Source organism: Desulfoluna sp. CYM3A, assembly GCF_056829965.1.
This window is the reverse complement of sequence record NZ_CP186556.1, coordinates 279,678-337,348: the sequence shown is the minus strand read 5'-3', so window position 1 is coordinate 337,348 and position 57,671 is coordinate 279,678. Positions and strand designations below refer to the sequence as shown.

Annotated in this window: 47 protein-coding genes and 2 pseudogenes (2 of these 49 cut by a window edge); 20 read left to right on the top strand and 29 right to left on the bottom strand. The window is 60.0% G+C overall.

Annotated elements, in window-relative coordinates:
* The 5 genes from ACOYW1_RS01800 to ACOYW1_RS01780 form a co-directional block, all read right to left on the bottom strand.
* On the bottom strand, window positions 1-469 hold the 5' portion of the coding sequence (locus ACOYW1_RS01800; protein WP_482421442.1) for a hypothetical protein. It extends 74 nt beyond the left edge of the window; 469 of the gene's 543 nt are visible here — the first part of the coding sequence; the start codon lies at window positions 467-469; its stop codon lies beyond the left edge, outside the window.
* Between the two features lie 19 nt (window positions 470-488).
* Window positions 489-719 carry a hypothetical protein gene (locus ACOYW1_RS01795; RefSeq protein WP_482421441.1) on the bottom strand — a complete coding sequence of 77 codons (231 nt, stop codon included), beginning with the start codon at window positions 717-719 and terminating at the stop codon, window positions 489-491.
* A gap of 66 nt (window positions 720-785) precedes the next feature.
* Window positions 786-974, bottom strand: coding sequence for a hypothetical protein (locus ACOYW1_RS01790; protein ID WP_482421440.1), 189 nt, complete (start codon window positions 972-974; stop codon window positions 786-788).
* Between the two features lie 296 nt (window positions 975-1,270).
* Window positions 1,271-1,864 carry a TetR/AcrR family transcriptional regulator gene (locus ACOYW1_RS01785; RefSeq protein WP_482421439.1) on the bottom strand — a complete coding sequence of 198 codons (594 nt, stop codon included), beginning with the start codon at window positions 1,862-1,864 and terminating at the stop codon, window positions 1,271-1,273.
* Between the two features lie 506 nt (window positions 1,865-2,370).
* The gene (locus tag ACOYW1_RS01780; protein WP_482414946.1) at window positions 2,371-2,721 is read right to left on the bottom strand and encodes a cupin domain-containing protein; all 351 of its coding nucleotides are present in this window, start codon (window positions 2,719-2,721) and stop codon (window positions 2,371-2,373) included.
* Window positions 2,722-2,849: 128 nt separating this feature from the next.
* Between ACOYW1_RS01780 and ACOYW1_RS01775 the strand changes: the two genes are divergently transcribed.
* A complete protein-coding gene (locus ACOYW1_RS01775; RefSeq protein WP_482421438.1) occupies window positions 2,850-4,376 on the top strand; it encodes a B12-binding domain-containing radical SAM protein in 1,527 nt (508 codons plus the stop codon).
* 306 nt (window positions 4,377-4,682) lie between these two features.
* Here ACOYW1_RS01775 and ACOYW1_RS01770 read toward each other — a convergent pair whose 3' ends face one another.
* Entirely contained in the window at window positions 4,683-6,464 is a 1,782-nt protein-coding gene (locus ACOYW1_RS01770) for a sigma-54-dependent transcriptional regulator (protein WP_482421437.1), read from the bottom strand.
* Between the two features lie 523 nt (window positions 6,465-6,987).
* On the opposite strand from ACOYW1_RS01770, the gene ACOYW1_RS01765 reads away from it, so the two are divergent.
* The 3 genes from ACOYW1_RS01765 (at window position 6,988) to ACOYW1_RS01755 (ending at window position 10,019) form a co-directional block, all read left to right on the top strand.
* Window positions 6,988-8,865, top strand: a complete 1,878-nt coding sequence (locus ACOYW1_RS01765) for an MFS transporter (RefSeq protein WP_482421436.1) — start codon at window positions 6,988-6,990, stop codon at window positions 8,863-8,865.
* Between the two features lie 139 nt (window positions 8,866-9,004).
* Window positions 9,005-9,601: a DUF21 domain-containing protein gene (locus tag ACOYW1_RS01760; RefSeq protein WP_482421435.1), complete on the top strand. Its 597-nt coding sequence runs from the start codon at window positions 9,005-9,007 to the stop codon at window positions 9,599-9,601.
* A gap of 28 nt (window positions 9,602-9,629) precedes the next feature.
* Window positions 9,630-10,019 (top strand): hypothetical protein, encoded by a 390-nt coding sequence (locus ACOYW1_RS01755; RefSeq protein ID WP_482421434.1) that lies wholly within the window; start codon window positions 9,630-9,632, stop codon window positions 10,017-10,019.
* A 335-nt stretch (window positions 10,020-10,354) separates the two neighbouring features.
* On the opposite strand, the gene ACOYW1_RS01750 is transcribed toward ACOYW1_RS01755, so the two are convergent.
* The 5 genes and pseudogenes from ACOYW1_RS01750 to ACOYW1_RS01730 all read right to left on the bottom strand — a co-directional run bounded on the left by ACOYW1_RS01750 (window position 10,355) and on the right by ACOYW1_RS01730 (window position 14,036).
* Window positions 10,355-12,109, bottom strand: coding sequence for a flotillin family protein (locus ACOYW1_RS01750; RefSeq protein WP_482421433.1), 1,755 nt, complete (start codon window positions 12,107-12,109; stop codon window positions 10,355-10,357).
* Window positions 12,110-12,168: 59 nt separating this feature from the next.
* Window positions 12,169-12,477: an OB-fold-containig protein gene (locus ACOYW1_RS01745; RefSeq protein WP_482421432.1), complete on the bottom strand. Its 309-nt coding sequence runs from the start codon at window positions 12,475-12,477 to the stop codon at window positions 12,169-12,171.
* A 91-nt stretch (window positions 12,478-12,568) separates the two neighbouring features.
* Window positions 12,569-12,826, bottom strand: a pseudogene (locus ACOYW1_RS01740) (YqiJ family protein); the annotation flags it as partial.
* A 62-nt stretch (window positions 12,827-12,888) separates the two neighbouring features.
* Window positions 12,889-13,515, bottom strand: a complete 627-nt coding sequence (locus ACOYW1_RS01735) for a PspA/IM30 family protein (RefSeq protein ID WP_482421431.1) — start codon at window positions 13,513-13,515, stop codon at window positions 12,889-12,891.
* Entirely contained in the window at window positions 13,515-14,036 is a 522-nt protein-coding gene (locus ACOYW1_RS01730) for a hypothetical protein (protein ID WP_482414938.1), read from the bottom strand. Before ACOYW1_RS01730 ends, ACOYW1_RS01735 begins: the two co-directional genes overlap by 1 nt.
* A 373-nt stretch (window positions 14,037-14,409) precedes the next feature.
* On the opposite strand from ACOYW1_RS01730, the gene ACOYW1_RS01725 reads away from it, so the two are divergent.
* Window positions 14,410-15,117, top strand: coding sequence for a hypothetical protein (locus ACOYW1_RS01725; RefSeq protein WP_482421430.1), 708 nt, complete (start codon window positions 14,410-14,412; stop codon window positions 15,115-15,117).
* A 179-nt stretch (window positions 15,118-15,296) separates the two neighbouring features.
* On the opposite strand, the gene ACOYW1_RS01720 is transcribed toward ACOYW1_RS01725, so the two are convergent.
* Entirely contained in the window at window positions 15,297-15,569 is a 273-nt protein-coding gene (locus ACOYW1_RS01720; protein ID WP_482421429.1) for a hypothetical protein, read from the bottom strand.
* A gap of 206 nt (window positions 15,570-15,775) precedes the next feature.
* Here ACOYW1_RS01720 and ACOYW1_RS01715 point away from each other — a divergent pair, with 206 nt between their 5' ends.
* Window positions 15,776-15,967 carry a hypothetical protein gene (locus ACOYW1_RS01715; RefSeq protein ID WP_482421428.1) on the top strand — a complete coding sequence of 64 codons (192 nt, stop codon included), beginning with the start codon at window positions 15,776-15,778 and terminating at the stop codon, window positions 15,965-15,967.
* Window positions 15,968-16,596: 629 nt separating this feature from the next.
* On the opposite strand, the gene ACOYW1_RS01710 is transcribed toward ACOYW1_RS01715, so the two are convergent.
* The 8 genes from ACOYW1_RS01710 to ACOYW1_RS01675 all read right to left on the bottom strand — a co-directional run bounded on the left by ACOYW1_RS01710 (window position 16,597) and on the right by ACOYW1_RS01675 (window position 25,947).
* Window positions 16,597-18,381 carry a methyl-accepting chemotaxis protein gene (locus ACOYW1_RS01710; protein ID WP_482421427.1) on the bottom strand — a complete coding sequence of 595 codons (1,785 nt, stop codon included), beginning with the start codon at window positions 18,379-18,381 and terminating at the stop codon, window positions 16,597-16,599.
* On the bottom strand, window positions 18,336-18,968 hold the full coding sequence (locus ACOYW1_RS01705) for a hypothetical protein (RefSeq protein WP_482421426.1): 633 nt from the start codon (window positions 18,966-18,968) through the stop codon (window positions 18,336-18,338). Before ACOYW1_RS01705 ends, ACOYW1_RS01710 begins: the two co-directional genes overlap by 46 nt.
* A gap of 602 nt (window positions 18,969-19,570) precedes the next feature.
* Complete coding sequence (locus tag ACOYW1_RS01700; protein ID WP_482421425.1) at window positions 19,571-20,650, bottom strand: HprK-related kinase B; 1,080 nt, start codon at window positions 20,648-20,650, stop codon at window positions 19,571-19,573.
* Window positions 20,647-21,519, bottom strand: a complete 873-nt coding sequence (locus ACOYW1_RS01695; protein WP_482421424.1) for a GAK system ATP-grasp enzyme — start codon at window positions 21,517-21,519, stop codon at window positions 20,647-20,649. Before ACOYW1_RS01695 ends, ACOYW1_RS01700 begins: the two co-directional genes overlap by 4 nt.
* A 58-nt stretch (window positions 21,520-21,577) precedes the next feature.
* Complete coding sequence (locus tag ACOYW1_RS01690) at window positions 21,578-23,227, bottom strand: phosphotransferase (protein ID WP_482421423.1); 1,650 nt, start codon at window positions 23,225-23,227, stop codon at window positions 21,578-21,580.
* A gap of 3 nt (window positions 23,228-23,230) precedes the next feature.
* On the bottom strand, window positions 23,231-23,497 hold the full coding sequence (locus ACOYW1_RS01685; protein ID WP_482421422.1) for an amphi-Trp domain-containing protein: 267 nt from the start codon (window positions 23,495-23,497) through the stop codon (window positions 23,231-23,233).
* A gap of 100 nt (window positions 23,498-23,597) precedes the next feature.
* Complete coding sequence (locus ACOYW1_RS01680; protein ID WP_482421421.1) at window positions 23,598-24,764, bottom strand: hypothetical protein; 1,167 nt, start codon at window positions 24,762-24,764, stop codon at window positions 23,598-23,600.
* An 85-nt stretch (window positions 24,765-24,849) separates the two neighbouring features.
* Window positions 24,850-25,947 carry a GAK system CofD-like protein gene (locus ACOYW1_RS01675; RefSeq protein WP_482423637.1) on the bottom strand — a complete coding sequence of 366 codons (1,098 nt, stop codon included), beginning with the start codon at window positions 25,945-25,947 and terminating at the stop codon, window positions 24,850-24,852.
* A gap of 509 nt (window positions 25,948-26,456) precedes the next feature.
* Here ACOYW1_RS01675 and ACOYW1_RS01670 point away from each other — a divergent pair.
* The 6 genes from ACOYW1_RS01670 (at window position 26,457) to ACOYW1_RS01645 (ending at window position 33,212) form a co-directional block, all read left to right on the top strand.
* Complete coding sequence (locus ACOYW1_RS01670; RefSeq protein ID WP_482421420.1) at window positions 26,457-27,818, top strand: SDR family NAD(P)-dependent oxidoreductase; 1,362 nt, start codon at window positions 26,457-26,459, stop codon at window positions 27,816-27,818.
* Window positions 27,819-27,969: 151 nt separating this feature from the next.
* Window positions 27,970-28,545 (top strand): chalcone isomerase family protein, encoded by a 576-nt coding sequence (locus ACOYW1_RS01665; RefSeq protein ID WP_482421419.1) that lies wholly within the window; start codon window positions 27,970-27,972, stop codon window positions 28,543-28,545.
* Complete coding sequence (locus tag ACOYW1_RS01660; RefSeq protein WP_482421418.1) at window positions 28,542-29,891, top strand: MFS transporter; 1,350 nt, start codon at window positions 28,542-28,544, stop codon at window positions 29,889-29,891. Before ACOYW1_RS01665 ends, ACOYW1_RS01660 begins: the two co-directional genes overlap by 4 nt.
* 273 nt (window positions 29,892-30,164) lie before the next feature.
* Window positions 30,165-31,019, top strand: a complete 855-nt coding sequence (locus tag ACOYW1_RS01655) for a vWA domain-containing protein (RefSeq protein WP_482421417.1) — start codon at window positions 30,165-30,167, stop codon at window positions 31,017-31,019.
* 56 nt (window positions 31,020-31,075) lie between these two features.
* Entirely contained in the window at window positions 31,076-31,894 is an 819-nt protein-coding gene (locus ACOYW1_RS01650) for a tetratricopeptide repeat protein (protein WP_482421416.1), read from the top strand.
* Window positions 31,895-32,108: 214 nt separating this feature from the next.
* On the top strand, window positions 32,109-33,212 hold the full coding sequence (locus ACOYW1_RS01645) for a polysaccharide deacetylase family protein (protein ID WP_482421415.1): 1,104 nt from the start codon (window positions 32,109-32,111) through the stop codon (window positions 33,210-33,212).
* 120 nt (window positions 33,213-33,332) lie between these two features.
* Here ACOYW1_RS01645 and ACOYW1_RS01640 read toward each other — a convergent pair whose 3' ends face one another.
* The 5 genes and pseudogenes from ACOYW1_RS01640 to ACOYW1_RS01620 all read right to left on the bottom strand — a co-directional run.
* Window positions 33,333-35,696, bottom strand: coding sequence for a methyl-accepting chemotaxis protein (locus tag ACOYW1_RS01640; protein ID WP_482421414.1), 2,364 nt, complete (start codon window positions 35,694-35,696; stop codon window positions 33,333-33,335).
* Window positions 35,697-35,793: 97 nt separating this feature from the next.
* Window positions 35,794-36,072 (bottom strand): hypothetical protein, encoded by a 279-nt coding sequence (locus ACOYW1_RS01635; protein ID WP_482421413.1) that lies wholly within the window; start codon window positions 36,070-36,072, stop codon window positions 35,794-35,796.
* Entirely contained in the window at window positions 36,026-36,592 is a 567-nt protein-coding gene (gene phnD / locus ACOYW1_RS01630; RefSeq protein WP_482421412.1) for a phosphate/phosphite/phosphonate ABC transporter substrate-binding protein, read from the bottom strand. Before phnD ends, ACOYW1_RS01635 begins: the two co-directional genes overlap by 47 nt.
* Before the next feature lie 702 nt (window positions 36,593-37,294).
* Window positions 37,295-38,071 carry a LysR substrate-binding domain-containing protein gene (locus tag ACOYW1_RS01625; protein WP_482423636.1) on the bottom strand — a complete coding sequence of 259 codons (777 nt, stop codon included), beginning with the start codon at window positions 38,069-38,071 and terminating at the stop codon, window positions 37,295-37,297.
* Window positions 38,072-38,096: 25 nt separating this feature from the next.
* Window positions 38,097-38,183: pseudogene (locus tag ACOYW1_RS01620) on the bottom strand (hypothetical protein); the annotation flags it as partial.
* 203 nt (window positions 38,184-38,386) lie between these two features.
* On the opposite strand from ACOYW1_RS01620, the gene ACOYW1_RS01615 reads away from it, so the two are divergent.
* The 6 genes from ACOYW1_RS01615 (at window position 38,387) to ACOYW1_RS01590 (ending at window position 50,374) form a co-directional block, all read left to right on the top strand.
* The gene (locus tag ACOYW1_RS01615; RefSeq protein WP_482421411.1) at window positions 38,387-42,142 is read left to right on the top strand and encodes a phosphoribosylformylglycinamidine synthase; all 3,756 of its coding nucleotides are present in this window, start codon (window positions 38,387-38,389) and stop codon (window positions 42,140-42,142) included.
* 24 nt (window positions 42,143-42,166) lie between these two features.
* Window positions 42,167-43,567, top strand: a complete 1,401-nt coding sequence (gene purF, locus ACOYW1_RS01610) for an amidophosphoribosyltransferase (protein WP_482414919.1) — start codon at window positions 42,167-42,169, stop codon at window positions 43,565-43,567.
* Between the two features lie 267 nt (window positions 43,568-43,834).
* The gene (purM, locus tag ACOYW1_RS01605; protein WP_482421410.1) at window positions 43,835-44,875 is read left to right on the top strand and encodes a phosphoribosylformylglycinamidine cyclo-ligase; all 1,041 of its coding nucleotides are present in this window, start codon (window positions 43,835-43,837) and stop codon (window positions 44,873-44,875) included.
* Window positions 44,876-45,302: 427 nt separating this feature from the next.
* Window positions 45,303-47,924 carry a BadF/BadG/BcrA/BcrD ATPase family protein gene (locus ACOYW1_RS01600; protein ID WP_482421409.1) on the top strand — a complete coding sequence of 874 codons (2,622 nt, stop codon included), beginning with the start codon at window positions 45,303-45,305 and terminating at the stop codon, window positions 47,922-47,924.
* Between the two features lie 4 nt (window positions 47,925-47,928).
* Window positions 47,929-49,758 (top strand): hypothetical protein, encoded by a 1,830-nt coding sequence (locus ACOYW1_RS01595; protein ID WP_482421408.1) that lies wholly within the window; start codon window positions 47,929-47,931, stop codon window positions 49,756-49,758.
* Window positions 49,759-49,909: 151 nt separating this feature from the next.
* Window positions 49,910-50,374, top strand: coding sequence for a DUF3124 domain-containing protein (locus ACOYW1_RS01590; RefSeq protein WP_482421407.1), 465 nt, complete (start codon window positions 49,910-49,912; stop codon window positions 50,372-50,374).
* Window positions 50,375-51,214: 840 nt separating this feature from the next.
* On the opposite strand, the gene cooS is transcribed toward ACOYW1_RS01590, so the two are convergent.
* Window positions 51,215-53,104: an anaerobic carbon-monoxide dehydrogenase catalytic subunit gene (gene cooS, locus ACOYW1_RS01585; protein ID WP_482421406.1), complete on the bottom strand. Its 1,890-nt coding sequence runs from the start codon at window positions 53,102-53,104 to the stop codon at window positions 51,215-51,217.
* A gap of 146 nt (window positions 53,105-53,250) precedes the next feature.
* On the bottom strand, window positions 53,251-53,886 hold the full coding sequence (locus ACOYW1_RS01580) for a Crp/Fnr family transcriptional regulator (protein ID WP_482421405.1): 636 nt from the start codon (window positions 53,884-53,886) through the stop codon (window positions 53,251-53,253).
* Between the two features lie 440 nt (window positions 53,887-54,326).
* Between ACOYW1_RS01580 and ACOYW1_RS01575 the strand changes: the two genes are divergently transcribed.
* Both ACOYW1_RS01575 and ACOYW1_RS01570 read left to right on the top strand, forming a co-directional pair.
* Complete coding sequence (locus ACOYW1_RS01575; protein WP_482421404.1) at window positions 54,327-55,652, top strand: acetyl-CoA hydrolase/transferase family protein; 1,326 nt, start codon at window positions 54,327-54,329, stop codon at window positions 55,650-55,652.
* A gap of 176 nt (window positions 55,653-55,828) precedes the next feature.
* The gene (locus ACOYW1_RS01570) at window positions 55,829-56,425 is read left to right on the top strand and encodes a pentapeptide repeat-containing protein (RefSeq protein ID WP_482421403.1); all 597 of its coding nucleotides are present in this window, start codon (window positions 55,829-55,831) and stop codon (window positions 56,423-56,425) included.
* A 615-nt stretch (window positions 56,426-57,040) separates the two neighbouring features.
* On the opposite strand, the gene ACOYW1_RS01565 is transcribed toward ACOYW1_RS01570, so the two are convergent.
* Window positions 57,041-57,316 (bottom strand): EscU/YscU/HrcU family type III secretion system export apparatus switch protein, encoded by a 276-nt coding sequence (locus ACOYW1_RS01565; RefSeq protein WP_218950920.1) that lies wholly within the window; start codon window positions 57,314-57,316, stop codon window positions 57,041-57,043.
* Window positions 57,303-57,671, bottom strand: the 3' end of a protein-coding gene (gene fliK / locus ACOYW1_RS01560; protein ID WP_482421402.1) for a flagellar hook-length control protein FliK. 663 nt of this gene lie beyond the right edge of the window; 369 of the gene's 1,032 nt are visible here — the last part of the coding sequence; its start codon lies beyond the right edge, outside the window; the stop codon is at window positions 57,303-57,305. Before fliK ends, ACOYW1_RS01565 begins: the two co-directional genes overlap by 14 nt.

Here is a 57,671-nt window from a genome sequence, read left to right as displayed (position 1 = left end):
TGCCTGCGATCATGGCCAGGGGGTGGTCCGAGGCGAGGGGCCCTCGGCAGCGCACCGTGGAGAGATGCAGCCTGCAATAGGGATGGGCCAGGATCTCCTCGGCCTTACCCGGCCCCAGGCAGGTGTCCATGATGCGGTGAGCCTCGTCGCTCACCTGCCGGGGCGTCACCTTGCCCGAGTAATACTGGTGGATATAGGCCTGGGCCAGCCTGTCAAAGGCCCCTTCCGGGTCGGTGCGGGCGGCCAGGCCCGCTCCACACACCCATCGAGGTGCCCCGAACAGGTGAAGGGGCTTTGTTCGACCGTGAAACCACCGGCCGAAAATCGCCGACTCCAGCCCATGCAGCACCAGCCACTTGGCCGCCCCGGATGCCCCCACCACCATGGAGATATCGTCCGGGGAGAGCCCCTCCTCCCGGATCCGCTCATAGGCCCTGTGGCCCGCCAGAATCAACAACTCGCCTGCCATGTGTTCTCCTTTCACTTAATCATCCCATGGATGCTGCCATGGTCTCCAGCTCCTCATTGGACATGATGCCCATGGCCCCGAACTCCTCCTTGGTAAACAGCACAAATTCTCCTTCGGACGAGGCGCAGACGTCCCCCTCTTCGTCGCGGATCTCAGCCACCACCCGGGCTTTTCGCTCACTGAGCCGCTCTTTGATGATGCCGCTCAGTGCCAGGGGCGTGCCCACGCGCACGGGCTTTTTAAAGGCCACGTTCATCCCCTTGGTAAGAATGAACCGCTCGGTCAGGTGGATGGCGGTCCAGCTCGTCGTCTGGCGTCACGTGGAGAGGATCCCCCCGTGCACCAGGTTGCTCCACCCCCTGAACCGAGGCCTCACCGTCAGAAAGGAGCGAAGCTGCTCCCCGTTGGACTCAAAGCTCATCTTCAGGCCGTGGGGGTTCTCCGTCCCACAGGCAAAACACTCCCGATCCACCCCCTCAAGGGACTTCCACTGTGTCTCTGTCATTTTCTCTCTCCCAATTCCAAGTACAGATTCATCACGTTGGTTATATTCTTCAGCCGGTGCCATGGCACCGGCAGGGTTAACGCTTTAAAAACGCCTCCGGCGGCCCTTCCGGGGGCCAACCTTTTAAAAAGGTTGATAAACAGGTCTAGCCGAAATTCCCCAAAACCTTGGCGGGTGTCCTCGCCCTGAGGAACGAAGGGAGAGGACATCCGCAACCTGGGGTCCAGGGGATCATCCCCTGGCCGCCGGAGGCCTGCTTTTTGAACCGACTTTAACCATAGAAGGCTGCTTTTCCCTCACGTGGCCCCGAGAAGGAGCCTGGCCGATCGGATCATGTGGGCGCAGTGGGCATCGAAGGTCCCGGCCTTGAGGTGGTACTGGCAGAAGTAATGGGACCCCTCGGACAGAGAGATCAGCGCCTCGGTGGTGGCCGGGCCATCAACCGAATCACCCCGGCTCCCGGAACAGGCCATCTGCTTGGTGAGGTATCGCCGGTAGTTGCCGTAGAGGTTCCGTACCCGCTCCATCACCTCGGCGTCCCGCTGGCTCAGGGCCAGAAACGAAAACACCACGGAAAAACTGGCCGCCTCGTACCACTCCCGGCTCCAGATCAGCGAAAGGAGGCGCTCCAGGCGCTCTTTCGGGTCCCCGCCTTCTGGGAGCCGTGCAAACAGTGCCGCGTAGGTCCGCAACACCTCATCCACCAGGGCCATCACCATCTTCTCCTTGGAGCCAAAGTAATGAATGATGAGGCTGGCATGGACCCCGGCCTGTTTGGCCACCTTGGCCACGGAGGCGTTTTCAAACCCCTCGGCCTCGATCACCTCGTAAAACGCCTTTAAAATGGCCGGTTTTCTCTCGTCTGCACTCTGTCGTTTCCGTCCTGTCATACCCATCCTTTGCGGTGCCTTCAGCGCCGCCTGCTTATTTATTGAACATTCATTTAATAAGCAGACACACCCATCCTGTCAAGGCCAATGGCCAGGGCCAACGGCATGTAAAAAATCAGTTGCCTCCGGCGGGTCGCTTTTTGAAAAAAGCTCCGCAAAAACTTTCCGGTAGCCAAGGCACGTCTCTTCAGCCCCTGCGGGACTGAAGAGACGTGCCTTGGTAAACGACAACAACAGGGACAAAAACAGTAATGAGGCCCCAAAAAAAGCGCAACATGTTTGTCAAACGTTTCAAAAACTTGGTCCCCGTCAGGGCCACCGGGAGTTCCTGGAAACCCCATGGCGAATGCATGGAGGAAGCCATAATTTACGGGCGGAGCCCGTCAGCAAATGTGTAGGGGCTTTAGCCCCGGAGCATTTGCGAACCTGGAGGCCTGTTTTTTTCACCCATTTTAACCATAGAAGGCGAACTGAATAGTCATAAACCGCCAATACATGCGTTCCTGTCAGCTGAAATGCACCGCCACCCAGATGGTCTCCCGGTCCTCGGGAGTCCAGGTGACCCGGTGGCGGGCATGGGCCGGAATCAGGAGATGATCCCCTTCCCGGAGATGGATCTCCTCCTCGCCTTCAAAGCAGAGGCGCGCCTCGCCCTTGGCCACCATCACCCACTCGTGGGTCTCCTGGTCGTACCAGAACCCGTCCGGGGAAGCGTGGCCCTTGGAGACGATGCGCTCCACGGTGACCCCGCTGCCCGATGCAAGGGTTGTCATGAGCTCTTCGGGAAGCTCGGCCGGGATGCCCTCGAACAGGGACGCACGCACCGAGTCGCCCCCTTCTTTTCGTTGCCTGTTCATTGTTTCTCCGTAAATTGTTTCCAGCCATCAGCCGGCTGTGTTATGACCCCATCGGAATTTTACCATGCCCGGACAGGTTCCACCCTTTTCCGGGCCCTTGCAACCTTTTTCAACGGATGAACCGGCCAGTGACACATTCCCGAGGCACCACCCCACCCGACATGCTCTTTATCTATCCCCCCGCAGCCAAGATCAGCGAGCCCCCGGCGGGCATCGCCCGGCTTGCCGGGGCCCTGAAGCACCACGGGGTTGCCGTGAAATCCGTGGACATGAGCCTGGAAGGCTTCATGTACCTCTTTGACAGCGCCTCGGAAGCCCACGACAAATGGAGCACCCGGGCCCTGAACCGAAAAGAGCGAAACCTTGGGCTGCTCACCTCCGGGCAGGGGTACGAAAACATCGACCGCTACCGCAACGCGGTGCTGGACACCAACCGGGTGCTAAAGGTGGCCTCGGAAGGCACCGGTGCCCTGGCCTCCATGGCCAACTACAAAAGCGACACCCTTTCGCCGGTAAAAAGCGAAGATCTCCTCCAGGCCGCCCGGAAGCCCGAACAAACCTACTTTCCCTACTTCAAGGCGCGGTTCAAGGAACTCGAAGAAGAGTGCGGGGGCCTCACCACCGTGGGCATCTCCATGAATTACCTCAACCAGGCCCTCACCACCTTTGCCATCATCGGTCACCTCAAAGCCGCCTATCCCCACGTCCGTATCGTCCTGGGGGGCGGCCTGGTCACCTCATGGATGCGCATGCCCTCATGGGAAAATCCCTTTAAACACCTGGTGGACGAGATGATCGCAGGGGAAGGCGAACACCCGCTCCTCAGGCTCTTCGGCAAAGAGCCCGACCAGAAGCACTACCTGCCCGACTACGACGATTTCAAGGACCTCCCCTACCTGGCCCCGGGGTTTGTCCTCCCCTTCTGCGCCGCAGGGGATGTCGGTGGCGGAGCCACCTTCTGCCCAGTGGCGGCAAACCCCTACACCCCGGTGGAGACCACCACCGCCGTCGCCCACCTCAACACCCTGGTGGAGGCCCTCAAACCCGCCCTGGTCCACATCGTGGACAACTCCGTGGGACCGGCCTTTCTGAAAAAGCTCTTTGCCAGCGGGTTCAACACCCCCTGGTACGCCTTTGCCCGGGTCACCCCCCACCTTACCGACGAAGCGTTCTGCAGGGACCTTAAAGCCTCGGGGTGCCGCATGCTCAAACTCGGCATCGAATCCGGCGATCCCGCGGTCCTGTCGGACATGAACAAAGGGGTGCCCCCGGAGATGGTCTCCCGCGCCCTTGCCACCCTGCGCAAGGTGGGCATCAACACCTACGTCTACCTCCTCTTCGGCACCCCCACGGAGACCGAAGCCGCCGCCCGAAAAACCCTGGACTTCGTGGCCCACCACCACGAGGCCATCGGCTTTCTCAACCTCTCGGTCTTTAATCTCCCCTACTTTGCCCCCGAAGCAAAGACCCTCAACACCAGCACCTTCTACGACGGCGACCTCTCCCTCTACAGTGAATTCAACCACCCCCTGGGCTGGAACCGCTCCCTCATCCGCCACTTCCTCGAAAAAGAGTTCAAAAAACACCCCCGCATCGCCCCCATCGTCCACCGCGACCCCCCGGTGTTCAACTCCAATCACGCTGCCTTTTTTTAAAAAGCACGCCTCCGGCGGGCAGGGGCTACAGCCCCAGGTTCGCGACGCTCCGGCCTTCGTCCCTCAGGCCGCTCGCATTCGCTAACGGGCTGCGCCCGTAACCAGCGGTATGAGAATATTTATCTTCACGGGTTTTCTCGCGCCAGGGATCTGCCTGGGAGTGTGGGTTGCAAGGCTCCGCCTTGCGGGGCGGGGAATAGCCGATTTATGGGCAAAATGTACAGGATGACGGAACCTCAATCATGGAGGCAGAGCCTGGGACTGAAAGGTACTCTGGTCCGGAGGCTTGCCCCTTACACTCGGTACTCAACACGGGCGAAGCCCGTCAGGGAATGTGATGAGCCTGGAACCAAGGGTAACAGCCCCATGATGTCGAGGTAATGCACTTAAATCGGCAGTAGCCAACTGGCAACAACGTATCCTGAGACCTCCAAGCTTGTGAGCCAGCCCGCATAAACCATCAACGTTTGCGTCGGGCGAAGCCCGAGCCAAGGCCCTCTCCTGCGCGTTGCCCTTCGTTCCTCTGGGCAACGCGCAAGGGCTATATGCTTTCGAGGTGTTTTCGCTATCGTGGCTTCGCCACCCTCGCCGCCGGAGGCATGCTTTTTCCATATAGAAGGCATTTTTACTCCCACGCAAGAACCCGTCGATGTGTTTTTTGGCGGTGCGGCGGTCGAGGCCGGTTTTGCGGGCCACTTCGCCGATGTTGTGGCAGCCGCTCCAGAGGTGGTGGCAGTAGGCCTGGAGGAGTTCGGTGGCGGTGAGGCGGCCCTGGGCCATGGCCTGCGCAAAATCGGGGGTTTCGGCTTCGGGGGCCTGGGTGGTGTAGCGACGCTTGAGGAGGATGCGGCGGACGCATTGGGCCAGTTCGCGGACGTTTCCGGGCCAGGGGTAGCCTGTGCCGGGGTCTTTCTGGATGGTGGCGGTGACCATGGCGGCAAGGTCCGGGGCGGGTTTTCCGATGATGCGGGCAACGGTGAAGTCCACCAGGGCCTTGAGTTCGTCCGGGGATTCCCGGAGCCGGGTGCGTAAAGGGGGCATGACAATGAGGTCCGAGCAGAGGCGGTAGAAAAAATCGTCTCGCATGCGGCCTGTGGCGGTGAGCTCTGCTGCCGGACGGTTGGTGGCGGCGATTATGCGGCCGGAAAAGCGCTTTTCCGTGCGGCTGCCCACCGGGCTGTAGGTGCGCTCTTCCAGCACTTTTAACAGCTTGATCTGGAGGCCCGGGCTCACCTCGCCGATTTCGTCTAAGAAGATGGCCCCGTGGGGGCTGCATCCGGCAAAAAGCCCCTCGTGGTCCTTGACCGCGCCGGTGAAGGAGCCCTTGGTGTGACCGAAGAGTTCGGACTCCACCAGGGTTTCTGAAAACTGGGAGAGATTCACCGAGACAAAGGAGGCCGCAAAGCTCTCGGTAAAACGCATGGTCACAGGATCAAAAGGAATAAACCCGGACCTGCCGATGGCCTGGGCCGCGCTGCCTTTGCCGGTGCCGGTCTCTCCCAGAAGCAGGGTGGAGAAATCCTCCATGCGGTTAACCAGCCAGGACTCGTAAAGATCGATGTCGCTGGTGAAGACGTTGTTCCACAGATCCTCCCGCAGGGCCACCATGGAGGGGCTCAGACCGGGAAGCCCCCGGTCGATGAAGAAAAACGCCCGCCGGATCTGGAAACTCAAGGCAAAAAAACGCAGGGCCTCGGCCTCGGTGAACCCCGAGGAGACGAGCTCCTTCAGGGCATCGGCTGCAAAGGACACGGGAAGCACCCGCGCCCCTTCCGCGGACTGGGCAAGGATATGGGCGTCAAAGGCCCCCATGTGGCGGTGGAACAGGGCAAAGAGGTGGGCATACTTCAAAAGCTCTTGATCGGCATGGTCATACCCTGAAAGATCCCCCCGGCCCCCGGCCTTCATCTCAGCCATGCGATGGTCCACGTCCGCGATGGTGCGGGCCAGGGCATCGTCCTCGCCGCCGTAAACCCCTGCAATGCGGCGGTTGATGGCCTGGCGCTCCTCGCTGAAGGGGTTGGCCCGCACCGCATCACGCACCAGGGAAAAAAAGGTTCTCTCATCTTCAGTCAAGCGATGGGCCATCGACGGATACCTCCGTTCAGATGGTGCCTTCTTATGGGCAAGGCCAGTTCAAAAAGCGTGCCTCCGGCGGCGAGGTGGAGCCACCTCGAAAGCTGATTGCCCTTGCGCTTTGTCCCTCGTTCCTCGGGCCAAAGCGCAAGGGCCTTGGCTGCTCGCCCGACATGGACGCTGATGGTTTATGCGAGCTGGCTCACAAGCTTCGATACAACAGGATACGTTGTCGCTACCTGTCCATTGCGGGTTGATTTAACCCAGCTGCCTCAGGTGGAGACTCAAAATGACAACTCAAAACCTGTTTGTCATTTTTTGTATACACACATATCATAAATTCACAAGCCCCAACACCACATCCAGACACCAAGCAGACTCATGACAGCCCTTACCGCCGAAAATCAAGCCGTTACCAAAACACGGTAACTTTGGCACGGCTTTTGATATACATGTCCCCAAGAAAAAAACACCCGGCGAAGATCCACTCGCTATGGTATGCATAGTCAACCGTTACGAACCCCAAGGAGCCCCCATGACAACCCATGAGCACAGCCCGTTGAGCCTTCTGAAGGCACCCCGCTTCGCCCCCTTTTTCTGGACCCAGTTTGCAGGGGCCTTTAACGACAACATCTTTAAAAACGTCCTCATGCTGCTGCTGGCCTTTCGCGCGGCCCAGCCGGGCCAGACCGATATTCTCATGAACCTGGCCGCAGGGCTTTTTATCCTTCCCTTCTTTCTCTTCTCCTCCCTGGCCGGCCAGATCGCCGACAAGTTTGAAAAGGGTCGCCTCATCCGCATGATCAAGGTGGCGGAAATCGGCATCATGTGCGCGGGGGCCGCGGCCCTCATGCTGGGCAGCACCGCCTCCCTTCTGGCCCTGCTCTTTCTCATGGGAACCCAGTCCGCCTTTTTCGGGCCGGTAAAATACAGCATCATGCCCCAGCACCTGGATCCGTCCGAGATCGTGGGGGGAAATGCCCTTGTTGAAATGGGAACCTTTGTGGCCATCCTGGCCGGTACCATCGCAGGGGGGCTTTTGATCCAGCTTCCCAGCGCTTACGCCGCCCTGGCCGTTGTGGTCACGGCCGTTGCCGGGTGGCTCGCCAGCCGCAAAATCCCCAAGGCCCCTGCCGCCAGCCCGGAGCTTGCCATCAACTGGAACATCTTCAGCCAGACCCTCCGCACCCTGGGATACGCAAAAAAAGAGAAGGTCGTGTTTCTTTCGGTTCTGGGCATCTCCTGGTTCTGGTTTCTGGGGGCCTGCTACGTCACCCAGATTCCGGGCTACACCAAAAACGTCCTGCACAGCACCGAAGGGGTGGCCACCCTGCTCCTGGCCATGTTCTCCATCGGCATCGGCGCAGGCTCCATGCTCTGCGAGTACCTCTCCGGCAAGAAGGTGGAGTACGGCCTGGTGCCCATCGGCTCCCTGGGCCTCAGCCTTTTCGGCATCCACCTGGCCGCTGCGGGCAGCCTGCCCGTGCCAGAGGTACCCCACACCCTCATGGGATTCCTCGGCGCAGAAGGGAGTTTTCCCATCCTCCTCGACCTGGTTCTCATCGGCATCTTCGGCGGGCTCTACATCGTGCCCCTGTTTGCCATTGTCCAGACCCGGAGCGAGGAGAGCCACCGATCCCGCGTCATCGCGGCCAACAACATCTTAAACGCCCTGTTCATGGTAGGGGCCGCCATCCTGGGCGGGGTCTTCCTTGGTCCCATGGGCCTCTCCATCCCGGCCCTGTTTCTCACCATCACCCTCATGAACATCGCCGTGGCCGTCTACATCTACACCCTGGTGCCCGAGTTCACCATGCGCTGCCTGGTCTGGGTTATTACCCACCTGTTTTACCGCATCCATCACGAGCACCTGGACAAGATCCCTGCCGAAGGCCCGGCGGTCATCGTCTGCAACCACGTGAGCTACATGGACGCCCTCATCATCGGGAGCTGCTGCAGGCGCCCGGTGCGCTTTGTCATGGACAAGGGCATCTTCAACATCCCGGTCCTCAACTTTATCTTCCGCACGGGAAAGACCATCCCCATCACGGCCAAGCGCAAAGACCCGGAGGTGTACGAGGCAGCGTTTCAGCGCATCGCAGAAGAGCTGGAAGACGGCCAGGTGGTCTGCATCTTCCCGGAAGGCAAGCTCACCCGCAACGGCGAGATCGACACCTTTAAAAGCGGCATTGAAAAGATCATCAACCGCACCCCGGCCCCGGTGATCCCAACGGCCCTCAAAGGCCTGTGGGGCAGTTTTTTCAGCCACAAGGACGGCACGGCCCTTGCCAAGCGCCCCAGGCGGCTCTACTCCAAGATCCACTACACCGTGGGGGATGCTGTGACACCGGAAGAGGTCAGCGCAGGGGGCCTGCACAGCCTGGTCTCGGAATTGCGCGGCGATCACGCCTGATCGACGGAATCCTCTGGAAGATTCCGTTGAAATATGTTTTGCTTAAAGGTATCGGAGGCAGGCACGCCCGCGGTCCGTTTGGGGCCGTCGGGTGCCCCTGGCCTCCACAACCCATCAACGAGAGGTAAAGACCCCACCCATGATTGAAGGCATAACCTGGGCGGGCATTGTGTTTTGTATTACACAGTCCGCCATCTTTTCCGGCCTGAACCTGGCCTTTTTCAGCATCAGTAAACTCCGACTGGAAGTAGAGGCCACCCAAGGCAACATCTATGCAGCCCGGGTCATCAAGATCCGCAAGGACTCCAACTTCCTTCTCACCACCATCCTCTGGGGCAACGTTGGCATCAACGTGCTCCTGGCCCTTTTGGCCAATTCCGTCATGGCGGGCGTCACCGCCTTTCTCTTCTCCACGGTACTCATCACCTTTCTGGGAGAGATCATCCCCCAGGCCTATTTTTCACGGCACGCCCTGAAAATGGCTTACGGGTTCACCCCCCTGCTCCGGATCTATCAGTGCCTCCTCTTTGTGGTGGCCAAGCCCACGGCCATCATGCTGGACCAGTGGCTGGGCAAGGAGTCCTTCCACTTCATGCGTGAACGGGACATGCAGCAGCTCATCACCATGCACATGAAGTCCGACCAGTCGGACATCGACGCCGTGGAGGGCAAGGGTGCCATCAACTTCCTGAATCTCGACGACATCCCCCTTAGCAAAAGAGGTTGCATGACCTGAGCATCAATCACCTCCCCTCAAAAACAACGTGCCCTGCTTCCCCCCTGCGGGTACCCCGGCCTTTGAGGAGTTCATCAACCAGATCCAGTCCTCGGGTAAGAAGTGGACCATCCTCATCGACGACATGGGCTATCCCGGCTTTGCCCTGAACTCCGACAGCTTTCTCAGAAGCGTCCTCTTTGACACCGCGCCCATCCATCCCATGGCCCACTGCCACCGCCCCATCATCACGGCGGACGCCACAACCCCCCTGGGCTCGGTGCTCCCCAAGCTGAAGGTCCACCCGGAGCGGTCCGACGACGACGTCATCGACGACGACCTGATCATTTTATGGGGAAAAACAAAGAAAGTGGTGACCGGTGCGGATATTCTGGGAAGGCTCTTGCGGGGCATTGCGGAGCGGCCAAAGATGACCTAGGGGTTTCCCAAGCCGAAATATAACGATTCTTCTCAAAATGCCTCCGGCGGCCCTGCCGGGGGCCAAACTTTTGAAAAGTTTGACAAACAGGTTTCAAAAACAGATCAGGTAAACTGAATCAATGACGTACATCCTTTTCCCCGAGGTATCCGCATAGGCCGATGTTTTTGTGCCCCCACCTGGCGGCCGGAGGCTGTTTTTTTAAGCGGAATAATTCCAAAAAAAATGCCGCTGCCCCTTAACCCGAGGTACAAGGGCTAAGGGGCAGCGGCAACCAGCTTTTGAGGTGTCTCACCTCGCTGCCGGGGGCATTGCTTGTGTATGTTTTTCCGGCCTTAGTTCTCTGTTTCGGCGGTTGCGGCGTCGTTGCCCAGCAGCTCCCGGGTCAGACCGTTGATGTCGTTGCCCTTGAGGCCGATATCGGCCAGCAGGGAGTCCACCAGGGGGGCCTGGCCGCGGTAGCGCAGGGCGCTGTTCACCAGCTGGTCGGACAGGCTCGCGTCCCCTGAGGCCGCTGCGGCGCTGCCGTTTGCAGACGCCCCGTTGAGACCGTCCACCTGGATGATCTTGATGCCGTCGATGTTCTCCATGGGCTTGACGCTCTCCCGGATAATCTCGGGGAGGTACTTGATGAGGGCCATGCGGATCTGCATGGCAACCTGGGCTTCGGACAGGGTGTTGTCCGCGTCGTTCAGGGCCCGCTTGCCCTCGGCTTCCACGGCGTAGCTGCGCTCTTCGGCGTCGGCCTTGAGGATCTCAGCGTCGGCGGCGGCCTTGGCTTCGATCATGAGCTTGTCGGCTTCGGCGGTGGCTGCGATGCGAATGGCCTCGGCCTCGTCTTCGGCGGCAAGTTTCTGGGTCTCGGCGGCCACCTTGATCTTGATGGCGTCTTTCTGGGCGGCCTTTTCCGCTTCGATGAGTTCCACGAGCTTGTCTCGCTCGGCAACCTGGCTCTCACGGACGGTGACCACGCTCTCTTCCTCTTTAACGGCCATGGCCCGCGCCTTGTCCGCCTCGGCCTGGGCTTCGGACTTGGCCTTGGATTTTTCGGCGATGGCGATGGAGCGATCCTGCTCGGCCAGTTCAACGGCTTTTTCCTGCTCGATCTTGGCCGTCTCCAGGACCTTCTCCTTGGCAATGTCCTTTTCGCGTACCTGACGCTCCTTGTCGATCTTGCCCTCTTCCACGGCACGATCCGCTTCGATGGTGGCCATGTCCACCTTCTGCTTGGCCTCGATCTTGGCCTCTTCGGCGTCACGCTGTTTCTGGGCGCGCTCCCGGGCGATTTCCGCGGCCTGGTCTGCCTTGCGGATCTCGATCTCCCGCTCCTGCTTGAGGCGGGCGTACTCCTCTTCCCTCTGGATCTCCAGCTGCAGCTTTTCCGTTTCCAGGTTCTTGTTGGAGATGGAGACCTCGGTGTCCTGCTCGATGGCGTTACGCTTCATGCGGCGCACCTGGATCTCTTCGGTAAGCTTGGTGAGACCCTCGGCGTCAAAGGCGTTGTCCGGGTTGAAAAACTCCTTGCCGGTCTGGTCCAGGCCGGTGAGGGAGACGGTTTCGAGCTCCAGGCCGTTACGGAAGCCCTTGTCGACCACCTGCTGCACCTTCTGCACGAAATCCACTCGCTTTTCATGGAGTTCGGTCATGGTCATCTCGGCTGCAACGGACCGAAGGGCGTCCACGAACTTGCCCTCCACCAGTTCCTTCAACTCGTCCGGGTTCATGGTCTTCATACCCAGGGTCTGGGCCGAGTTGGCGATGGACTCCTCCGAGGGCTTCACCCGCACGTAGAATTCGGCCATGACGTCCACACGCATGCGGTCCATGGTGATGAGGGCCTGGGTCTCGGCGCGGCGCACCTCAAGGCGCAGGGTGTTCATGTTCACGGGGATCACCTCGTGAAGCACCGGCAGCACCAGGGCCCCGCCGTTCATAATGACCCGCTGGCCGCCGAAGCCTGTCCTTACAAAGGACGTCTCCTTGGACGAGCGGGTATACAGCTTGGAAAAAATAACGCCCACACACAGCAAAGATATGAAAACAATACCAGCAATAATCAACATACTGCCCATTCCTCCCATCTCAATCATGCATTTCTCCTCGTTTAATTCGGCTGTACCCATGGCACAAGCCACACACACGTATACGTTTAGTCTTCAAGTTCTTCACAGGTATTTAAAATAGCGCGAAACACTGCGCCCTTCTGCTCCACGATCAACACCGCATCTCCCTGCTCCAGGGCCTGGCCCTCCTCATCGGGTTCTACCATGATGTAATGGGTGGTGCCGTAGCGGTCTTTCAATTTTGCCTGGGCAGGGCTCGATACCTCGGCACGGCCCAGGGTGATCCGGGCCACCTTGCCGATGTAGCTCTTCTCCGAGATCACCTCGGTCTCGTCCCTGGGAAGAAACCGCGCGCAGGTGCGGCCAAACACCTTCACCACGGGAAGGGTCCCCAAAAGGGCCCCCACCGCCGCCAGGACAGAGGGCAGATAGCCCCCGGTCAGCGTCTCGGCCGCGGACTGGATGCCAGGCCCAGGAGAAGGAGGTCAGCGAGACCACCAGCAGGATGAGAAACGGCACCCCGCGAATCTGAAGCCACCCCAGAAACCGGGTAAGGCCGGAATCGGCCACGTCCGGGGCGTCTATATCCACGGAGGCATCCACGTCCGGGAACAGGCTGTCCAGAAGATCGGAGATACCGAATCCCAGCAAAATCCCTACCCCTTCCATCACGGAGATACACAGCATCACCCCAAGGGCGACGGTGAACGGAAGGTTGGCGGGATGCAGGATCAGCTTAACCATGGGCGCCCTCACCCTTGAAGGCGGCCAGACGCTCCCTCACGCGGTTGCTCCGGGCCATATCCTCAAGCTCGGCAAGCTTCACCGCATCGGCACGCCCAGTACTTGCCGTTGCTGGAGAGCGTTCCCATGCCGCTGGCCTTGGCCGTAACCCGTTCAAAGGTCGCCTGGGCTTCGGCCACGCGCCGCGCCACATCCCCTGAAGCTGAGGCTCCCTGGGGGGCGTCGCCTGCTTCCCCTTCGGACCGGACAGCTTCCCGGTACTGGGCCAGGACCTCGGTCATCTCCCGTTTCTGGGCCTTCAGGGCATTCAGGTAGCTCTCCAGCTCTTTTTCCTGGGCGGCGTTGTCGGCCACGGCAGTCTCCAGAATGGGAATCTGGGCTTCGATGTCCATCTGCTTGCCGATGGCCGCTTCGGCCAGGTCGTCACGGTTTTCCCGCACGGCCAGCTCGATGCTGCCGGTGAGCTCTTCGTAGGTCCGGTTCATGGCCATGAGGCGCTTGCTGGCAAGGTGCTTGCCCGCCACCACCTTGCCAAGCTCTTCACGCACCTCGTCCATGGCGCCTTCCACGTCGCGGATGGTCTCTTCCATGACGCTCTCCGGCACCGCCCCTTCCAGGGCAGAGACCACCGAGTTCACGCTGCCGCTGACGATGCGGCGTACCCGTTTCCAAAGCCGTTCACTACTCATCACTGATCTCCTTCTTGTTTTCGAGTCATGATTTCCTGCATCAGCGCCGACAGCTCCATGGTGGATGCGATGCGCGATTTCACAGCCTCAGGGTCGTAGCAGAGGCGAAAATCCGATGCCCCCATCTGAAGCGTTACGTCCATCATTCTGGATACGCGTTCGGTAAGGCCGCGCTCCAGTCCCGACAGGTCCTCGGCGCCTTCCGCCTGGTCTGCGGTATACGACAGGAAAAACGCGAGCAAATCCGGAAGCCACTCAAAGGAGCGCGTCACGAGCTCCGAGGAGACCCCGGCCCTTTGCTCGTCGGCCCGGACCTTCCGCACCGCAGGCCCCATGAGCCGCGTTATCTCGTCAAACCAGTCCTGATAGCCTTCGATCTCATTTTCTGCTGCACGCCTTTCGGCAATGAGCGCCCTGAACCGGTCACTGGGCGTCTTGGCCCCTTTAAAGTCGAGCCGACTTAAAAACTCGGCGTCATCTTCTGTGATTCGCACACTGAAAGGTACGGTTTTTGGCGGCATGTCCTCCCCCGTTGTCTTGAATTGTCCATCGGTTTTCAACCGAGTCCGTCAACATAGTTACGACAGATGAATTCATTTGTAAACATTTATTGTCAACCAATGGACAACAGCTCCAGACACACAATATTGTTATACCATCGCACCGTTACACGCCCGCCGCCCCACGTAGCCGGTCACAGGAAATCCCGTTGACACGCGACACCGGACCATGTGAGCATACATCCGCTTCACGAAGCCGACCGGCCCACGGGATGTGTTGACATGGCATCGGGAAACAGGCTAAGGCCTGATGGAGATGAAAAGACCGGAGGGCTTTTTGGCACCTTGTGTCGACAGCCCGTACCTGAAACATCAAAAAACCTGGAACCAGCCCATGCACATATACGGACTTCACGACGCCAAGCGGGTCATCAGCACCATGCTTCCCCTTGTGGGATACATCCTCGGCTTCATCGGCCTGACCCTGTTCACCGACATCTTCTTTGCGGGGATGCGCACCGGAGAAGAGGCCCAAAATGCCCTTGCTGCACACGTCGCCGTCTCCACCGCCCTCAATTACCTGGTGATGACCTTTTTCCTGGGCCGCATCATCGAGCTGATCTTCGGCCTCCGGCCCCTTCCGGTGCTTTTGCTCATTCGCAAAAAACTCCCGGGCTACCTGCTGACCACCCTGCTCCTCACCCCCGTCATGATCCTGGTGTCCGCCCTGTTTTTCCCGGGAAATCCCCAGGCCCTGTTCTACACCGTCATGGTGACCCTGAAGGTGCTGCCCATCTATGTTTTTCCCCTGGTCTTCATCACCGGCCAGGCCAGGCATGCGGTGTTCACGGGCATCAAGTGCCTTTTAGGCAACGTCTCGGACTCCCTTTTCCTCATCATCCTGAGCGTTGTGGCCTTTCTCTTTGAGGGATACATCCTGCCGGTTCTGCTCCCGTCCCTTGAAAGCAACACCCTGGCCTCCGCCGTCACGGTCAGCTGCAACATCTTCTTCAGCCTCTACATTTTCACGTCAGCGGCCTGGGTCATGAAGGAGAAAATCTACAGCGACGGGACGCCGGACGAACCGGTGACCCTCCATTAAAAAAGTGGAAAGACAGTCAGGTAAACGTGGGGCACAACAGGATGGGTGGAAGGCACTCGGAGTCCGGGTCAGGGCTTAAACCGGACAAACAGGGCGCCGGAGAGGATCAGGAGCAGTCCTGCACACATCAGAACCACCGACCTGGCGTTGGTGGTGACAAAGGCCTGAACCCCCGCCGCTTATTGCGGGTCGTAAAATGAGATGGCACCGATAAAGGCGGGAATGGCAAAGGCAATGCAGATCCAGCCGAAAACCTCAAACCACTCTTCCCTGATGCTCGGCACCAGGGTAACAACGAGCAGCACCCCTCCAAGGGCGGCCACAATCCCCCCGGCCCTCTCCAGGCTTCCCTGGAAGGCCCCTTCCCAAAAGAGATTGTAAACCATCCCGCACAGCAGCATCAGCAGGTGATAGTACAAAAAACCGGCAAGGGCACACAGGCCGATGGTCATAAGTTTTAAGGCGAGCCCTCCGGTCTTCCGGGGCTTTAGCGTTTGCGGAGCCGGCTCCTCCTTTGCGGCTGGGGGTTCTGCGGTCTCCTGCTTGCGAGGCTCTCCGGCGGGAGGCCCCGGCGTCGGCACGAACCCCGGGAGCGGGTGTCGGCTCCGCGGCCCCAAAGGAATCCGCCACAGGTTCCACGCGGATCCGGTCCTGAAACGTGTCTGTTTCGTCCTGGGACACCAGCACCACGACGGGCTGCCGCCCATCTGCTGCGGGAAAGGCAAGCCCCAAAGCCACCGGCATCACCATGGCATCAAGATCCGGGATGATAAAGGCGTCAAGTCCCCGGCTTTTGCTCAAGGTCATCATCTTCCTGGCAGCGGTGTCGCCGTCCCGGCTTCTGGCATAAATGTACTCCACATCGATCCCGTCGGAAAAATCCGGAATCAGGGTACGCAGAATCACGCAGGCGAACTCTTTGTCAATGGCCTCATCGCCGGAAGAGGAGTCGATGCCGTGGCAGATCAGCACCACCTTTTCATGCTGCACACGTTTTCCGGAAGCCGGATCCATAACACTCAGTGCGTGTTTTATCTCCATTTCGCCTCCACCATTCGCCAGAAACAGGGAAAAAAAGTCCGTTCCGCCTGCAGGATGCACCAGAGCGTGGCTCACCATGAAAAGGACGGCATCCCAGAGGATGTTGACCGATGAAAGGGGACTGATACCCGCCTGTGTCGGGGGAGGGGTCGAAGGGAACGAACCGACGTCAAACGGGCAATGCGGCGTGAGCGCAGGGTGCGAACCCCGCGCCTCAACAGATTGAAATTTTGCTTAAAATCCTACAGCAACACCCCCATATGTTCAATAAAAAATCATCCTTCGCCCGCCCGGCCCAAAACCGAAGGGGCGCCCCGCCCCCTGCCGAGAAAAAATGTCCACCGGCAGGGTGACAGGCCCCGCAGGAGACCCTGCGGCTTCGCCCCCCGGGGGGCAGAAGGGTTTGCCGCAAGTCATCCACCGGGGCCAGCTGCCTCCTTACACCCTGAAGCGCCCCACCAGGGCACTCAGCTGGTCTGAAAGGCCGTGGAGCTCCCGGGCGTTGGTGCGCACCTGGGCGCTGACATCGGACATCTCCCCGGCTGTGGTATTGACGTCCGCGATCTCACGGGCCATGTCCCGGGAGACCCCGGTGCTTTCGGAGATCTTGTCGGAGACGGTCTGGATCCCGGAGGAGGCCTGGTTGATATTTCCGGAAATTTCAGCGGTGGTCACGGACTGCTCTTCAATGGCCGCGGCAATGGTAATGACAATCTGATTCACCTGGTCCACGACCTCTGCAATGCCATCGATCTCGACCACGGTCTCTTCGGTGGAGGCCTGGACGCCACCGATGCGCTCTCTGACCTCCTGGTTGGACACCGCGGTCTGCTTGGCCAGTTCTTTGATTTCATCGGCCACAACGGCAAACCCCTTGCCCGCGTCCCCGGCCCGGGCCGCCTCAATGGTGGCGTTCAGGGCCAGCAGGTTGATCTGCTCGGAGATCTCCCCGATGGTCTCGGTGACCTTGCCGATGGCCAGGGCCGCCTCCCCAAGGTCTCCCACCTTCTCCTTGGCCTGCCGGGCCTGGGTCACCGCGTCGCCGGTGATGGTGCGCGCCGACTCCGAGTTCCGGGAGATCTCCCCGATGGTGGAGGTCATCTCCTCGGTGGCCGAGGCCATGGTGTTGAGGCTGCCTGCGGAGTGCTCGGTTTCACGGGCCACATCCTCCATGTTGCAGCTCATCTGCTCTGAGGCCGCTGCCACGGTGTGAGCCTTGGAGGAGGATGCCTCGGACCCCTGGGCCATGCGGCCCGCAAGATCCGTCAGCCCGGCCGAAGAGCGGGAGAGGGTCTCGGAGTTGCCCGCGATCTCCCGGATCATCTGCTGGAGCTTCTCCACAAAAAGGTTGAACCAGCGCGCCATCTCCCCCAACTCATCACGGCTGGCAACGGCCAGGCGCTGGGTGAGGTCACCGTCCCCCTCGGCGATATCCCGGAGCATGTCACCGGCCTGCTTCAACGGCCGCGTAATGGAGACAATAAGCACCAGGGCTGCCCCCACGGCCAGGGCTCCGCCGATGAGGATAAAGATTACGATGACGGCCTTGCCCGAGGAGGCCGACTCCACAAAGGCCGTCTTGGAACGCTCTGCCATGGTGTGTACCGTCTCGGAGGCCTCCTCAATGAGCCCCCGGGCCTCGGCGCCGGTTGCCAGCTCATGTTTGTCCTGGGCCACGTAATCGTCCCAGGTGGCCCTGTACTCTCCGGCCGATGCCCGGATGGCCTCGGTGGTCGCCTCCATCTCCATGAGGCCGTCCAGAGCCTCGGTCACCTTGCCGGGATCGGTGCGGAAAGCCAGGTAGTAAAGGGCCCCCAACCGCGCATCCACCAGGGCCTCGTTCACCTTTGCAACCTGCTCCAACCGGGTGAAACCGTTTTCGATGACCCCGCCAAGCTCCCGCCCGGCTGTCTCGATGTCATCCACGTACACCCCGGCGCAGATCACCAGGTCCCAGGGCTTGAAGTAGCGCGCCACCGTTACCTTGGGGAACACGGCGTCCCCCATGCCCGGCTTGGTCCAGTAGTACTCTGTCATGGACGTGCCGTCCTTGACCGCCCCGTTGACCACATCAATCATGAAACGCTTTCCGGTCTTCTTGTCCTGGATCTTGGAAAAATCCATGCCTTCCAGGCTGCGGTCCGCGCCGTGGGCCACCAGGGTAAAATCCGGCTGCATCACAAAAAAGTAGTTGCTCCCCTCAAAGTGCATCTTGCGCACCACGGAAAGGGCCGCTTTCCTGGAGCGAGAGGCCTTGTACGTCCCATGCACCGCGCCACGTCCACGAGGTTTCGGACAGAGGCAAAGGCGGTCTTTTTGAGGTAGTAGGTGCTGTTCTCCAGCACCTCCCCGCGAATGGCCGACTCAATGCGACGCGCCTCTTCCTGTGTGGTGGCTCTCACCTCGGCGGCGCTCGTCAAAAGGTGTCCGCGCAATTCGGCCTTCTTATCCTTGGCAGCTTTCAGGGAGATGAGGTTCTTCTCGTAGAGCGTTCGCCCGGTGTTGAGCGTGTCCACCTCCCCGGTGGTACCGGACACCCGACCCAGCTCTTCCAGCATGGCCTTTACGATGTCCAGCCCCCTGCTCAAGGCTTCAAACTGCTCGGGTTTCCCCTCCTTGGCGTAGGCCACCTGTTCGCTTAAGGTCCCTTTAAGCTGTGTATCAAGTTCCAGGGTCATGTACCCCTCGTCCGCCTGGCGGATGACCCGGTTCAAACTGAGATAACCTGTCCCCCCAACCACAAGGAGCACCCCCACCAGCAGGGCAAACCCTGCAATCAGTTTTTTCCTCAAACTTACCGCTGCAAACATCCACCATCCTCCGTTGTCCATGGTCCGCGCCAGGGCCACATCACACACCGCAAAAAACCCTGACCGCCGAAAAACGCACTGATACATCACGTATCGACCCAGTAAACAGGGAACTTTAGGCGATTGTGACGCTGAAAAGACAGCCGCAGAATCACATTGACAAACTGTTTATAAAACGAGATGGCATGGCGAAAGACTCACAAAGGCTGCCTTTACGACGGGCCTGTTGTGAGGTAGAAAAAAGCAATGGACCACAACCGGAAGGAAAGGTGAAAGGATTGGACACCCTCAATATCGCGTTTACCGACGAAGCAGGGCACGCCCTGCGCAAACGGGGAGGGGCCGTGACCCTCCGTATGGTGAAAAAAAAGAGCTGCGGCGGCTGACGCCCCTCAGGCCGGGCACCCGACCTGGCCCCGGCAGTTCGCCGGGGCGTCCCCTTTAGGAAATACAGCTTTCGCAAGGCCCTGGTGGACGGCATCCCCGTCTGGTACACCCCGGAGGTGCTTGCCCACACAGGCCCCATCATTGTCAGCATCAAGCGATGGGGATTTTTGCGTCGTCTCTCCGTGGAAAACCTCTGGCTTTAACCGGCCACTGCTTCAGGGCGAAAGCATGGCAAGGCAGACCTTGGTCCCCTGGATAAAATCCCTGCCCCCGGACAATTCCACCACGGGCACCCCCGTCAGCAGATCGGCATAGGCGGAGAGGGTCGGGGCCCTGGTGTCCTGCCCCTGAAACGGGCCGTAAAAAAGGCCGGTGTCCTTGGCAAAGGCGGAGAGCAGGCTGGCGTCCCGGGGCATCTCAAGGGGCCGTGCCATGGTGGGGGAACCTCCCCCGGACCAGTTCAGGATCACCAGGCCGCAGAGGGGGGCTGTCAGGACAAAACGGCCCGGCCCGAAAAACCGGTGGATGGGCACGTCGTGCTTTTCTTCCACAGCCCTAAGAACATCTCGGGGCAAAGACCTGAACCGAGCCCTCTCACCGGGGGCGAGCAGGCCGGAAAGCCCGGGCACGGTAAGGGCGGTCCCAGGATTGATGCGGGGGTGCTTGGCCACCCCGCACATATCAAGGCCTTCCCCACGTCGCATCACCATCAGGCGATCATTGCTGACAAACCTTGCCCCTGCAGCCATGAGATGCAGGGCCAGGGTGGATTTCCCCGATCCCGACACCCCGGCCACGGCAAGGCCTCGATTGCCCGTCACCACCCCCGCCCCATGTCCCAGCAGGCTCCCCTGACCTAGCTTCCACTCGATAAAGCGATTGTTGATGAAGTTGATCACCTGGTTGGAGTTGGCAAGGCAAGGCCCCACCGCAAGGTGCTCCCCGCCGCCAAAGAGAAAAAGCATGCCCGAGAGCCGTTTACGCACCATGCGCCCGTCCGGGAAATCCACCCACTCCTCCTTGGTCACGGTCTTGCCGGGAGACGGTGCCTTCGGTGCAAAGGCAAAGGGGACAGACAGTACCTCGGATTCGTGGAGGCTGATGCGCACGGCAGGCGGGCCACCGTCACAGAGGAACTCTTGAAAGTAATCGGCCAGGACCTCTTTGATCTCTCGGGAGCTTGAGGTGACCTGCACCAGGCACCCGGCAAACCCCAGCGTCAGCCCGTGGTTGGCCGGAATGCGGCTCCGCACCCGAGCCAGGAGTTCTCTGCAGGTTCCGCCGGAAAGGATCATGGCATGATCCTTTCCATCACATGGTCCACGTATCGGTCCGCCGCGTTGATGCCGGTGGTCTCCAGAATGCCCCGAAAACCACCGAACGCCGAAACTTCGAAGACAAAGGGGCCCTCGTCTGTCAGGGCCACGTCCACACAGGTAAAGCTCAGGTTGAACAGGGCCTGGGCCCTGTGGGCCAACTCGATGACCTCGGCAGGAGGGTCAAAGGCCCGGTACCTGCCCCCGGACGCCGTGGTGGTATTCCATGATCCCCCTTGCCTGCTGCGGGCGTAAGTGGCCAGGTACTTCCCGCCCACAAAGGCGATACCCAGGTCGCGGTCCCCTATGGCAATGGATTTCTGAAGATAGAGGATGGGATTTTTCGCCTTGTAGGCCCGGATAATCTCCCCTGCCCCGGACCCGTCCTTCAGATGGACCATTCCCCGGGCCTTTGAGGTGTACAAAGGCTTCAGGATGGCCGTACCGTAGGCCTTCAGGGCCTCCATGGCGTGTTCTTCACTCTCGGTGACAGTGGTGGGCGGCATGGGAATCCCGGCCAGCTGAAGGGTGATGGTGCAGGAGAGCCGGTCCAGAACGCGGATCAGGGACAACGGAGAGCTGAACACCTTCACCCCCCGCCCCTCCAGGTACCGAAACAGCTCCAGCCGGTCCAAAAGGTCCGGGGAGTAGCGCGCGCCGATCTTTTTGATCATCAGGGCATCGAACCCTGCAAGATCATGGGGACCGCACCGGGCCCTGCCCGAGGGCAGCTCCAGGCGGATCTCGTCCGGGGAGATGAGGACACGCCGCCCGGTCCGGGCAGCCACCGCATCGGCAAGCTGTTCCGAGGACCACCCTCCCTGATTGCCGATCACGCCAATGTTCACCGCATCCCTCCTGAATCTTATGATAGGTCAGATGACGAGCTCGCCGGATACTCTGCCTTCAGGCCCCGTCAGTAGTAAAGAACCTCCGCGGGAAACCGAAACGCGGCCCAGTCCCGCGTTGACACCCCTGGACCTTCTCCAGGAGAAACAGGGCCCGCTTGTACATGGCCCGGGCAAAGTCGGCATTAAGCTCAAAGCGGGTGGAGGTATAAAAAGACCGGGCCAAGGCAAGGGCCAACCGAACGGAAAAGGAGGCGTCGCCGCGCTCCCTGGAAAAGGCTTCAACCCCCTTGTGAAACCTGTGAATGGCCCCGTTGATCCGCCGGCGGCGGTCGGCCTCGAACACCGGGGTGCGAAACAGGGAGACCAGAAACACCGAGGCGTCCTGAACGTAGTCGAAATCCCGGGATCGGTGCAGGTCGATGAAGTGCACACGCCCAGTGTCGTGGTTGTACACCACATTGCTCGTGTTGAAATCCCCGTGGATAAACACGGACACGGGGGCTGCCAGCCCCTGCTCCATGGCCGCACACCGCGCCAGGAGTTCTTGAACGGAGTGGGCGGCGGCGCGGCCCACGTGGGTGCTCTCCCGGAAAAATGCAGGGTGCACCGCCAGCACATCGGCAAGGCGAGTCTGGATCTGATGGATGTAGTCCGTATTCCGGGGCGCTGTAACGGCTGTGCGGTCCCACACGGCAAACAGGGTACGCTCAAGGGCGTCAAGGGCGCTTTTGGCCGCAGCGTCCCCTGCCGACCGGATCACCGTGTCCAGGGTATCCCCGGGAAGAAACTCAAGGAGCAGGGACCCGTTCTCCCCCTGGGCATGAAAACTGTAGATCTCGGGCACCAGGCCCGGGCAGCAGCGCTGCCACCGGCTGTTGTTTTCCTTCTCCCGCTTTATTTTTTCCAAGGGCCCTTCTTTGTAGATCCGGCTGCCGGTCTCGGGCCGGGTGCCCGGCCCCCTGACCTCCCCCACCCGGCACCCGGACCGCGTCCCCTTAATGGCCCGGTAATCGATGCTTTCCACGGAATCGGCACTCCCTGACTTGGACAGGGTTTTCTTCAGCGCATGGAACTGCTCGATGTCGATGTGCTCACCCAGAATGGAAAAAAGGATCGCCTCCCCGATGTTGAGGAGTTCGCTCCCCACCCGCCCTAAATCCCTCAAGACGCAGAGGACGGAAACGAGGTGCCGCGGGTCGCCCCCCTCCTGCAGCGCGGCCATGAGCTTCTCCGCACCGTCCGCGCAGGCCCGGTCCAGCTCCGATCCCACCCGGCAGATGGAGAGGCCGGCGTCCATCTTGCCCTTGGCCAGGGCCCTTTGAATCGGCGCAATGCCCCTTACAATCGGTAAAAAGGCCCCCTCCACATCCATTGCCGCCTGGAGTTCCCGGCAGCTATGGTGTGCGGCCTGCTCCGCAACGTCTACAAGGGTGTCCCCGATACGTGCCAGGCTGTCGCAGATTCTCTGGGCGGCACGAACCCTGTTCACAAGGGGGCGCGACAGGGAGCTTCGGCTGTGGATGAACCCGAAGCACTCGTTATCCACCACCGTTTTCAAGTTATCGATGTACCTCTTGCGGGAGTGAAGCTTGGCCATGCCTTTCCGCACAGGGTCCAGAAAGAACATCCGGGTCCCCCGGGCCTGGGTCTCCACGGCCAGGACAAGGAATCGGAAATGTTGGTCAAGGCCCTCCGGAGTCGCCATGGGCTACCTCACCTGCAACGGGGGGTACCCTTGCCCATCCGGCGTCTCCCCGTCTCGCCAGCTCACGGTGATGCTCAACTTGGTTAGGCCTGCTTTGTTTTTGGCTTTCACCGTAAAGTTAAGGAGCCCGGACGGGTGAAGGTCGATGGCGGCTCCGTTGGTGGACAACGCGATGGCCCCCTTGCGAAAGCCTTCGGCAAGGGAGGTCAGAAAGGCCGTGATGGTGTCGTTGTCCTGAAGGGAATCGAAAAGGAATTTTTCGTCGGACATGGAAGGGCTCCTGAAGGTGTGAATGGATTTACCGGGCAGGCCGGAAACCGAAAACGACTCAGGCTGTCCGGCATGTGGTGCCTGTTGCGCACTATTACGGTTACCCCTTGAGGCGCTCCCTGTACTCACGGATGACGGAGCGCCTGCTGACCCCGTGGATCACAAGCTTCTTCCGGATGTTGAGGTTGTCCCAGGCAGGCTGATAACCGATCTCCCGGCTTGCCTTGGCCTCGTCCTGAAGTTCCCTGGCCTTGGTTTTTTCTCCCATGTGGCAGTCATCGCCCATGAAGATGAGCTGCTTTCGCCGCGTTGCCGGGCTCTTCCGGTTCTGATCGTTCACAACGGAAATAAGAAACTCGGTGTAGCGCTGTGACTGGGGATTCCAGGTCTCGATGCCGTCCACGTCGTAGCCTGCAAGGAGGATGGGCCAGAACTCCTCCGGGTGGGGAATCACCACCCCTCCCCCCAGGGCGCGGACCTCTTCGATGACCTCGGAGGCCCGATAGAAATAACTCAAGGGGAAATGGGTCTTGACGATCTGCTTCACCGCCTGCAGGTAAGCCTGGACCCGTCCGATGGCAAGGTCCCCCACCTCGGGGCGCAGGGTGTCGAACCAGTTTTTGAGGAGCTTGTTTTTCACGGAGATGGCCGGAACCTTGGGCCAGTTTTCATCCAGAAGGGTCTGAATCCGGGTCACCTGGGCCCGGGTAAAGGCGACCACCTCGGCATCGGCACCTGTGGCCATGGCCGCCTGGTTGATCCTCTCCTCCCGGGGCTTGATGATGGTGTCCATGAAATCAAAGAGCTGGGAAGAGCGGTACTTTGCGGTGAGCTCCAGCATGGACTTGAGCACATGGGCTTCCTGGACCTTCTCGTCGGTGAAGTGGAGCAGGAGCTGCACCTTGCTGTTGAACTTTTTGGCGTAGCAGTCCACCTCCACACCGGTGTAGCCGCCCCAGCTCATCATCTGGTTGTGCTGGGTAGGAATGATCAGGGCTTCCCGGATATTGGGAAAAGCTGCCTTCAATCGCTGCTTGATCAAGGGCATGGGGACAAATTCAGGGTGCCAGTGAACCGCCAGAAGGGCCTCCTGACGATGGTGCACCACAGGGGGCCGCGTGACCTGCTCCACCTGCCAGGGGGCCAGCTCCGTGGCCACGAGGCCTAAGAAGCGCTCCAGGTCCCCTTCGGCGACTTCGGCGGAAAATCCCTGCCGGGGAAAAAGCCTTCGCCCGAACTCTCCGGATGACACGGTCTTGTCTGTCATGGCCTCTTTCCTTTGCCCTGCCCGGAGCGGGCACGGCGGCCGGTGTCCCAACGACGGGATCCCCCTTCCGGGGCATGGTCCGCGGTCAGGTAAACGAGAGCAGGGCCCGGGTCAGGTGTCCTTTGTCGATGCCGGCTCCGGGGCGGTCCCCGATGAGGGGCACGTCGATGACTTCAACCCCCATGGCCTCAATGGCCTGTGTGTCCAGCCCACCGGGGTATTGCCCTTTGCGGCTGTCCACAAGCACGAACTGCAGGGCGTCCCGCCCCCGGGGAGCCCCGCTCTCAACAAGGTAGGCCTGCAGGGCCGCCGCCTGGTCTCCCACGCTGTAGCCCAACAGTTCGGGATCTTCGAAAGGGTTGGGAACAAACACCTTGGGGCAGGGATTTGCGGCAACGGCCTTGCCCACACCCCACGGAAGGATGTTGGCGACCACACTGGTAAAAAAACTGCCGATGGGAAAACAGATCAGATCGGCATCGGCGATGCGGTCGGCGGTCTCCCCGTCGATGGAGATCTTGACAGGGGAGGTGTCGTCCAGGGAGGGAGTCAGCCACACCCGGGTAATCCTGGACTGGATGGCCCCGCCCTCTTTGCCGGTCAAGAGGTGCTGGCCCACAACCACGGACCCGTCGGCCAGGGCCGCGGCGATATGCATGTCCTCGGCCACCACCGGATGCACCTCGCCATGGCCCCCCACAAGGGCTGCCACCAGGCTGATCCCCGATGCCATGCCGTGGCTTGAGGCAAGATAAGCTGAGGTCAGCACCAAATTGCCCATGCAGGCGCCCCTCAGGTCGAAGGCATCGGGCATGGACTCCAGAAACCGCCGAAAGTGGGGGCAAAGGGCCTCACCTGTCCGCAGGGAGAGCCCTTGGAACAGGTGATGGGTTCCCCCAGCCAGGGCGGCGAGCTCCGAGGCCGCTTCGTCCCGGGGCATGTCCCGGGAGAATCGGTGGGAAAAAAGTGCGGCGGCGGCTTGTCCTTCACCGGTGGCCGAGTCCGACAGAGCAAGAAGGCGGCTTCGGATATCGCCCATGGCCGGTATGTGAAACCACCGACGAAGCTCCCCGCTGCTCCCGCCGGAATCAAAGGGAGTCATGATATGAATGGTGTTGTGGGTATACCGCGTCAACTCCCGGGAGACCTCACCCAGGGCGGTTCCACCACTGAAAAAGAGAATCCTCGGCCCTGTGTGTGGGGAGACTGGAGAGCTGATTTCTTTGAATCAGGGATACACATCTCGTCCTGTATTGCGTCCTGTAAGGGGGTATAAGCACTCTCGGGACATGGCCCGAATCCCTGCTGCGGTGCGAGAAAGGACCACGGCAAGCCATTGGCCGGGGACCGACAGGGCACGCTCCGGCGCCTCCCGAAACCACAAGGGGATAACGCCGGTCATAGGTTGGGTAATAGATCTTAAATATATCCCAATCGGTCATGACGTGGAATGAAAAAAGGGACAAAACCCAATGCTGAGAACAGGTTCTGCAGGCGAAGGATTTGACACTGCCGTGTATTTTGCGGTAATTCTAAAAAGTTACTTCTCGCGCCACATACAGATTGCCCGTCACCCATTGATTGCCTCCCGGCTCGCCTGCCTGAACCCGACCACCATGGCGCACCCGACGTGCCCCATGCCCCGTTGGTCCGTGGGTAAAAACGGCTCGACCCTCACGTAAAGGGGGATCCATGATTGAAATCACGAAATCCATTGCCGTTCGAAGGCCCATCCACGAGGCCTTCCGCGTCATCAGCGACTTTTCCTTTATCCAGCACTGGGATCCCGGCGTGGTATCGTCCCAAAAGGTATCCGACGGCCCCGTGGGGGAGGGGACCTCCTTTGCACTGGCCCTCAGGTACGGGATCTTTTCCATGCGGATGGTCTACACCATCACAGAGTACCGTCCCCCCTTCCGGGTGGTGCTCAAGGGAACCGGAGACTCCTTTGCCGTCACCGACACCATTGTGATGAGCGAAAACAGCTCCCGAACCACGGTGACCTACACGGCCTGCTTTGACCTGCCCGATATGCCGCCCCGGCTTGCGCCGGTGGTGCGGCCCCTTCTGGAGCGCATCGGCCGGGCCGCCATGGACGGCATGAAGGCCGCCCTCTCCCCCTGCCCGGGCCCGCCCCGGTCCGTGGCCCTGTTTCACCGGGGGGTCCACCCCGTTGATGCCGTGGCCGACCGACTGGTGCTGCCCGGCGCCTTAAGCTTCAGCAAGTGGGGCCACAACCTGGCCCAACCCTTCTGGAGACCCGGCACCGAGCTTCTCACCGGCAAAACCGTGGTCCTCACCGGCCCCACATCGGGCCTGGGTAAGGCCGCGGCACAGGCCCTGGCCCTGCGGGACGCCCGCCTCATCCTCATCGCAAGAAACCGACAAAAGGCCATGGAGACAAGCCGGGAGCTTACCCGCATCACGGGCAACGATAAGATCGACGTGGCCGTCGCCGACCTGAGCATCATGGCCGAGGTTCACCGGGTGGCGGACGAAATCCTTCACGAGGCGCCCTGTATCGACGTGCTCATCAACAACGCCGGGGCGCTGTTCCCCCAGCGGGAGACCACAGGCGAAGGCCTGGAGCGCACCTTTGCCATCAACCTGCTGGGCGTGTTCACCCTCACCCGGAGGCTCCTGCCCGCCCTCTGCCGGGCAAAGGAGCCGCGTATCCTCAACGTGGCCTCCGGCGGCATGTACACCCAGAAAATCCACGTGGACGACCTGGAGAATGTGCCCCCACCCCTACGGGCCCACCGCCTACGCATGGGCCAAGCGAGGCCTGGTGATCCTGACCGAGCACTGGGCCGAGGTGTTTCGCCACCGCCCCTTTGCCGTCCACGCTATGCACCCCGGATGGGTGGACACCCCGGGTCTTGCCGCCTCCCTGCCCCGGTTTCACAAAGCGATCCGGCCCCTGCTCCGAACGCCTGCTCAAGGGGCCGACACCCTGGTCTGGCTTGCCGCGGCCGAACCACCGGGCCGGTGCTCGGGCCTTTTCTGGCTCGACCGAAGGCCCCACGTCACCCATGTATTTCCCGGTACCCGTGAGACCGAAGATGAGCGCAGGCAACTTCTCACAGCCCTTGAGCACCATGAGCATGCTCTGCGCCGTCAAAGGATCCATAAACGCGAAACCTAAACACCCACCCCTTTTTGCCATGCCCGGACCGTAAAAGAGAAATCGGGTCCAAGGAGAGCCATGTTGCCCATTAAACGCACCATCCTGCTCCTGATCTGCTGCCTTTGGGTCCTTCCCGCCCACAGCCTGGAGCCCACGGCCACCATCGACGGGGTCCGCTTTGACCTGGTCTACCCCGATGCACCGGTCACCCTTCACCTGCGGGGTGTTGCCACCCTGCGTTACCTCCGGTTCATCAGGGCTTATGCCGGGGCCCTCTACATGCCCAAGGCCATCCCCTCCAGTGAGGTGCTCACCGATGTGCCCAAGCACCTGGTCCTCGAATACTTCCAGACCATCGACGCCGAGGACTTTGCCGAGGCCACCCGCGCCATGGTGGAAAGAAACACGGATGAGGCCACCTATGCCCGCATTGCCCCCGAGCTGTATCGCCTCTGCCGCGCCTTCCGCTCCGTTGGCCCCACCGACCGCTACGCCCTGACCTACGCACCGGAATCGGGCCTTTCCCTCACCCTCAACGGCATCCTGCTGGGGACCTTCCAGGGGCCTGACTTTGCCCGGGCCATGTTCGCCGTCTGGCTTGGCGACGCCCCCATCGACAAGGCCTTTCGTAAGCGGCTCCTGGGGGCGAAGTGAAGCCCGGGACCGAAAGGCTGCCCCGTCCGGTCAAGCTCGCCTACGCCCTGCCCGCCTTTGCCATGGCAGTGGTGGGCATCCCCGTCTACATCTACATCCCCAAATTCTACACCGACGTCATGGGCCTGGACATTGCCGTGGTGGGGGCGGGCCTTCTGGGGCTGAGGCTCTTTGACGCCATCACCGACCCTGTCATGGGCATGCTCTCCGACCGCACCGCCAGCCCCATGGGCAGGCGACGCCCCTATATCGCGGTGGGAGCCGTCATTCTCTGCCTGGCCATCGCCTGCCTCTTCAATCCGCCCCAACTTGGCGTCCCCTGGACCACGGCCTGGTTTTTCATCTGGCTGGCCCTGGTCTTCTTCTTCTGGACCGTTGCGGTGGTGCCCTACGAAGCCCTGGGCCCGGAACTCACCTTTGATTACCATGAACGAACGGTTCTCTTCGGCTATCGGGACGGGTTTCTCATCGCCGGCACCATGATGGCGGCCATCGTCCCCGTCATCATCCGCACCGCCCTGCGATCTACCGGGACTTCATTTTCCGACCACACCGTCTTTTTCATCATGTCCCTTGTCTACATTCCCCTGATCCTTGCCTGCTGCGGCATCTGCGTTGTCAGGGTCCGGGAACACGCCACCACCGCCGTGCCGGAGCCGTTTCATCTCAAAGAGAGCCTGGCCCCCCTCCTGAACAACAAACCCTTCGGCATTCTGGTCGTGGCCTTTGCATTCAGCGCCATCGCCGCCCAGATGCCCGCCACCCTGATCCTTTTTTATGTGGAACACGTCCTTGAATCCAATCGGGCCGAGCTGTTCCTTCTCCTCTATTTTGTCTCGGGGGTCGTCTTTCTCCCCGCATGGGTGCGGCTTGCCAGGCGAATCGGAAAAAAGGCGGCGTGGATGGCCTCCATGGCCATCAACACCGGAGCCTTCTTCTATGTCTTCTGGCTTGGGCCGGGTGACGAAGGGGTCTACGGGGCCCTGGTCTTTGTCTCGGGTATCGGCTTCGGTGCCGGCCTTGCTCTCCCTTCCGCCCTCACCGCCGATGTCATCGACTTCGACGAATCCCTCACCGGCAAACGGCGCGAAGGCCAGTACATCGGGGTCTTCTCCGTGGCAAAAAAAATGGCCGGTGCCACAGGGGCAGGCCTCGGTCTCTGGGCCCTCGGTTTTTTCGGCTACGAGGCGGGCCAGCGCCAGGGACCAGAGGCCATCTTTGCCTTACGGACCCTGTACGCCCTTGTCCCCTGCCTCTTGAGCATTGTGGCCCTTGCCGTTGCCGGTTTCTACCCCCTTTCCCAAAAGCGCCATCAAGAGATCATGGCTCAACGTCCCTCCCCTTAACCCGCAGATGTCATGCCTCCCTTTTTCTTCGCCCCGGCACGTCAGATAAGGTTGACATTTCTATTCTTTTCGAAATATCATACCCGGAAATTCGCCTGCGAATCATACAAAACAGGTGCTATTACAAGATGTTTCCCAACGGATTGCCGGACACCTTGCTCCGAACCGCTTCAACGCCTCTGTGATTAAGCGTTTTATTTGCCTACCGGAAAAGTTTTTCTGATGGCCCTCCCAACTGTTGTAACCTGACGTGCCAAAGAGAAAGGAAGTTCCATGTCAAAAATTATTAAAATCTGCTCATTGATTCTCGTGGGCATTTTTTCCATTGCCCAAGCACACGCAGCCACAGGCAAAGCCTTCATTCAGCCCATCGTCACTGATTTCCCCCAGATCCAGCTGAACGTGAACATCCTGGACAGCAACGGTCACCCCGTTTACGGCCTGAAGCCTGAGCAATTCTCCCTTATGGAAGATTTAAAATCCGTTGAAATGACAGGATTTGAAGCAAAAAAAACGGAGGAGATGAAACGCAACAAGGTGGATATCGTCTTCGTCTTTGACGACACCGGCAGCATGGCATACGAAATCAAAGGACTCAAAGAGAAAACCATTGAGTTTGCCGATATCATCCAGTCATCGGGGTTTGACTATGAGTTGGGCCTGATCACCTACAAAGACACCATCAACAACCCATTCAGGCGCACAAAAAACGCCGAGGACTTCAAAACCTGGGTCTCCTCCCTGCGAGCGGCCGGAGGCGAGGATGAGCCGGAAAATGCACTGGACGCCATAGAGGCCGCTTACCGCCAGCCCTTCAGAGATGATGCACGGGTCATCTTTATCCTGATCACCGACGCGACCTTCCATGCCCGGGACGCCATAAGCCCCCTCTCCATGCAGGAGATCATCACGAACCTGGCGGAGCGAAACATCCAGCTCCACGTGGTGGGCCCCAACATCGACCAGTACAAGGCCATGACCTCTGAGCTGGGCGGCACCTTCTACGACAAGGACTCAGGCCAGTTCAAGCGCATCATCACCCCAGATACAGGGCCTGCGGTAACTACACCCTCACCTTCGCAAGCCACCGCCCGTCCTACGATTTCACCTGGAGATCTGTCGAGCTGACCCTTGCAGGCCACTCCCTGGCAGACAATGTCACGCAATACCAGGCCCCGAGCTGGGTGACCGCATCCAGTCGACGATACAGCCTGAAGGGCAACGAAAGCCCCTACTCTCCCCACTTTGTGGTTGATGGGGACAAAAACACCTGTTGGGCCGAGGGCGTAGCCGGAAGCGGCGTGAAAGAGTGGATCGCCCTGAACTTCAATGAGCCGGTCATGGCCGACCATTTTACCATCCACCCTCCGAAAAACGGCGTACACATGCCATCAAGCATCTCCGTAACCCTCAACGGAGACGACAAGCGCCACTACGAAGTTGATCCCGGAAGCGGCCTTATTTCCGGGACCTTTGAAAAAGACCTGCCCATCACACAGTTCAAGGTCACCATCGAAAAGGCCAGCGGAGATACCGTCGGCTTCTCCAAAATCGAACTCTTCGGCGGAAAGCCCAGGGCATTGGTCGGCCCCCTCAAAAAGGCCCAGGAGATCCGGTTCTCCCGAAAAATCTCACGGGACATGAACAAGAAGGGCGAAGAGCTCTATCACAAGAAAAAATACGATGAGGCCATTTACTACTACAAAGAGTCCATCGAAAAAGACCCCACTTATGCCCAGGCCTTCAGCAACCTCGGGCTGGCTTACCAGCGGGCAGACGACTACCCCAATGCCATCTGGGCCAACAGAAAGGCCATTGCCCTGGCAAGGGGAAAACACAAGAAAACCGTCAGCGCCAGCTCCTACTACAACATCGCTCGAATCTTCGAGGCGCAGAACAAGTACGAAGAGGCGCTCCAGAACTTTATCTGGGCCAAGTCATTCAAAAGCCACAGCGCTTACGATTCCGGCATCGCCCGCATGAATGAGAAGCTCGGGATGTAATCCCTGCCTGCCTCCGGCGATCCTGCCGGGGGCCCTGTTTTACCTGTTCCGAAAGAGTGGGGTGCCCCCGCTCTTTCGGCACGCCATTAACATCGCTTGCAACGGTCTTTCCCTTACGATGCCTGAAGGTCCTGAGGGGAAAGGCTGTTGCCACGAAAACATGTGCGGGGACCCTTGTCAAAAAAGCGGCCCGCCCGAGGCAAGGGGACGACCCATGAGGTGCAACTCTGTGATTCTTTTACTCATCTTCACCTCCGCCGCCCATGCCGCGGGTCCCGAAAAAATAGCAACCTATGACAGAAAGACCTGGCCGGAAGCCATTGACAGCAATGCCGCCTTTGACCGGGCCTCAGCCTTCGAGGGCTATCATTTCCTCGATGTGCTGAGCACCGTGGACACAGGCAGTACAGAGACAATCCGGGCATTCACCGGCGTCAAAGAGCCCGACATGGCGTCAGTAGGGAGGTGGGTCCGTTTTGCCCGGAACGAGCTGGTTAAAAATTTCAATGCGGCCCAAAGACAGGACGCCAAAGGGTGGGGCGGAGGCTCAAAAATTGATTCCGCAGACGCCGCCGCCGCCACCAGGCCCCGCTACCTCACCCTTCCTCCCGAGTACGATCAGTGGAAAGAGCGTTCCCGAAAATTCCATACCCGCTACGTGTACGAGCAACTCCGCCTGGCGGCCCTCTTCCCCCGGATCACAAGTGAAATTCTGAAACTGGATCAATCCGAACGCAACGGGTTTGAACTCAGCGACAAGCAATTCATCCTGACCTTTGATGATGGCCCCAGCCCCAATGGGGTCACCGGGAAAATGATCTCTGAGCTGAACAGCAGACACCTTAAGGCGGCGTTCTTTCTTCTGGGGGAGCGCCTGGAAACATGGCCCCCTGAAAAAGCCAAAGCCCTTTATGCCGGACACTATGTGGGTTCCCACGGGTATACCCACAAGGCCCACCCCCGGTACGCCCAGTGGCAATCATCCATAGACAGGACCCATGCCCTGATCTCGGCTGTTTTTTCGACCCCTTCCAACCGCATCGGATTTCGCCCTCCGTACGGTCAGCGCACCCCGGAGATGATCGCGCACCTTCGCACCGTACACCACAGCCACGTGGCCCTCTGGAATATCGACAGCCAGGATTGGAACCGGAAAATCGGACCCGACCAGCTCTCCGACCGGGTGACCACCCTGATCCTGTTGTGGAGAAAAGGGATCATTCTCTTCCACGACCTGTACCCGAAATCCATCGAGGCTGTCGGGGCCCTGCATGACTTTTCACGGGAAGCCAACATTGAATTTGTTGACCCCGGATAACAGTCGGATCGTCGACGGCCTTCCGGAAGGTCCAAACAATTCGCAAGAGCTGTGTGGCAAGCTGTTTAAACCTTTGGCCCCGGAACACGACAGATCAAAACCTGTATGGATCCCGGGACGTCACCGACACAGGTAGAGTTCGTCCAAAGTTTCGAACAGGGCGTTTCGGGCCTCTTCAAAGCGGGCCAGCTCGGCCCGGGCTTCGTCGGTTTTCCCCTGGTTGTGAAGGGCCACCACCGCCTCTGCGCGGGTGTGGACCTCCTCATGGCAGGCCCCCACGGCCCGGTACTGGGGCAGGACGGCCACGGAATCGTCCACCGAGGCATACCAGCGGCCAAAGGCACACGCCCCGTGGCCGGGCACCTCGCCGGGCTCCATGGTCCGTATGCCCTGGAGGGCGGTCTCGATGCCCATTTTCCAGTCAAAGTGGGCATTTTTCACCTTGCCCATGTCAAAGGGGGGCGCAGAGACCTTGAACCGGCCGATGACCTCCTGCAGGACAATCCCGATATGTTTCTGTTCTCCGGCAAACCCACCCACCTCGATGCACCGGTGGGCGGTGCCGTCGGCCGCGCCCTTCACCGACGAGATCTCCCGGGAGACCAGGTCGTTGACACCTGAGGCGCTGACCACATGCTTGTTTCCCTCCTGCATGGAGTGGGAGACGTCGTCGGCTTTGGAGACGATCTCCCGGCTGGCGTCGGCCTGCAGTGCCACGGCCGAGGCAATGGTGCTCACCATGTCGCTGACCCGGGTGCTGCTCTGGGTGATGCGGTCGATCACCTGCACGGTCTGGGTGGTGGAGTCCTGCACCCCGGATACCCGATCCTCGATCTCCAGGGTGGCCTCGGCGGTCTGCCTGGCCAGGGCCTTGATCTCATCGGCCACCACGGCAAATCCTTTGCCCGCTTCTCCGGCCCGTGCCGCCTCAATGGTGGCGTTCAAGGCCAGCAGGTTGGTCTGGTCAGCGATCTCCTTAATGGTCTCGGTCACCAGGGTGATCTGCCCCGCGGCCTTGCCCAGGGCTTCCACGCTGGTGTTGGCCAGCTCCGCCTGGGCCACGGCCTCGCGGGTCATCTCCTTGGCCTGCTCGGATTGATGGGCCACCTCCTTCACGCTTGCGGTCATGGACTTGGCCGATTCGGCCATGAGCCCCACCAGGCGATCCGACTCATCGATGGCCGTTGCCATGGCATCCATGCTGGCGTTCATCTCTCCGGAGGAGGAGGCCACCTCTCCTAAGTCCGCCGACATCTGGCGGGCTCCGCCGGACATCTCCCCTGCGATGCGGTCCATGTTCACCGATGCATGGCCGATGGTCTCGGCGTTGCCCCGGATGCTGCGCACCAGGCGCTCCAGGTTGCCGATAAAGGTGTTGAATGCAAGGGACAGGGCCCCGATCTCGTCGGGTTTTCCCCGGCCGCCGGCCATGGGCAGCCTGGCCGTGAGATCCGCCTCCCCGGTGGCAATACCCTGAAGCATGGAGACCACCCGGTTCAAGGGGCGCACGATGCCGTTGCCCGTAAAGAGCCCCAGCCCCGCGGCCATCAGAAAACAGAGGATGCACACCACCACCATGGCCACAAGAAACTCCTGCCTCACCTGAAAAAACTCATCTTCCGAGGCCGAGGTGAGCACCTTCCAGGTGAAGTCGCCGAAATCCGCGGTGGCAAATCCGTACACGGTGGCGTGCCCTTCGGTGGCATCGCTGAAAAAACCCTGGCCAACGGTCTCTAAAATGTTCAGGTTGTCCGAGCCTTCCCCCAGGCTCTCCCGGATGTTCCCGCCATATCCCGCGCTGCCCTTTTCATGACCGATGACCGTGCCGTCGGAGCGCACAACGGTCAGGGTCTTGGTTGCCCAGCCGAGATCCCGGAAGCTGCTTACCCTGCCCTCCAGCCACTGCTGCACCAGCTGCCACTTCACCCGCGCGCTCAGGGTACCCAGCACCCCGCCGTCCGCATCACGAATCACCGTGGCGATGACCATGGTGTACCGGGCATCCCCGCCAAAGGGAGGCTGGGTGAGAACCGATCCCTCGGGCTGCTCGTGCCAGTCCGACCAGTAGGTCCCCCGGGCCAGGGTCTGGCGGTACCATGCCTCCTCCCCGTGCCGGGCACCGATGAGCCCGGGTTCGCTGGCCGACACACAGGTGCCTTCCTGATTTGTCACCATGAAAAACGAAAAGGGATTGTCCTTGTCCCGGACCAGGCCGGTGAGCAGGGTGTCCACATCCCCGTAATCAAAATCGGTGATCAGCGACTGGCCCAGGATGGGGTTTGCCAGCAGCAACCGGATATCCCGGACCCGATGGTCCAGAACCTCCTCCAGATATTCGGCTGCGATCCGGCTGTCCGCCACCATCTGCTCGGACTGCCGCGACTCGATAAACCCTGAAATCCTGTAGCTGGCATACCCCGCCACAAACAACGCCGGCAGGATCCCCACGATGATCATGGACAGCAGTTCTACCTTGAGTTTCACTCTCATCCCCCTCGCATCTCACGGTGCACACGCCACCGCGCAACGCCCCGCACCGAAAGGGGCATTGCGCACCTGACCCGTAACGGACCCTGTCGGCCTACTGCTGCTTCATGATGGCCTGGATGATCCGGTAGTCCCCGATGGTTGCCCTGGCAAACCCGTCGTACTTCTTGTTGATGGCCTTTATCTCCGGGGCGTCGGCGGGCAGTGTTTCCAGAAGTTTCTGGAGCGTTTTTGCCTTTTCCTTGCCCAGGGCCTCGATGTTGGCGCAGATGGGAAAGTTGGGGATGGGCTTGGGAGACGGCGGTCCCAGCAGCTTCTTGGCTTCTTCAGGACCAGTTTCCCTGACACCCCTGTTGGCCTCGCCGTCCAGCATGGCCGCCACACGTTGAAATGAGCGTGAGCAGGTGGTCGCTCAGCGCGTCCAGGGTCACGCCCTGTTTGGCCAGAAGGTACCTGGGCACCAGGTAGGAGGAGGTGGAACCTTTGTCACCAAAGGCAAAGACCTTGCCCTTGAGGTCGGCAACCGATGCCAGGGGCGAGTCCTTGGGGGCCACCACGTAGGATTTGTAAAAGGGCGAGCCCTTCTTCACGACCTTGACGATGGGGATCACCGTCTTTTTCTGAGCATTCACCTTCACCGCACCCACGGGGCCGATGTAGGCAAAGGCCAGGTCGCCGGAGAGCAGCGCGGCCTCGATGGCCTCGTAGTTCTCGCCGACACGCAGGGTCACCGGCTCTCCCAGCTCCTTGCTCAGGTACCCGGCAAGGGGCGTGAACTTCTCCTCCATAATCTGCTTATCTTCCAGGGGAATCACCCCGAAGGTCAGGGCGGCCTGGGCGGCACCCGAGAGAAAAAAAACCATCATAGCAGTGAGCAACAGGGACTTTTTCATGTCTCATTCCTTTTGGATTTCGTTGATAGAAAAGGCGCACGGGCCCTTCAGGGTGAAGACGCAACCCGTTCCCACGGATGAAGGGCACGGTTCATTCCATTCCCCGTTGCTCGCCACAGGCTGAAAAAGGGGGGGGGACGCAAAACGCTCACTTCGGCGGTGAGGGGATACATCATTCATTAAGGATAGCGAGTACTGGCTGATACAGGAAAAGGCGGTGATGCGGGGAACACCCGACAATAAGGAATATTCAGGGTTGGTTTCCGAATTTTTATTTCAAATTGAGCAAATAAAACATCAACAAAAAACACTACCAATTTCACCTGACAACCAGGTAATACAGGAAAATCATAGGCACAAGCATATTACATGTAAAGAATTTTATATCTTTAAACGTTAGAAAAAGTAGTGAAACTGATCCATGAAGCAATCATGGCCGCCCCATTTGATTTAAACAATCAAAGCCTTAGTGGCATTTGCTCATTCATCGCAGGAAAGCAGCAAACAAACCCAGAATGGCGATACAGAAGGCTCCTCGGTGTTTCGCCGAAAACAGAAACGCGATGTCCCTGAAAAATAGGACCTGTACACAGCAGGCCCTCGAAGCACCGCCAAAGGGCAGGAATAAGAAAAGTACCTTTTTCAGAACTTGGTTGCCTCATTTATCGCTAAAAAGACAAGTCACGACAGCCGGAACCTTCTTTAGCGGCCCTTGATCAGGACCTTCATAAAATGCTCGGTGGGGATGCTCAGGGGGCTGTTCCTGTTGGTGACGATACCGATGGAACGGGAGGGAAGGGTCTCCTTGAGGTCCAGGACGCGCACCATGGGGTCGCCCTCGGGGATGGCGTCGGCCATGACAAACCCCACGCCAAGGCCGATGCGGACAAAGTCCACGATAAGATCGATGCTCTCCAGCTCGAACTCAGGGGTCAGCACCGCTTTCTGTGCCCGGAAAAACGCGTCCAGGTACCTGCGGGTGTTGGTGTTGGAAGTGAGCGTAATCAAGGGCACGTCCTTGAGGTCCTTGATGGAAGGACGGGCCGGAAGCCTCTGGGCATAGGCATCCGTTGCAATGGCCACCTCCTGGAACCCCTTGATCTCCGTGATGTTCACCCCCTTGACGGCCATGGATTCCGGCAGGTTCACCACCCCGAAGTCCATCTTGCCCCCGGCGATCTCTTCCAGGGTCTGCATGGAGGGCTGGTTGATGATGCTGATTCGGATGTTGGGGTAGTCCTCGTGGAAGCGCTTGATGTAATCCAAAAGAAAGTAGCGGCAGATTGTGTCGCTGGCCCCGATGGTCACCTCGCCGTACCCCAGGGCCTTTGTGTTTTCGATGTTCCGCTCCCCGGCCTTGATCAGGTCAAAGGCCTCGGAGATATGGAAAAAGAGCATCTCCCCTTCCTTGGTGAGCTGCATGTTCCGCCGGTTGCGGATAAAAAGAAGGGCTCCCAGCTGGGTCTCCAGCTGCTTGATGGACTGGGAAAACGGAGCTCTGGGTCACAAAAAGGGCCTCGGCCGCCCGGGTGAAGCTCAGGAGCCTGGCCGCATGGTAAAAGACCTTGTACAATTCAAAATTAACGTTCACAACCCATCCTTATATTAGCCAAGACTATTATTGACGTTACAATTATTAATTACATTTATAAAACCACCTATGGTAAGTCAAGGGTGTCATCAGGAAGCGAGCCCCCAGGGCCCGCCCCACATTGAGGCGATACCGGTTCACGGTCCCCCGGGATCCGGCGGAACCGTGAACGAGAAACACATACATTATTCAGGGGTCTTTCCATGCCAAACAGAATCAGACGGGTCTTTGTTGAAAAGAGAGATAACTTCAAGGTCGAGGCCGACCACCTGCTTTCGGACCTCACCCACAACCTGAACATCGACGGGGTCTCCCATGTGCGCATCATCAACTGCTACGAGTGCACGGGCTTTGACGACGCCACCTTCGACCTGGCCAAGGCCAATGTCTTCAGCGAGCCCAACATCGATGAGGTGTATGAGGACCCCTCCCGGTTCACGGGGTGTGATTTTGTCTTCCGCATGGGCCTGCTCCCCGGCCAGTTCGACCAGCGTGCAGACTCCGCCATGCAGTGCGTGCAGCTCTTAACCGCAGGAGAGCGCCCCCTGATCCGGGCCTCCAAGGTCATTGCCGTCAACGGCAGCCTCTCCGATGCGGACAAGGCCAAGATCAAGACCCACATGATCAACGTGGTGGAGTCCTGCGAGCTGGACCTGGAGCTGCCCGAAACCATTGAGATGGACGCGGTGGTCCCCGAGGACGTGGCCGTGTTCGAGGGTTTCACCGAGTTTTCCGAAGCCGAGCTGGCCTCCTTTAAAGATGCCGAAGGCTTTGCCATGAGCATGGGGGACATCCTCTCCTGCCAGGCCTACTTCCGAGACACCGAAAAGCGAAACCCCACCATCACCGAGATGAAGGCCATCGACACCTACTGGTCGGATCACTGCCGCCACACCACCTTCATGACGGAAATCGAAGAAGTGAAGATCCGGGAAGGCAAATACGCAGAGGAGATCCAGAAAGCCTACGACCTCTACCGGGCAGACCGGACCGCCTGCGGCGCCAAAAAGCCCGAGTGCCTCATGGACTTGGCCTGCATCGCGGCAAAATCCCTGAAAAACGACGGCTACCTCAAGGACATCGATGTCAGCGAGGAGATCAACGCCTGCAGCATCAACGTGGATGTGGACGTGGACGGCTCCGAGGAGAAGGTCCCCTACCTCGTGATGTTCAAGAACGAGACACACAACCACCCCACGGAGATCGAGCCCTTTGGCGGGGCCGCCACCTGCCTGGGCGGCGCCATCCGGGATCCCCTCTCCGGCCGCTCCTATGTCTATCAGGCCATGCGCATCACCGGGGCCGCCGACCCCAGGACGCCCTTTGAAGAGACCCTTCCAGGCAAGCTCCCCCAGCGCACCATCTGCAAGCGGGCCGCCCACGGCTACAGCTCCTACGGCAACCAGATCGGCGTCACCACCGGCTTTGTCAAGGAGTACTACAACGACCGCTTCGTGGCCAAGCGCATGGAGGTGGGGGCCGTCATCGCCGCCACCCCCAAGGATCAGGTGATCCGCGAGGTGCCGGAGCCCGGTGACATCGTCATCCTGGTGGGCGGCAGAACCGGCCGCGACGGCTGCGGCGGGGCCACCGGCTCCAGCAAGGAGCACACCGAAGAGTCCCTGGCCACCTGCGGGGCCGAGGTCCAGAAGGGCAACGCCCCTGAGGAGCGAAAAATCCAGCGCCTCTTCCGAAACGAAACCGTCTCCAAAATGATCATCCGCTGCAACGACTTCGGCGCCGGAGGCGTCTCCGTTGCCGTTGGCGAGCTTGCCGACAGCATCGACATCTACCTGGACCGGGTGCCCAAAAAATACGACGGCCTGGACGGCACCGAGCTGGCCATCTCCGAATCCCAGGAGCGCATGGCCGTTGTGGTAAGGCGTGAAAACGCCGAAGCGTTCATCCGCCTGGCAGGGGACGAAAACCTGGAAGCCACGGCCATCGCCGACATCACCGACACCGGCCGCCTGCGCATCCAGTGGCGGGGCAACTGGATCATCGACGTCTCCCGGGCCTTCCTGGACACCAACGGCGTGAGCCAGTCCACCAAGATCGAGGTGGAATCCCCCGAAGCAGACGCCAGCGTCTTTGAAAGCAAACAAAGCGGTGATGACGCCGCCCTCTGGATGGAAACCCTGTCGGACCTCAACGTGGCCAGCCAGAAGGGTCTGGTGGAGCTCTTCGACAGCACCATCGGGGCGGGCTCGGCCCTCATGCCCCACGGCGGCAAGACCTACCGCACCCCCACCGAGGGCATGGCCGCCAAGATCCCCGTGGAGCACGGGGACACCAGCACCGGCACCCTCATGGCCCACGGGTACAACCCGGAGATGGCCATCTGGTCCCCCTTCCACGGCGGCCTCTACGCCGTGGTGGAGAGCGTGGCCAAGGTCGTTGCCATGGGCGGCGACTACCGCAACATCTACCTCTCCCTCCAGGAGTACTTTGAAAAACTGAGAGGGGAAGCGGTTCGCTGGGGCAAACCCTTTGCCGCCCTCTTGGGCGCCTACCGCGCCCAGAAAGAGTTCAAGATCGGCGCCATCGGCGGCAAGGACTCCATGAGCGGCTCCTTTAAAGACCTGGACGTGCCCCCCACCCTCATCTCCTTTGCCGTGGCCGCAACGGACCTGAACCGCCTCATCACCCCCGAATTCAAGCGGGAAGGGTCCCGCGTGGTGATGATCCGGGCCAACCGGAACGAGGCCGATGTCATCGACTTTGACGACCTCAAGGAAAAGTACGACCGCATCACCCGGCTCATGGCAGAAGGCCACATCATCAGCGCCCACACCGTCAGCAAAGGCGGGGCCATGGCCGCCATCGCCAAGATGTGCTTCGGCAACACCCTGGGCATGGAGATCACCCCCGAGGTAACACGGGAGATCCTCACCGAAGAGGCCATCGGTTCCCTGGTCCTGGAGGTCAGCTCCGAAAAAGAGCTTGCAGAACTTTTCACTTCGGCCTATGTCGATCTTGGGATGGTCACCGGCGAGCCGACCATCTCCCACGGCGAGATGACCCTCGCCCTGGACGATCTCATCACCGCGTGGGAAGCACCCTTGAACGATATCTTCGACATCAAGGAGGACCACCACGGTCCCATCGAAACCTTAAGTCACACGGCAAAAACCGTCCATGTGGCCAACACCCGGGTTGCACGCCCCAAGGTGATCATCCCCGCCTTTCCCGGCACCAACTGCGAACTCGACACCCAGCGCGCCTTTGAACGCGCCGGTGCCGACGCCGAGGTGGTGGTCTTCAAAAACCTCACCGCCGCCTGGGTGGAAGAGTCCATCGCCACCCTGGCAGGCAAAATCAAAGGGGCCCAGATCATCGCCCTGCCCGGCGGGTTCTCCGCAGGGGACGAGCCCGAAGGCTCCGGCAAGTTCATCGCCTCCATTTTCAAAAACGAGCAGGTGAAAGACGCCGTCCACGGCCTCCTGAACGACCGGGACGGCCTCATGCTCGGCATCTGCAACGGCTTCCAGGCCCTGGTGAAACTGGGTCTCCTGCCCTTCGGCGAGATCCGCACCCTCTCGGAGACAGCCCCCACCCTCACCTACAACAAGATCGGTCGCCACGTGGCCCGCTACGCCAAGACCCGCGTTGCCTCCAACCTCTCGCCCTGGCTTGCGGGCACTGAGGTGGGTGAGATCTTTGAGTCTCCCCTCTCCCACGGCGAAGGGCGCTTCTTTGCCAATCAGGAGGTCCTTGACGGGCTCATAAAGGGAGGCCAGATCGCCACCCAGTACGTGGACGAAACAGGCAACGCCACCTACGACGGCAGCTTCAACCCCAACGGATCCATCTACGCCATTGAGGGCATCACCAGCGCCGACGGACGCATCCTGGGCAAAATGGGACACAGCGAACGCATCGGAAACCATGTGGCCGGTAACATTTACGGCAAAACCGATATGAAGATTTTTGAGTCTGGGGTAAGGTACTTCCAGTAAACAGGCATGATCAAAGGATTCACAATGAATTGCGACAAGTTTAAAGACGAATGCGGTGTCCTGGGTATCTTCTCCAAGACTAGCCGAAACCTTTCACGCCGGGTCGCCTTCGGACTCATCTCCCTGCAGCACCGCGGCCAGGAGAGTGCGGGTATCGCCGCCTACGACGAGGGCAAGGTCCGCCACTACAAAGAGATGGGCCTGGTCCAGGACGTCTTCAACAACGACATCCTGGAAACCCTCAAGGGCACCATCAGCGTGGGCCACGTGCGCTACTCCACCACAGGGGAGTCCCATGTCTCCAACGCCCAGCCCCTGGTCATCAACTACCGGGGGGGCAGCATCGCCCTGACCCACAACGGCAACCTGGTGAACGCCGACAAGATCCGGGACGAACTGGAACTCTCAGGCTCCATCTTTCAGACCTCCATCGACACAGAGGTCATCGCCAACCTCATTGCCAAGAACTACTCCCTGGGCTTTAAGGACGCCATCCTCAAGACCGTCCGGGAGATCAAAGGGGCCTTTGCCCTGGTCATCGTCTGCGAGGGCAAGCTCATCGGCGTGCGGGACCCCAACGGCCTGCGCCCCTTGTGCATCGGCAAACTCCCCGACGGCGGCCTGGTCCTCTCCTCCGAGAGCTGCGCCCTGGACGTGGTGGGCGCCGAGCTCGTGCGGGACGTGAAAAACGGCGAGATGGTCATCATCGATGAAAACGGCATGGAGTCCATCATCTACGACGACAGCCAGCGTGTGGCCCACTGCATCTTCGAGTACGTCTACTTTGCCCGCCCCGACAGCGTCATCGACGGGGTCAGCGTCTCCAGCTCCCGCCGCAGCGCCGGTAAAACCCTGGCCCAGGAGCACCCCGTGGACGCCGACATCGTCATCGCCGTTCCCGACTCCGGCATTGACGCGGCCATCGGCTTCGGACAGGAGTCCGGCATCCCCTACGGCATCGGCCTCATCAAGAACAAGTACATCGGCCGCACCTTTATCCAGCCCGACCAGGAGTCCCGGGAGCTGGCCGTCCGCCTCAAGCTCAACGTCCTCAAAGAGAACGTCAAAGGAAAACGGGTCGTGGTGGTGGACGACTCCATCGTCCGCGGTACCACCAGCCGCAAGATCGTGGACGCCTTAAGGAAGGCAGGGGCCAGCGAAGTCCACATGCGGGTCAGCTCCGCCTCGGTGAAATTCCCATGCTTCTTCGGCATCGACACCCCCAACCGCCAGCAGCTCGTGGGCTCCTCCAAGAGCGACGAAGAGGTACGCGAACTCATCGGCGCCGACTCCCTGGGCTACATCAGCGTAAAAGGCCTTCTTGAGTCTGTGGGCAAAACCAACTGCGACATGTGCACTGCCTGCTTTGACGGCGACTACCCCATGGACGTCCCCGAAGAGGTCAACAAACTCATGTTCGAATAGCCTGGTTCGCAAATGCTCCTGGCCTCGTTCCTCGGCCGTCGCATTTGCTTACGGGCTTCGCCCGTGGATTTTCCCGGCATCATCATGGGTGCAGAAGAAAATGAAACAACCAGAGCCGTTATTTACGGGCGCAGCCCGTCAGCGAATGTGAACAACCCGAGGAACGAGGGTTGTGAGCATTCGCATATCAGTAGGGGATCATCCCCTGGCCGCCGGAGGCTGTTTTTTTACCCTAAAGAATTCCATCCTAATATTGAGGATAAAGATATGAGCGAGAAGACGAAACTGACGTATGCCGACGCAGGCGTGGATATTGAAGAGGGCGCTGCGGCCGTTGAAAAGATGAAAGCCTATGTGCAGGAGACCTTCACCAAGGGAGTGCTGGGTGGCCTGGGCGGGTTCGGCGGGCTTTTTGAGCTGGACCTGGAAGGCTACAAAAAGCCGGTTCTGGTCTCCGGCACCGACGGGGTGGGCACCAAGCTGAAGATCGCCTTTCTCACGGACGTCCACGATTCCGCCGGCATCGACCTGGTGGCCATGTGCGTCAACGATATCCTGGTCCAGGGCGCCAAGCCCCTCTTCTTCCTCGACTACATTGCAACGGGCCGCATCAGCTCCGACAAGGTGGCCGACATCGTCAAGGGCATTGCCGAGGGCTGCAAGCAGTCCGGGGCTTCCCTCATCGGCGGCGAGACCGCGGAGATGCCCGGTTTCTACACCGACGACGAGTACGACATCGCGGGCTTTACCGTGGGCATCGTGGAAAAAGAGAAGATCATCGACGGCAGCAAGATCAAAGAGGGGGACGTCCTCATCGGCCTGCCCTCTTCGGGCATCCACTCCAACGGCTACTCCCTGGTGAGAAAGCTCTTCTTCGACGTGCTGGAGATGAAGGTAAGCGATCAGGTGGACGAGCTGGGCATGACCCTGGGCGAGGCCCTTATCGCCCCCACCAAGATCTACGTCAAAGAGATCTTGGAGATCCTTGCCAACCACCCGGTCAACGGCATGGTCCACGTCACCGGCGGGGGCTTTACCGAAAACATCCCCCGGGTCCTGCCCGAGGGCCTGGGTGCCGATATCACCATGGGCAGCTGGGAGATGCATCCCCTCTTCCCCCTGATCCAGGAAAAGGGCAACATCGACGAAGCCGAGATGTTCAAGACCTTTAACATGGGCATCGGTTTTATCCTCGCCGTGGACCCGAAAGAGGCCGACGCCGTCATGGCCACCATCGATGCCATGGGCGAAAAAGCCTACCGCATCGGCACCGTCACCCAGGACGAAGGGGTCCGGTACATCAAGTAAAAAAACGGTTCAGCTTGCCTCCGGCGGCCCTGCCGGAGGCAAACAAAACAGTGGCAAAGCCGGTAACAAAGTGGGCCTCTTTGCCACAGAACAACAGAATGGAACCCTCCATCCCCTCGCACCTGAACCACCTTTTTTCACCATGCCACCCCCCGCCATCTGCGGCGATACGCCTTCCCAACCACTTTTTCTCCCAAGATACCCATTGAATTTTTTCTTCATTATCTTCGGTATTTTGGTATCATTGAGCGTACCGTTTCCCGGGGTGACTGTCACCACACCCGAACGTTTCTGAAACGCGTTGCCGCTCGCCAGCGCCAAAGCGCCCCGCACCCTGCCTTTTTTCCATGAAAACCCTGCGGCTCAGCCCGCGCATGGCGTGCCTTCCCACAACAGATAACCGCAACCCCATGAAAGACCACTTGCCATGAAACACTACGCTGTCGGTTTTGACATCGGTACGGATTCTGTGCACTCGGTTGTTCTAACGCCCCGGTTGGAAGTGGAGTACGCCCCGGAAGCCCTGATGCACTTCGGCAACCCCGCAGACGCTCTCAAAGAGATATTTGACGAGATCATCTCGCGCTACGGCCAGGAGAACATCGCCACAACGGCCTTTACCGGAAGCGGCGGCGAGTACTTTGCCCAGGCCCTCAAAGTCCCCTTTTTCTACGACACCCTCACCATCCCCGCAGGGGTGGGGATCATTGCGCCATGGGCCGACCACATCTTCCACATCGGTGCCAAGGACCCCTACTATTTCAGGCGTGAGACCATCCAGGAGGCAAACGGCTACAGGGCCTTTGTGCCGGATCACGCCACCGGCACCAAGTGCGGCGGGGGCAGCGGCATCCTCATGGCCAAACAGTGCCGTCGGTTTTTCGAAGGAGAAGTGCCCGTCAGCCTGGGAGACGACCGCAAAACCAACCGGGCCCTTCTCCAGCAGCAACTGGAGACCATCTTCGGCAAAGCCGAAGGGGCCTTGGGGGCAGCCACCCGGGACATCGACGTGGGGGGCAGGTGCGGGGTGGTGATCCAGTCCGACATGATCCACCTCCAGAACCGGGGGGAAGAGATTCCCAATATTCTGAAAGGCCTGTGCGACCGCATTGTCAAGAACTACCGGTCCGATGTCCTCAAAACAAGGGCCTTTGGCGAAGCCGAGCGGGCCGTGGTCACCGGGGGAATCTTCGGCAACCACCACCTGGTGGACCTCCTCGCCGAAACCTTGAACCTCTCCATCGAGGTCCCCGAGCTGTTCCGCAGCGCAGGTGCCATTGGGGCTGTGATCTGTGCCGGGCATGTTCCGGCCACCTTCCGCAGCGACGCCCTTACCGCCCTTTCCCAGGCGGAAAAAAGCACCGTCAAGACCGCCCCTGCCCTCTCCTCGGCCCTGGACAAGGTGCGTATCTACGATGAACCCGCCCGCACCACAAAAATCAAAGATCTCTCCGTGTTCGATACAAGCGGCCCTGCCCATCGGGAGGTGATCCTGGGCATGGACGGCGGCTCCACCACCACCAAGGCCATTGTGGCCGACGCCTCAACCCTTGCCATCGTGGCTGAGATCTGTCTCAACACCAACGGCCGTCCCCTTCAGGCCGCCAAGGAGATCTTCCGACAGATCCGGGACACCCTGGGAGACGATCTCACCATCCGGGCCGTAGCCTACACGGGCTCGTCCGGGGCCTTCTACCACAAGCTCTTCACCGACACGGGGAAAACCCCGGAGCAGGCGTCCATGGACATCGTCAAGGACGAGATCACCTGCCACGCCTACGGGGTAAAACACTTCAACGACAAGGTAGACACCATCTTCGAGCTGGGTGGCCAGGACGCCAAGTTCACCCTCTTCAACACAGACGGTACCGTCAAGAAATCCCGCATGAACTTAAGCTGCATGGCCGGTACCGGCCAGACCATGCAGAACATGGTGGAGATGATCGGCCTGGATATCGGCACGAGCTTCCATGAGTACGCCTTGAGGGCCGAGAGGACCCCCATCGTGGACGATACCTGCGGCGTCTTCACCGAGGCCGGCATCGCCCGTCTCGTGGCCCTGGGATTTCCCAAGGAGGAGGTGGCCGCGGCCATCGCCTACGGGTTCATGGGAGGCTACGTCAACAAGTTCATCGGCAACGAGCCCTTCGGGGACTTTGCCTCGGCCCAGGGTGGTCCCTTCAAGGGCACGGCCTGCCTTGCCGCCCTCTCCCTGCACACGGGCATGGAGGTGCACGCCTTTCCCCACCGGCAGCTCTTCGGCGCCCTGGGGGCCGCCATCGCCGCCCACCAGGCCTTGGAGACCTGCCGCAAAAAGGGAATACCTGCGGACTGCAAATTCAGGGGCCTGGGCCTTGCCGACACCGAGTTCACCACCTCGGAGGCCCTCTGCAGCCGCCTGATCTCCGACTCCTGCTCCTTGAAAGACTGCAAGCTCCAGGTCTACACCGTGGGCCACGACCGGGTCCTCTCCGGCGGGGCATGCCCCAAGGGCAACACGGACTCGGGCTCTGCCAAGGCGCCGGACTACGTGGCCAAGTACAAGAAGATCATGAACCGACACCTCACCCGCTTTACGAGCCCCCTGGACTCGCCGTCGGACAAAGAGCGGGTCCTCATCCCCCGAAGCCTCACCTTCCTCAACGAAAAAGGAATCTTCTACGCGGCCCTGTATCATCACCTGGGCTTTGAGGTGGCCCTCTCCCCGGAGTCCGACGACCGGATCACAAACTTAGGGATCCACTATTCCCACTCCGAGACCTGCTTTCCGGTGAAACTGGCCCATGGCCACGCTGCTTTTCTCAAAGAGCATGTCCGGCAGGGAGTCACTCCAGTCAGCGACCCCATCGGCGCCCTGTGGGAGAAAAACCGTTTCTGCCCCTATGTGGCCGGAGACGGATTCCTGGCCAAGGATGCCGTGGGCATCGACAACGGGGACGTGCTGCTTCCGGTGCTCCACTTCGACGATTCGGCCCACCCCATGGAAAAGGCGGTGTGGGAGGACCTCTCCCGAACTCTGGCACCCGCTTCGCCCTGGGCTGAGTATTGAGGCTGTGGAAAGTGCCCGCAAGGCCGAGGCCGAGTGCCTCTTTGACATCTACAGCCGGGGAGAAAAGATCATCGAAGGGCTCACGGCCAAGGGAGAAAACATCTTCATGGGCATCGGCCGGGGCTACACCCTGCTGGACAACAAGGCCGGATCCCGTATCCACGAACTCTTCGCCTCCCACGGCCTCCACTTTGTGCCCGCCTTTTTTACCAGGCCCCCGGAGTTCGATATCAGCGACATTGCCGAAAACATGTACTGGGTCCAGGGCAAAACCATCATCCGGTACACCCTGGAGACCGCCCTTGGACCGAACCTCTACCCGGTGCGGGCCACCAACTTCAACTGCGGCACCGACTCCATCCTCCTCTACCACGAGGAGGCCATCATGAACAAAGCGGGGAAACCCCACCTGATCCTCCAGACAGACGGCCACTCCAGCAACGCCCAGTTCGGCACCCGCACCCTGGCCAACAACGAGGTGGTGAAGACCCATCGGCCCAAGCCCGTTCGCCTGGCGGACTTCCGGCGAAAAATAAGGCCGGTGGTCCTCAAAAACAAACGCGTCGGCATCCCCTACATGGGGGACAACTCCCATGTGCTGGCCGCCACCTTCCGAAGCATGGGCTTCACCGCCGAGGTTATGCCCACCCAGACCGGCAGGGCCCAGGAGATCGCCCGCAAGATGGTGGGCACCAACACCTGCATGCCCTTTGCCTACCAGGTGGGGGACTGCCTGGCCTGGCTCTACAGCCTCATGGACCGGGGCATCAACCCCAACACCGAAGCCGTGGTCTTCCAGCCTATGGCCCAGGGCCCCTGCCGATTCGGCCAGTATCACGTCATCTTAAAGCAGCTCTTCCGAGAAAACGGCCTGGGCAACGTGGACATCCTGAGCCCGGATGCGGAAAAGGATTACACCAACGTGCCCGTCTCCGACTGGGAAATCCTGAGGCAGGCGGCCGGGCTCTTCAAGGGCACCTCCTGCCTGGACATCCTGGGCAACGCCCTGCTGCGGACACGGCCCTACGAAAAAGAGGCGGGCTCTACCCAGGCCCTCTACGACAGCCTCACCGACGAGCTCTACGCCATGGTTGCCAGACGTGCGGGTTCAAAGGAGTATCTCGCCTTCATGGCCCGTGCCCAGGAAGGCTTTCAGGGCCTCATCGACCCGGGTATCCCCAGAAAACCCGTGGTGGTTATCAACGGAGAGATTTTTGTCAGGCTCCACCGAAACGCCAACCAGGAGTCCATCCTGCTTTTGGAAAAATACGGGCTGGAGGTGATGCTCTCCCCCCTGGGCCAGTGGATGGGATACACCAACAAAACAGCCATCGAAGAGTTCAAAAAAGCCTACAACTGGAAACGCCTGGTCCTGTCCATGATCAAAAAGAGCTACATGCAGAGCCGGGGCAAAAAACTCACCGCGCCCTTCCGGGACTTTCTCAAAGGCAGGGAGAGCCACGACTCCGAGCACCTCCTCAGCCAGATCCAGAAAGACCTGGTGTACGACCGGCACATCCAGGGAGAATCCCCCATCTCCATCGGCGAGGCCTACCTTTTCACCAAGGGAGAGATGCCCCGCATCAGCGGCATCTACCATGTGGGCCCCTTCGGATGCATGCAGGAGACAGCAGCCACCTCCCAGATTCAGTCCATCACCCAAAAACACAGGATGCACGCCGGCTCTCCTTCCGATCGCATCGTCCCCTTCATGGACGCGGTCTTCGGGGATTCGGAGCTGCCCAATCTGGAAGCGGAGATCGCTGCCTTTGCCCAGAAGTGCTACCTGAAACAGGAGATGCAGGGAAATCAGGGGATAGGGGATAGGGGATAGGGGATAGGGGATAGGGGATAGGGGATAGGAAAAATGCTGTATGATGAGCCCCTTTTGTAAAGAAAAAACGAGGCCATGAGAAAAAAAGATAGAGGCTTCGGGCGCCTGACCGTATACTGACGCATCAACAGCCAACAGAGAGGACCGACACATGACATTCGCACGCACCCTGGCAGCTTTCACCCTCGTGGCCCTTCTCGCCCTGCCCGTCCCCTTCGCCCATGCCGCGTCCAAGGGGCAGACCGTCTACGTTCCGGTCTACTCCCATATCTACAGCGGAAACATGGGAAAGCCCTTTGACCTGGCCGTGACCTTAAGCATCCGCAACACCGATCCCCACAGCCCCATCACCATCAGCCGTGTGGACTACTACGGATCAAAAGGCAAACTCATCAGGCGCCACATCAAAAAGCCCCAGACCATCGCGCCCCTGGCCGCCACCCGCTTCATCCTCAAGGAGTCCGACAAAACCGGGGGCTCAGGCGCCAGCTTCATCGTCTCCTGGGAAGCAGACAGCCCCATCACCCCGGCCCTCATCGAGACCATCATGATCAGCACCCGGGCCCAGCAGGGCATCTCCTTTACCTCAAGGGGCCAGGTCCTCCGGGAAAAATAACCCGGGTTCGCGAATGCTCCACCCCTCGTTCCTCGGGGTGTCGCATTCGCTTACGGGCTGCGCCCGTGGGCAGTGGCTTGGGTGTTTATAGAAGCGCGATGAAATCTTCATGGTCAACAAACGTCAACCGATTCTGGTAAAGCAATAGCACCGCTTGCTCGTTCCCAGGCTCCGCCTGGGAATGCTCCCCGGAGGCTCTGCCTCCATCTTTTGATGCCACCGAAGCCTGTGAGCCCCCCACTGTTTGATTTCATACATCGGCAAGGCAGAGCCTTGCACCCGACACTCCCAGGCGGAGCCTGGGAGCGGAGTAATGAACACACAACTGCGTAACGAAAACGTGCCCGGCAAATCGCCGGAGGCATTGAGATGAAAACCGATTTTGGAAAAGCAACGACACCGCCTCCTCGTTCCCAGGCTCCGCCTGGGAATGCTCCCCGGAGGCTCTGCCTCCATCTTTTGATGCCACCGAAGCCTGTGAGCCCCCCACCTGTTTAATTTCATACTCCGGCAAGGCAGAGCCTTGCACCCGACACTCCCAGGCGGAGCCTGGGAGCGAAACGAGCACACAGCAGCGTAACGAAAAAATGCCTCCGGCAAATCGCCGGAGGCATTCAGATGAAACCCCTTCTAAAAAAGTAACGGCACCGCTTCCTCACCCGGCCAATTCTTGTGACAATACGCATACAGTCACCAGCGTTGGTGGCGGGCAAAGCCCGCGGCGAACGCCCTTGCGATTTGCCCTGAGGAACGAAGGGCGAAACGCAAGGGCAATCAGCTTTCGAGGTGGCTCACCTCGCCGCCGGAGGCTGTTTTTTCCTCCTTGAGCCCTTGTCTCACTTAGGGCGTCCACCCCAGCCCCACCCGTTTGGCCGTAATGCGTCTGTCCAGGCGTTCAGCGGCCTCTTCCGGATCTTTTTCAATGATAAACCGCGCGCCCACAAGGTCTTCGAGGCCTTCGGTGGCGAGGTGTGTCACGGTGTCGGAGCCCAGGATATTGGGGGGATGGCCCAGGTGGGTCTCGATGCCTGAGGCCACGGCGTAGAGACCGATGGCTGCGGCTTTTTCCGAGTACCACTCCGGGGAGGAGGCGGCCACGGGAAGGTCGGAGATATCCACGCCGCAGGTTTCGGCAAGGAGGGCGCAGAGCTGAAGGATCCGGGCGTTGTCCACGCAGCTGCCCATGTGGAGCACCGGGGGGATGCCCAGGGATCCGCACACCTCTTTGAGCCCGGGCCCGGCCATGTCAATGCCCTCGGGCACGAGGAGTCCGGCCTTGCCAGCGGCGGTGGTGACGCAGCCCGTCACCAGCACGAGGATGTCCTTTTTAATAAGGGCCTTTGCCAGGCCCACGTTAAGAGCGTCCTGGGTAAATTTGGGGTTGTTGCATCCCACGATGCCCACCACGCCCCGGATGGCACCCCGCTTCATGGCCTCGATGAGGGGGTCGGGGGTGCCGCCCACGGCCGCCAGGATCGCCTCGTTGGAGAACCCGGTCATGATGGGGACCTGCTCGTCGGGGATGTCTACCCTGGAGGCATCCCGCTCAGCAAAGGCATCCACGGCCATGACAACGATCTCCGTGGCCTTTTCCATGGCGTTTTCCGGATGAATGTCAAAATGGGTGGCCCCGGTAAAGCGGGCCTTGCCCGAGGTGGTGATGAACCGGGTGTGGTAGCAGCCGGAGATCTGGACCATGCTGGGCATGATGCACTGATAGTCCACCACCACGGCTTCCACGGCGCCGGTGACAATTGAGAGTTCGGTCATGAGGTGGTTCCCGGCCATGGGAATCCCCTGGCGCATCAGCAGCTCGTTGCCCGTGCAGCACAGGCCGCAGACGTTGATGCCGGACGCCCCGGCTGCCCGGGCCCGGTCCACGAGCTCCGGCAGGCGGGCCGCGGCCAGGATCATCTCCGAGACAACGGGGTTGTGGCCGTGGACCAGGATATTGACCTGGTCTTTCTTGAGCACCCCCAGGCTGGCCGTGGACTTAGACGGCGTGGGGGTGCCGAAAATGATGTCCGAAAGCTCGGTGCCGATCATGGACCCGGCCCATCCGTCGGCAAGGGCCGTGCGCGCCGCATGGATCAGGGTGCTCGGGGCGTCGTTGTCGCAACCCATGTGGGTTCGGTGCATCATCTCGGCGATCTCACGATCCACGCCCCGAGGGGTCATGCCCAGCTTGTTCCAGGTCTCGCGTCGACGTGCAGGCACCCGCTGCAAAAAGGCCACTTCGGCCTTTCGGCTCCCGAAATCCCCGAAGAGCACCTCGGCGAGGTCTCCGGCGATCTCTGTGTCTGCTCGTCCTTCTATCTCCACGCCCAGCTCCCCGGCAATGCGAATGAGCTTGTCCTGATCCCGGATCCCGTAGTCCGGGCACTGGCCCTCGGCCACCCCGGCCAGCACCTCAATGAGGTCCCGGCCATGGTCGGAGTGACCCGCAGCCCCGCCGGCGATAAACCGGCCGAAGTTGCGGGCCACCACCACATCTGCGTCGGCGCCGCACACGCCCCGCTGCATCTTGCCGCCCTTTTTCGGGCTGATGCGGCAGGGCCCCATGGTGCAGTTCCGACACGTGGTGCCGAGCTCGCAGAATTTGCAGTGGGGGGTCTGCTGTTCCAGGCGCTCCCATGCCGTTTCAATGCCTTCAGTCCGGGCTTTTTTGATCATCGCCCGGGCGTCATCCCACATGGAAAGCTCTTCCACCGTCCGTTTTTCCTTTGCCATGCCGACCTCCTTCATCTCCCGGTGCCCACGCCTCGCAGAACCCTTCCGGCAAGGCCCGCGACACCCCACGGTTATATCGTCACCTTACCAGAGTCCAGGCACCGCTTCTGTCGCCCAGCCGACATAACCCACCGAAGTCAAATGAATCAGCGGGCCAGCTCTTCAAGCCGTGGGGTGTCTTCGATGCGGTAGACCCCGCGGCCCAGCTTTTGGATGATGCCGGAGCGGCCCATGTCGGCAAGGAGGGTGGAGGCTGTCTGGCGGGACATGCCCAGGTGGAGGGCAAGCTCTTCGATGGTCACGGCAAGGCGTACCACGGGCCCTTGTGGCTCGTTTCGGGCTTCGGAGAGGAGAAAAGCGGCAAGGCGTGCGGTGCTGTCGCTGAAGACGAGGCTGTCGATGATCTGAAAGGCGTTTTTCAAGAGGCCCCCCAGCACCCGGACCATGGCCTGGGTCACGGCCGGGGCCTGCATCATCTCCCGGTGAAAGGTCCCCACGTCCGTGACGAGAAGGGCCCCGTCGGTGAGGGCCACCACATGGGCGCCGGTGTGGCTGCTGTAGATATCCCCGGCCTCCAGCACCGCAAAGGTGAACTCTTTCTCCTCATAGGCCCTGAACACGCGCAGGCGCCCTTCAGCCACCACGAACACCTCGTTGGGGGAGTCCTCGGGAAAGGCGATGGTCTCGTTTTTCACATAGCGCCGCCTTCGAAAGGCTTTTTTCATGGATGCATACTCGGGGCGTTCCAGCTCCTCAAGCAGACTCATCGTTGATATTTTCATGCCGGTCCGACCTCCTCATCCCAGGGGAAAAACAGTAGATCTATGGGTGCACTCGACTCGTGAAATATCCGGGGTTACCTTTTGACTATCCACAAAAGACCAACGGGTTGTCAACTTGATGTTCCCGCTTTATTCCCTTTTTCGGGCTTTCCCGGAAAAAAACAGCAAAAGTTAAAATTGGTGGCGATTGCGTACTTGTAATTTTTCACAGAACGCTTTCATATACCCAGGAATCTATTTCTATGTGTGAATTGCGTTACGACAGATTAACAGCGTGTATTCATTGCGAATATATTGAATTTCTCTCACCTTGCGTGTATAACGGTTCCTTTATTTGTGACTGTTTTCTGGTGTAATCATTTTTATTCTCGGTGCGACACGTGGTTTTCAAGGGAACACCGTTGTTCCCGGCACACCGAACCGCAAGTAAGGAGGGCCAGATGAGCGAGCGAGTAGAGCGTGAATATGAACTGAAAAGAGCCGGCGCTGCGGAAGCCATGGCGGGAGTGACATCGGGCGACCGAATCTTTTACGGGGAGTTCACCCTCTTCCCGAGATTGTGCGATGCCGCCCTGGCCGCCCAGAAAGACCGGGTCACCGGAGTCAACGTGGACAGCGTCTGCTTCACCCAGATGCCCAAAGTGGCCGAGGTGGATCCCGAAGGCAAACACTTCATCCTCAACGACTGGCACTTCGGAGGCGTCAGCCGAAAACTTCACAAGCAGGGCCGCTGCAACTACATCCCCCTGACCTATCACCAGGGCCCCCGCATCATGCGGAAGTACCAGGACTACGACATCGTCGTCCTCACCACTGGCCCCATGGACGAGCGTGGCTACTTCAACTACGGCCTCTCCAACTCCATGAGTTCCGCGGCCGTGGACAAGGCCCGCCGCGTGGTGGTGGAGGTGAACCCCAACGTGCCCAACTGCCTGGGCGGCAACCAGGAGTCCATCCACATCAGCCGCGTGGACGCGGTGGTGGAGGGTCGCACCGACACCCTCGTGGAGGTCCCCGGAGCCAACGCCTCGGACATCGACCGGCCCATTGCAGCCCACATCATGGAGGTCATCGAAGACGGCTCCTGTCTCCAGCTGGGCATCGGCGCCCTGCCCAACGTCATCGGCAGCATGCTGGCGGAAAGCGACCTCAAAGACCTGGGGGTCCACACCGAGATGCTGGTGGATTCCTGTGTGGATCTTTATGAGTGCGGCAAGATCACCGGGGCCAGGAAAGTCATCGACAAGTACAAGATGGCCTACACCTTTGCCATGGGCACCCAGAAGCTCTACGACTTCCTCCACAACAACCCCACCTGCGCCTCCTATCCGGTGCACTACATCAACGACCCCAAGATCGTGGCCTTGAACCCCAAGGTGGTGGCCGTCAACAATGCCGTGGCCATCGACCTCTTCAGCCAGGTCTGCTCCGAATCTGCAGGCACCCGCCAGGTCTCGGGCACCGGGGGACAGCTCGACTTCATCTTCGGCGCCTTCGGCTCCAAGGGCGGTAAGGGAATCATCGGCATCAGCTCCACCTACACCGACAGCAAAGGGGAGGTACACTCCCGTATCAACCCCACCCTGGCCCCGGGCTCCATTGTCACCCTGCCCCGCTCCCTGGTCCAGTACGTGGCCACCGAGTACGGCATGGTGCAGCTCAAGGGCAAGTCCACGGTGGAGCGGGCCCAGGCCCTCATCAGCATCGCCCACCCCGACTTCCGTGACGAGCTCGCCAACCAGGCAGCTGCCATGGGAATCGGATAAGGTCGCGAATGCACTTGAACACCCTGACCGTCCAACCTGCAGGCGGCCGTTTCCTCAAGGAACGGTCGCCCGCGGGCGTCCCCATGTGAGGTCGTGAATCCCAATAGGAAACAAAATCACCTTGTGGTATCGTGGGCCCGACACAAAAACGGCCTCAACCACAGGAACCCCACGGGATGACACACCAAACCGCCATGATTTACGACCAGGACGACTTTTACGACGAAACCTTCACCCATGTGGACGCCACGGGCGCCAACCTCTCCGGCAAGGTCTTCGAAGGGTGTGCCTTCGAGCATTGCACCTTCTCAAACACCACCCTCACCAACACCACCTTTGAAAACTGCACCTTCCACTCCTCCTCCCTGATGATGTCCGAGGTGCTGCGCACCACCTTTGACGGGGTCCGGTTCGAGGCATGCAAAATCGCGGGCATCAACTTCAGCACCCTCAACGATTTCTGTATCAACCTGGCCTATGTCAAGACCAGGCTCATCTCCTGCACCTTCACCGGCCTCGACCTCAGGAAAACCCCCTTTTCGGACTGCACCATCGAAGAGACCAACTTCCGCGAGTGCACCCTCAGGGAAACCGATTTTACCAACGTCCAGTTCCGCGCCACCACCTTCTCCAGCTGCGCCTTCAAAGATGCCGACTTCAGGGGCGCTGCAGGTTTTACCATCAACCCCTGCCACAACAACCTCAAAGGGGCCATCTTCGACCGGGGAAACGCCTTCCAGCTCCTCCAGCCCTTCGGCATCGTTCTCGGATAACCCACATAAAGCGGTTTGAAAAATCAGGCACAGGCCTCCGGCGGCAAGGTGGGGGCACCTTGAAACCCTATGGCGAATGCATGAAGGCAGCCATTCTGCCTGCGTTATCGGGGCATTCGCGTGTTGTGTGACATCCGGCAACCGTCTTTGCAGGAGAGGCCCGTTTCATTCTTCTAAAAACACGATGCAGAACTTTTGGGATTCGCTTGACTTTAACCGGAATAACTCCGACGGCGAGGTGGGGGCTCCGGCAAACCCTCTGGCGAAGGCATGAAGGCAACCTATCCGCCCGTGTTATCGGGGTATTCGCGTGATGTGTGACATCTGGCAATCGCCTTTGCAGGAGAGACCCGTTTCATTCTTCCGAAAATATATGAAAGATAGTTCGGAAAACCACCGTCTTCTGCTATCTCTATGCTGTATCAGTCGGGCATGGGGTTTCATGACCGCTACGATTTTTCGGCGGCTAAAGCGCACCCTACCTCACGACATCAAGGGTGACGCGTCATACCCATGTAAGGGCGCGATTGCGCAGCTTCTCACTTCGCAGAAAAAACAAAAGATATGCTCTCGAAAGGGCTGTCGGAGACTTTTATGGGTCGAAGAATAAAGGTTTTACGGGGCTTTGTTGTTGGTGCGGTAGACAAAGGCAAGGAGTTCGGCCACCACGGCGTAGATCTCTTCGGGAATCTCCATGTCGAGGTCCAGTGCTGCCAGGACTTCCACCAGGTCGGGGTCGCTCTGGATGGGCACCCCGTGTTCCCGGGCCAGGTCGATGATCTTTTCGGCCATGGGCCCGCGTCCCTTGGCCTTGACTTTGGGCGCGTTGCCCTCGCCGGTCTTGTACCCTAAGGCCACGGCGGTCTGCCGTTTTTTATCAGATGGAGACATGGAGCCCATCCATTGCGTCCACCAGCTCATCCACCAGGGAGGTGCCCGCCATCACGGCCCGGTCCACGCGCTGCACGTTCATCTTTCTCACGGAAAAACCTCTCTCGGCCAGGCTGTGGTTCAGCATTTCAAGATCGTCTGCGAGGAGGGCTTCGGCCTCCGGGGTTGTCACGGAAAAAGTGCCCGTCACCGCCCCTTTAAGCAGAGAGATATCGGCCCGGAGTTCTCCGAGACGGGTGAGGTCCAGAAGCATGGAAACCCGCGTCACCCGGTCCTTTGCGTCGCCGCCCGAGGCGCCCTCCTCCCCCCGGTCGATGAGGAGCTGGCCAAAGCTTAGGTTGCCGTCCATCACAAT

Coding starts and splice junctions, on each gene's coding strand:
- ACOYW1_RS01790 (WP_482421440.1), bottom strand. CDS start 974: ATGACAGAGACACAGTGGAAGTCCCTTGAGGGGGTGGATCGGGAGTGT.
- ACOYW1_RS01785 (WP_482421439.1), bottom strand. CDS start 1,864: ATGACAGGACGGAAACGACAGAGTGCAGACGAGAGAAAACCGGCCATT.
- ACOYW1_RS01780 (WP_482414946.1), bottom strand. CDS start 2,721: ATGAACAGGCAACGAAAAGAAGGGGGCGACTCGGTGCGTGCGTCCCTG.
- ACOYW1_RS01770 (WP_482421437.1), bottom strand. CDS start 6,464: ATGGCCCATCGCTTGACTGAAGATGAGAGAACCTTTTTTTCCCTGGTG.
- ACOYW1_RS01765 (WP_482421436.1), top strand. CDS start 6,988: ATGACAACCCATGAGCACAGCCCGTTGAGCCTTCTGAAGGCACCCCGC.
- ACOYW1_RS01760 (WP_482421435.1), top strand. CDS start 9,005: ATGATTGAAGGCATAACCTGGGCGGGCATTGTGTTTTGTATTACACAG.
- ACOYW1_RS01750 (WP_482421433.1), bottom strand. CDS start 12,109: ATGATTGAGATGGGAGGAATGGGCAGTATGTTGATTATTGCTGGTATT.
- ACOYW1_RS01735 (WP_482421431.1), bottom strand. CDS start 13,515: ATGAGTAGTGAACGGCTTTGGAAACGGGTACGCCGCATCGTCAGCGGC.
- ACOYW1_RS01730 (WP_482414938.1), bottom strand. CDS start 14,036: ATGCCGCCAAAAACCGTACCTTTCAGTGTGCGAATCACAGAAGATGAC.
- ACOYW1_RS01725 (WP_482421430.1), top strand. CDS start 14,410: ATGCACATATACGGACTTCACGACGCCAAGCGGGTCATCAGCACCATG.
- ACOYW1_RS01720 (WP_482421429.1), bottom strand. CDS start 15,569: ATGACCATCGGCCTGTGTGCCCTTGCCGGTTTTTTGTACTATCACCTG.
- ACOYW1_RS01705 (WP_482421426.1), bottom strand. CDS start 18,968: ATGTTTGCAGCGGTAAGTTTGAGGAAAAAACTGATTGCAGGGTTTGCC.
- ACOYW1_RS01700 (WP_482421425.1), bottom strand. CDS start 20,650: ATGATCCTTTCCGGCGGAACCTGCAGAGAACTCCTGGCTCGGGTGCGG.
- ACOYW1_RS01690 (WP_482421423.1), bottom strand. CDS start 23,227: ATGGCGACTCCGGAGGGCCTTGACCAACATTTCCGATTCCTTGTCCTG.
- ACOYW1_RS01685 (WP_482421422.1), bottom strand. CDS start 23,497: ATGTCCGACGAAAAATTCCTTTTCGATTCCCTTCAGGACAACGACACC.
- ACOYW1_RS01680 (WP_482421421.1), bottom strand. CDS start 24,764: ATGACAGACAAGACCGTGTCATCCGGAGAGTTCGGGCGAAGGCTTTTT.
- ACOYW1_RS01670 (WP_482421420.1), top strand. CDS start 26,457: ATGATTGAAATCACGAAATCCATTGCCGTTCGAAGGCCCATCCACGAG.
- ACOYW1_RS01665 (WP_482421419.1), top strand. CDS start 27,970: ATGTTGCCCATTAAACGCACCATCCTGCTCCTGATCTGCTGCCTTTGG.
- ACOYW1_RS01655 (WP_482421417.1), top strand. CDS start 30,165: ATGTCAAAAATTATTAAAATCTGCTCATTGATTCTCGTGGGCATTTTT.
- ACOYW1_RS01645 (WP_482421415.1), top strand. CDS start 32,109: ATGAGGTGCAACTCTGTGATTCTTTTACTCATCTTCACCTCCGCCGCC.
- ACOYW1_RS01635 (WP_482421413.1), bottom strand. CDS start 36,072: ATGCTGGACGGCGAGGCCAACAGGGGTGTCAGGGAAACTGGTCCTGAA.
- phnD (WP_482421412.1), bottom strand. CDS start 36,592: ATGAAAAAGTCCCTGTTGCTCACTGCTATGATGGTTTTTTTTCTCTCG.
- ACOYW1_RS01615 (WP_482421411.1), top strand. CDS start 38,387: ATGCCAAACAGAATCAGACGGGTCTTTGTTGAAAAGAGAGATAACTTC.
- purF (WP_482414919.1), top strand. CDS start 42,167: ATGAATTGCGACAAGTTTAAAGACGAATGCGGTGTCCTGGGTATCTTC.
- purM (WP_482421410.1), top strand. CDS start 43,835: ATGAGCGAGAAGACGAAACTGACGTATGCCGACGCAGGCGTGGATATT.
- ACOYW1_RS01600 (WP_482421409.1), top strand. CDS start 45,303: ATGAAACACTACGCTGTCGGTTTTGACATCGGTACGGATTCTGTGCAC.
- ACOYW1_RS01590 (WP_482421407.1), top strand. CDS start 49,910: ATGACATTCGCACGCACCCTGGCAGCTTTCACCCTCGTGGCCCTTCTC.
- cooS (WP_482421406.1), bottom strand. CDS start 53,104: ATGGCAAAGGAAAAACGGACGGTGGAAGAGCTTTCCATGTGGGATGAC.
- ACOYW1_RS01580 (WP_482421405.1), bottom strand. CDS start 53,886: ATGAAAATATCAACGATGAGTCTGCTTGAGGAGCTGGAACGCCCCGAG.
- ACOYW1_RS01575 (WP_482421404.1), top strand. CDS start 54,327: ATGAGCGAGCGAGTAGAGCGTGAATATGAACTGAAAAGAGCCGGCGCT.
- ACOYW1_RS01570 (WP_482421403.1), top strand. CDS start 55,829: ATGACACACCAAACCGCCATGATTTACGACCAGGACGACTTTTACGAC.
- ACOYW1_RS01565 (WP_218950920.1), bottom strand. CDS start 57,316: ATGTCTCCATCTGATAAAAAACGGCAGACCGCCGTGGCCTTAGGGTAC.